Origin of the sequence: Achromobacter pulmonis, from assembly GCF_021733725.1 — a bacterium.
Taxonomy (GTDB): domain Bacteria; phylum Pseudomonadota; class Gammaproteobacteria; order Burkholderiales; family Burkholderiaceae_B; genus Achromobacter; species Achromobacter pulmonis.
Genome location: NZ_JAIFOT010000001.1, coordinates 680,397 through 737,842 on the forward strand (window position 1 = coordinate 680,397; position 57,446 = coordinate 737,842).

The 57,446-nt window shown below is 68.0% G+C and carries 48 protein-coding genes (2 of these 48 cut by a window edge); 27 read left to right on the forward strand and 21 right to left on the reverse strand.

The window, feature by feature from the left end; genetic code table 11:
* Nucleotides 1–312, forward strand: the 3' portion of a protein-coding gene (ruvA, locus tag K2W61_RS03155) for a Holliday junction branch migration protein RuvA (RefSeq protein WP_175131236.1). It extends 261 nt beyond the left edge of the window; the window shows 312 of its 573 coding nt (coding positions 262–573); its start codon lies off the left edge, out of view; it ends in the stop codon at nt 310–312.
* Nucleotides 313–334: 22 nt separating this feature from the next.
* Here ruvA and K2W61_RS03160 read toward each other — a convergent pair whose 3' ends face one another.
* The 5 genes from K2W61_RS03160 to K2W61_RS03180 all read right to left on the reverse strand — a co-directional run bounded on the left by K2W61_RS03160 (nt 335) and on the right by K2W61_RS03180 (nt 5,837).
* Nucleotides 335–1,255 (reverse strand): complex I NDUFA9 subunit family protein, encoded by a 921-nt coding sequence (locus K2W61_RS03160; protein ID WP_236755041.1) that lies wholly within the window; start codon nt 1,253–1,255, stop codon nt 335–337.
* A 115-nt stretch (nt 1,256–1,370) separates the two neighbouring features.
* On the reverse strand, nt 1,371–2,336 hold the full coding sequence (locus K2W61_RS03165; protein WP_175131234.1) for a threo-3-hydroxy-L-aspartate ammonia-lyase: 966 nt from the start codon (nt 2,334–2,336) through the stop codon (nt 1,371–1,373).
* A gap of 91 nt (nt 2,337–2,427) precedes the next feature.
* Nucleotides 2,428–3,501, reverse strand: a complete 1,074-nt coding sequence (gene ruvB, locus K2W61_RS03170; protein ID WP_175131233.1) for a Holliday junction branch migration DNA helicase RuvB — start codon at nt 3,499–3,501, stop codon at nt 2,428–2,430.
* A gap of 96 nt (nt 3,502–3,597) precedes the next feature.
* Nucleotides 3,598–5,136, reverse strand: coding sequence for a sensor histidine kinase RisK (gene risK, locus K2W61_RS03175; protein ID WP_236755042.1), 1,539 nt, complete (start codon nt 5,134–5,136; stop codon nt 3,598–3,600).
* A complete protein-coding gene (locus tag K2W61_RS03180; RefSeq protein ID WP_175131231.1) occupies nt 5,136–5,837 on the reverse strand; it encodes a response regulator in 702 nt (233 codons plus the stop codon). The genes risK and K2W61_RS03180 overlap by 1 nt, the downstream gene beginning before the upstream one ends.
* A 259-nt stretch (nt 5,838–6,096) precedes the next feature.
* Between K2W61_RS03180 and K2W61_RS03185 the strand changes: the two genes are divergently transcribed.
* On the forward strand, nt 6,097–7,368 hold the full coding sequence (locus tag K2W61_RS03185; protein WP_419761630.1) for a fimbria/pilus outer membrane usher protein: 1,272 nt from the start codon (nt 6,097–6,099) through the stop codon (nt 7,366–7,368).
* 93 nt (nt 7,369–7,461) lie between these two features.
* Nucleotides 7,462–9,291: a DNA helicase RecQ gene (gene recQ, locus K2W61_RS03190; RefSeq protein WP_175131230.1), complete on the forward strand. Its 1,830-nt coding sequence runs from the start codon at nt 7,462–7,464 to the stop codon at nt 9,289–9,291.
* A gap of 91 nt (nt 9,292–9,382) precedes the next feature.
* On the opposite strand, the gene K2W61_RS03195 is transcribed toward recQ, so the two are convergent.
* Both K2W61_RS03195 and K2W61_RS03200 read right to left on the reverse strand, forming a co-directional pair.
* Nucleotides 9,383–10,438 (reverse strand): cytochrome d ubiquinol oxidase subunit II, encoded by a 1,056-nt coding sequence (locus tag K2W61_RS03195; RefSeq protein WP_175131229.1) that lies wholly within the window; start codon nt 10,436–10,438, stop codon nt 9,383–9,385.
* Complete coding sequence (locus K2W61_RS03200; protein WP_175131228.1) at nt 10,435–11,778, reverse strand: cytochrome ubiquinol oxidase subunit I; 1,344 nt, start codon at nt 11,776–11,778, stop codon at nt 10,435–10,437. The genes K2W61_RS03195 and K2W61_RS03200 overlap by 4 nt, the downstream gene beginning before the upstream one ends.
* 136 nt (nt 11,779–11,914) lie before the next feature.
* Here K2W61_RS03200 and K2W61_RS03205 point away from each other — a divergent pair, with 136 nt between their 5' ends.
* From K2W61_RS03205 to minE, 4 genes are all read left to right on the forward strand, one after another.
* The gene (locus K2W61_RS03205) at nt 11,915–13,681 is read left to right on the forward strand and encodes a glutamine--tRNA ligase/YqeY domain fusion protein (protein WP_175131227.1); all 1,767 of its coding nucleotides are present in this window, start codon (nt 11,915–11,917) and stop codon (nt 13,679–13,681) included.
* A 175-nt stretch (nt 13,682–13,856) separates the two neighbouring features.
* On the forward strand, nt 13,857–14,762 hold the full coding sequence (gene minC / locus K2W61_RS03210) for a septum site-determining protein MinC (RefSeq protein ID WP_175131226.1): 906 nt from the start codon (nt 13,857–13,859) through the stop codon (nt 14,760–14,762).
* A gap of 180 nt (nt 14,763–14,942) precedes the next feature.
* Complete coding sequence (gene minD, locus K2W61_RS03215) at nt 14,943–15,758, forward strand: septum site-determining protein MinD (RefSeq protein WP_175131225.1); 816 nt, start codon at nt 14,943–14,945, stop codon at nt 15,756–15,758.
* A 3-nt stretch (nt 15,759–15,761) separates the two neighbouring features.
* Nucleotides 15,762–16,019 carry a cell division topological specificity factor MinE gene (gene minE / locus K2W61_RS03220; protein ID WP_006393143.1) on the forward strand — a complete coding sequence of 86 codons (258 nt, stop codon included), beginning with the start codon at nt 15,762–15,764 and terminating at the stop codon, nt 16,017–16,019.
* A 130-nt stretch (nt 16,020–16,149) separates the two neighbouring features.
* Here the strand turns inward: minE and K2W61_RS03225 are convergent, their stop codons facing one another.
* From K2W61_RS03225 to K2W61_RS03240, 4 genes are all read right to left on the reverse strand, one after another.
* On the reverse strand, nt 16,150–16,374 hold the full coding sequence (locus K2W61_RS03225) for a glycine zipper 2TM domain-containing protein (RefSeq protein WP_175131224.1): 225 nt from the start codon (nt 16,372–16,374) through the stop codon (nt 16,150–16,152).
* A 190-nt stretch (nt 16,375–16,564) separates the two neighbouring features.
* Entirely contained in the window at nt 16,565–17,098 is a 534-nt protein-coding gene (locus K2W61_RS03230) for an isochorismatase family protein (protein ID WP_175140963.1), read from the reverse strand.
* A 200-nt stretch (nt 17,099–17,298) separates the two neighbouring features.
* Nucleotides 17,299–18,972, reverse strand: a complete 1,674-nt coding sequence (gene ettA / locus K2W61_RS03235; protein ID WP_175131222.1) for an energy-dependent translational throttle protein EttA — start codon at nt 18,970–18,972, stop codon at nt 17,299–17,301.
* Between the two features lie 94 nt (nt 18,973–19,066).
* Nucleotides 19,067–19,993, reverse strand: a complete 927-nt coding sequence (locus tag K2W61_RS03240; protein WP_236755043.1) for a DMT family transporter — start codon at nt 19,991–19,993, stop codon at nt 19,067–19,069.
* A gap of 98 nt (nt 19,994–20,091) precedes the next feature.
* Here K2W61_RS03240 and K2W61_RS03245 point away from each other — a divergent pair, with 98 nt between their 5' ends.
* Both K2W61_RS03245 and K2W61_RS03250 read left to right on the forward strand, forming a co-directional pair.
* Complete coding sequence (locus K2W61_RS03245) at nt 20,092–20,880, forward strand: AraC family transcriptional regulator (protein WP_175131220.1); 789 nt, start codon at nt 20,092–20,094, stop codon at nt 20,878–20,880.
* Nucleotides 20,881–21,008: 128 nt separating this feature from the next.
* A complete protein-coding gene (locus tag K2W61_RS03250; protein ID WP_175131219.1) occupies nt 21,009–21,527 on the forward strand; it encodes a hypothetical protein in 519 nt (172 codons plus the stop codon).
* Nucleotides 21,528–21,602: 75 nt separating this feature from the next.
* Here the strand turns inward: K2W61_RS03250 and K2W61_RS03255 are convergent, their stop codons facing one another.
* From K2W61_RS03255 to K2W61_RS03280, 6 genes are all read right to left on the reverse strand, one after another.
* Entirely contained in the window at nt 21,603–22,598 is a 996-nt protein-coding gene (locus tag K2W61_RS03255) for an ABC transporter ATP-binding protein (RefSeq protein WP_175131218.1), read from the reverse strand.
* Nucleotides 22,595–23,575, reverse strand: coding sequence for an ABC transporter ATP-binding protein (locus tag K2W61_RS03260; protein ID WP_236755044.1), 981 nt, complete (start codon nt 23,573–23,575; stop codon nt 22,595–22,597). The genes K2W61_RS03255 and K2W61_RS03260 overlap by 4 nt, the downstream gene beginning before the upstream one ends.
* Before the next feature lie 10 nt (nt 23,576–23,585).
* A complete protein-coding gene (locus K2W61_RS03265) occupies nt 23,586–24,500 on the reverse strand; it encodes an ABC transporter permease (RefSeq protein ID WP_175131216.1) in 915 nt (304 codons plus the stop codon).
* The gene (locus K2W61_RS03270; RefSeq protein WP_175131215.1) at nt 24,500–25,489 is read right to left on the reverse strand and encodes an ABC transporter permease; all 990 of its coding nucleotides are present in this window, start codon (nt 25,487–25,489) and stop codon (nt 24,500–24,502) included. Before K2W61_RS03270 ends, K2W61_RS03265 begins: the two co-directional genes overlap by 1 nt.
* A 63-nt stretch (nt 25,490–25,552) precedes the next feature.
* Complete coding sequence (locus K2W61_RS03275) at nt 25,553–27,124, reverse strand: ABC transporter substrate-binding protein (RefSeq protein ID WP_175131214.1); 1,572 nt, start codon at nt 27,122–27,124, stop codon at nt 25,553–25,555.
* A gap of 228 nt (nt 27,125–27,352) precedes the next feature.
* The gene (locus K2W61_RS03280) at nt 27,353–27,847 is read right to left on the reverse strand and encodes a MarR family winged helix-turn-helix transcriptional regulator (RefSeq protein WP_175131213.1); all 495 of its coding nucleotides are present in this window, start codon (nt 27,845–27,847) and stop codon (nt 27,353–27,355) included.
* 371 nt (nt 27,848–28,218) lie between these two features.
* Between K2W61_RS03280 and K2W61_RS03285 the strand changes: the two genes are divergently transcribed.
* The 14 genes from K2W61_RS03285 (at nt 28,219) to K2W61_RS03350 (ending at nt 45,499) form a co-directional block, all read left to right on the forward strand.
* On the forward strand, nt 28,219–30,444 hold the full coding sequence (locus K2W61_RS03285; RefSeq protein WP_175131212.1) for an indolepyruvate ferredoxin oxidoreductase subunit alpha: 2,226 nt from the start codon (nt 28,219–28,221) through the stop codon (nt 30,442–30,444).
* An 11-nt stretch (nt 30,445–30,455) separates the two neighbouring features.
* On the forward strand, nt 30,456–32,000 hold the full coding sequence (locus K2W61_RS03290; protein WP_236755045.1) for an indolepyruvate oxidoreductase subunit beta family protein: 1,545 nt from the start codon (nt 30,456–30,458) through the stop codon (nt 31,998–32,000).
* Between the two features lie 21 nt (nt 32,001–32,021).
* Nucleotides 32,022–32,999 carry a PDR/VanB family oxidoreductase gene (locus K2W61_RS03295; protein WP_236755046.1) on the forward strand — a complete coding sequence of 326 codons (978 nt, stop codon included), beginning with the start codon at nt 32,022–32,024 and terminating at the stop codon, nt 32,997–32,999.
* A gap of 27 nt (nt 33,000–33,026) precedes the next feature.
* Entirely contained in the window at nt 33,027–34,340 is a 1,314-nt protein-coding gene (locus K2W61_RS03300) for an aromatic ring-hydroxylating dioxygenase subunit alpha (protein ID WP_175131209.1), read from the forward strand.
* Entirely contained in the window at nt 34,337–34,828 is a 492-nt protein-coding gene (locus K2W61_RS03305) for an aromatic-ring-hydroxylating dioxygenase subunit beta (protein WP_175131208.1), read from the forward strand. Before K2W61_RS03300 ends, K2W61_RS03305 begins: the two co-directional genes overlap by 4 nt.
* Before the next feature lie 9 nt (nt 34,829–34,837).
* Nucleotides 34,838–36,469, forward strand: a complete 1,632-nt coding sequence (locus tag K2W61_RS03310) for an AMP-binding protein (RefSeq protein ID WP_236755047.1) — start codon at nt 34,838–34,840, stop codon at nt 36,467–36,469.
* Nucleotides 36,466–37,641, forward strand: coding sequence for a thiolase family protein (locus K2W61_RS03315; RefSeq protein WP_175131206.1), 1,176 nt, complete (start codon nt 36,466–36,468; stop codon nt 37,639–37,641). The genes K2W61_RS03310 and K2W61_RS03315 overlap by 4 nt, the downstream gene beginning before the upstream one ends.
* The gene (locus K2W61_RS03320) at nt 37,638–38,879 is read left to right on the forward strand and encodes an SDR family NAD(P)-dependent oxidoreductase (protein WP_175140969.1); all 1,242 of its coding nucleotides are present in this window, start codon (nt 37,638–37,640) and stop codon (nt 38,877–38,879) included. Before K2W61_RS03315 ends, K2W61_RS03320 begins: the two co-directional genes overlap by 4 nt.
* A gap of 32 nt (nt 38,880–38,911) precedes the next feature.
* The gene (locus tag K2W61_RS03325) at nt 38,912–39,697 is read left to right on the forward strand and encodes a cyclase family protein (protein WP_175131204.1); all 786 of its coding nucleotides are present in this window, start codon (nt 38,912–38,914) and stop codon (nt 39,695–39,697) included.
* Between the two features lie 38 nt (nt 39,698–39,735).
* Nucleotides 39,736–40,464 (forward strand): SDR family NAD(P)-dependent oxidoreductase, encoded by a 729-nt coding sequence (locus K2W61_RS03330; RefSeq protein ID WP_175131203.1) that lies wholly within the window; start codon nt 39,736–39,738, stop codon nt 40,462–40,464.
* A gap of 172 nt (nt 40,465–40,636) precedes the next feature.
* Nucleotides 40,637–41,785 carry an ABC transporter substrate-binding protein gene (locus tag K2W61_RS03335; RefSeq protein WP_236755048.1) on the forward strand — a complete coding sequence of 383 codons (1,149 nt, stop codon included), beginning with the start codon at nt 40,637–40,639 and terminating at the stop codon, nt 41,783–41,785.
* A gap of 140 nt (nt 41,786–41,925) precedes the next feature.
* A complete protein-coding gene (locus K2W61_RS03340; protein WP_175131201.1) occupies nt 41,926–42,966 on the forward strand; it encodes a branched-chain amino acid ABC transporter permease in 1,041 nt (346 codons plus the stop codon).
* On the forward strand, nt 42,963–44,756 hold the full coding sequence (locus K2W61_RS03345) for a branched-chain amino acid ABC transporter ATP-binding protein/permease (protein WP_236755049.1): 1,794 nt from the start codon (nt 42,963–42,965) through the stop codon (nt 44,754–44,756). Before K2W61_RS03340 ends, K2W61_RS03345 begins: the two co-directional genes overlap by 4 nt.
* The gene (locus K2W61_RS03350) at nt 44,756–45,499 is read left to right on the forward strand and encodes an ABC transporter ATP-binding protein (RefSeq protein WP_236755050.1); all 744 of its coding nucleotides are present in this window, start codon (nt 44,756–44,758) and stop codon (nt 45,497–45,499) included. Before K2W61_RS03345 ends, K2W61_RS03350 begins: the two co-directional genes overlap by 1 nt.
* 49 nt (nt 45,500–45,548) lie before the next feature.
* Here the strand turns inward: K2W61_RS03350 and K2W61_RS03355 are convergent, their stop codons facing one another.
* Nucleotides 45,549–46,484: a glycosyltransferase family 2 protein gene (locus K2W61_RS03355; RefSeq protein WP_175131198.1), complete on the reverse strand. Its 936-nt coding sequence runs from the start codon at nt 46,482–46,484 to the stop codon at nt 45,549–45,551.
* A 227-nt stretch (nt 46,485–46,711) separates the two neighbouring features.
* Between K2W61_RS03355 and K2W61_RS03360 the strand changes: the two genes are divergently transcribed.
* Complete coding sequence (locus tag K2W61_RS03360; protein ID WP_175131197.1) at nt 46,712–47,677, forward strand: LysR family transcriptional regulator; 966 nt, start codon at nt 46,712–46,714, stop codon at nt 47,675–47,677.
* Between the two features lie 273 nt (nt 47,678–47,950).
* Nucleotides 47,951–48,079, forward strand: a complete 129-nt coding sequence (locus tag K2W61_RS27705) for a hypothetical protein (RefSeq protein ID WP_006226408.1) — start codon at nt 47,951–47,953, stop codon at nt 48,077–48,079.
* A gap of 115 nt (nt 48,080–48,194) precedes the next feature.
* On the opposite strand, the gene K2W61_RS03365 is transcribed toward K2W61_RS27705, so the two are convergent.
* The 3 genes from K2W61_RS03365 to K2W61_RS03375 are packed head-to-tail and all read right to left on the reverse strand — an operon-like array spanning nt 48,195 to nt 50,562.
* Complete coding sequence (locus tag K2W61_RS03365; protein ID WP_175140973.1) at nt 48,195–49,118, reverse strand: sugar kinase; 924 nt, start codon at nt 49,116–49,118, stop codon at nt 48,195–48,197.
* Complete coding sequence (locus K2W61_RS03370; protein ID WP_236755051.1) at nt 49,111–49,755, reverse strand: bifunctional 4-hydroxy-2-oxoglutarate aldolase/2-dehydro-3-deoxy-phosphogluconate aldolase; 645 nt, start codon at nt 49,753–49,755, stop codon at nt 49,111–49,113. The genes K2W61_RS03365 and K2W61_RS03370 overlap by 8 nt, the downstream gene beginning before the upstream one ends.
* A 24-nt stretch (nt 49,756–49,779) precedes the next feature.
* Nucleotides 49,780–50,562, reverse strand: coding sequence for an IclR family transcriptional regulator (locus K2W61_RS03375; protein ID WP_175140975.1), 783 nt, complete (start codon nt 50,560–50,562; stop codon nt 49,780–49,782).
* 237 nt (nt 50,563–50,799) lie between these two features.
* Here K2W61_RS03375 and uvrA point away from each other — a divergent pair, with 237 nt between their 5' ends.
* Both uvrA and K2W61_RS03385 read left to right on the forward strand, forming a co-directional pair.
* Entirely contained in the window at nt 50,800–56,562 is a 5,763-nt protein-coding gene (gene uvrA / locus K2W61_RS03380) for an excinuclease ABC subunit UvrA (RefSeq protein WP_236755052.1), read from the forward strand.
* A 9-nt stretch (nt 56,563–56,571) separates the two neighbouring features.
* Nucleotides 56,572–57,446, forward strand: partial view of an aminodeoxychorismate synthase component I gene (locus K2W61_RS03385; RefSeq protein WP_175131192.1) — the 5' portion only. The gene runs 262 nt beyond the window's last position; only the first 875 of its 1,137 coding nucleotides appear in the window; its start codon is at nt 56,572–56,574; its stop codon lies off the right edge, out of view.

The following is a 57,446-nucleotide window of genomic DNA, read 5'->3' on the forward strand; positions in this document are numbered from 1 at the left end:
TCGGTCCTGTCGGGCCTGTCGGTGGCCGATCTGGCCCAGGCCATCACGCTGCAGGAATCGGGCCGCCTGACGCGCGTGCCGGGCATCGGCAAGAAGACCGCCGAACGTCTGCTGCTGGAAATGCGCGGCAAGCTGGGCGCGGACATCGGCGCCAGCGCGCACGCGGTGCAGGACAACCAGTCCGACATCCTGAATGCGCTGCTGGCGCTGGGGTACTCCGAGAAGGAATCGTTGTCGGCCCTGAAGACGCTGCCGGAAGGCGTCGGCGTGTCGGACGGCATCAAGCAGGCCTTGAAGGCGCTGGTGCGCTGAGCGGCGCGCCCGGACCGCGCCCCTATCGCGCCGGCGCCAGGTAACCGGGCGCCACGGCCTCCAGGCCGGTCGGCACCACGTTCAATTCGGGCGCCATCGGCGCGCCGCAGACGTTGTCGCTGCGCAGGGAATCGAGATTGTCGCGCGACATCAGCGGTTCGCCCGGCAGGCATTCGAACAGCAAGGCCTGCATGCGGCCCACGCCCATCGGCATGCCCACCACGGGCCGCGGATGGCCACTCCAGGCCGCGCACAGGCGCGCGATCTCGCCCAGGGTGTAGACCTGCGGCCCGCCCAGCTCGTAAGTCTTGCCGCAGGTATGCGTATCGCCCAGCGCCGCCAGCATCGCCGCCACCACGTCGCCCACATACACCGGCTGCATGCGCGCATTCGCGCCGGCCAGCGGCAGCACCGGCAGCCAGCGCGCCAGACGCGCGAACAGGTTGGTGAAATTGTCATCAGGCCCGAACACCACCGACGGGCGGAAGAGGGTCCAGCCGCCTTCACGCCAGCCGGCCAGTTCCTGCTTGATGGCGGCCTCGCCATCGCCCTTGGAACGTTGGTACATGCTGGCGCCGCTGGAATCCGCCCCCAGCGCGCTGACATGCAGCAGCCGGCGCACGCCCTGGCGGCGGCAGGCGCGCGCGATGCGTTGCGGCAGGTGCACGTGCGCCTTCGCGAAATCGGAACCATAGGGTCGGCCGGCATTGCCGTGCAGGATGCCGACCAGGTTGACCACGGCGTCGCAGCCGCGCACGAGGCGATCGAGCGCGTCGTCGTCATGCACGTCGCTGTCGACCAACGTGACGGTGGGCAGGATCTGGAGTTCGCGCCCCTGGCCGTAGCGGCGGGTGGGCACCAGGATCTGGTGCTGCCCGCCCGACAGCCGGGCGATGAGATGACGGCCGATGAAGCCGGTGCCGCCGATGACAAGGATACGCATGTAGCAGCCCCTGTTCTTCAGGATTCAGGCCCGATTCTGCCTTGCACCGGCCGCATCCGCAAGCGCGCGGCCAAAGCGCCGGACGATATCCCGCCGGCGCTCCGGCCTGGCCGGGTCAGCCCGCCAGCAACTTGCCGTAGGCCGGAAGGTCGACGTTGCCGCCGCTGATGATGACGCCCACGCGCGCGCCGCGCACCGGCACCACCCCCTGCAGCACGGCCGCGGCCGCCAGGCAGCCGGTGGGTTCCACCACCATCTTCATGCGCTCGGCGAAGAATTTCATGGTCGAGACCAACTGCTCATCCGTCACCGTGACGATGTCGCGCACGTACTTCTGGATGAGGGGGAAGGTCAGATGGCCCAGATGGGTGGTGGCGGCGCCATCGGCCAGGGTCTTGGGCGCCTGGATGCGGACGATCTCGCCCTTGCGCAGCGATTGCTGGCCGTCGTTGCCGGCTTCCGGCTCGACGCCATAGACCAGGCAGCGCGGACTGAGCGCGAACGCCGACAGCGCCGAGCCCGACAACAGCCCGCCGCCGCCCAGGCACACGAACAGGTAATCCAATTCGCCGACGTCCTCGAACAGCTCCTTGGCCGCGGTGCCCTGCCCCGCGATCACGTCCTCGTGGTCGTACGGCGGAATCAGCGTGGCGCCGGTCTCGGCCTGAATGCGGCGGGCGATTTCCTCGCGATCTTCGGTGTAGCGGTCGTAGGTGACGATCCGGCCGCCGTAGCCCTCGGTGGCGGCACGCTTGGCCGCGGGCGCATCCAGCGGCATGATGATGGTGGCCTGCACGCCCTGCAGCTTGGAGGCCAGCGCAATCGCCTGCGCATGGTTGCCCGACGAAAACGTGACCACGCCGGCGGCACGCTGCTCAGGGGTCAGGCGCGCGATGGCGTTGAAGCCGCCGCGGAACTTGAACGCGCCCATGCGCTGGAAGTTCTCGCACTTGAAGAACAGCGAGGCGCCGGCGATGGCGTCGGCGGTGGTCGAGGTCAGCACCGGCGTGCGATGCGCATGGCCGGCCAGGCGCTCGCTGGCGCGCGCGACGTCGTCGAATGAAGGTAGTTCGGGCAGCATGGAAGCAGTCCTTGGATCGCGGAGAAAGTCGGAAACGAAACCTCCGGATCATAAACCCGCCGGCGCCGCTGCCCCGGGATGCCCGAGCGATTTACTTGCCGAACAGCTCGCCGCTGCCGCTGGCTGAGCCCGCGGGCGGGGTCAAGCCCAGGTGGCGCCAGGTGCTCAGGGTGGCGGTGCGGCCGCGCGGCGTGCGCTGCAGATAGCCATGCTGGATCAGGTAGGGCTCGATCACGTCCTCGATGGTGTCGCGTTCTTCGCCGATGGCGGCGGCCAGGCTGTCGACGCCCACGGGGCCGCCGTCGAACTTGTGGATGATGGCCTCGAGCAGCTTGCGGTCCATCAGGTCCAGGCCTTGCGGATCGACCTCGAGCATGGCCAGGGCGCGGCCGGCGACATCGGCGTCGATCGTGCCGCCCGCCTTGACCTCGGCGTAGTCTCGCACGCGCCGCAGCAGGCGGTTGGCGATGCGCGGCGTGCCGCGGGCGCGGCGCGCCACCTCGGCGGCGCCATCCGGCGTGATGATGGCATTGAGCAGGCCGGCGCTGCGGGTGACGATGCGGCCGAGGTCGTCGGCGTTGTAGAACTCCAGCCGCGAAACGATACCGAAACGGTCGCGCAGCGGGTTGGTGAGCATGCCGGCGCGGGTGGTGGCGCCGACCAGCGTGAACGGCTGCAGGTCGAGCTTGACGCTGCGCGCGGCCGGGCCTTCGCCGATCAGGATGTCGATCTGGAAATCCTCCAGCGCCGGATAGAGGATTTCCTCGACCACGGGAGACAGGCGGTGGATTTCGTCGATGAACAGGACGTCGTTCTTTTCCAGGTTGGTCAGCAGCGCGGCCAGGTCGCCGGGACGTTCGAGCACGGGGCCGGAGGTCTGGCGCAGCTGCACGCCCATTTCGTGCGCGATGATGTGGGCCAGCGTGGTCTTGCCCAGGCCCGGCGGGCCGAACAGCAGCACGTGGTCCAGCGCCTCGCCGCGCTTGCGGGCGGCGGCGATGAAGATCTCGAGCTGTTCGCGCGCACGCTGCTGGCCGACATACTCCTGCAACGCCTTGGGACGCAGGGCGCGTTCGATCGACTCCTCGTTGGGCGACGCCGGCTGCGGCGCCACGATGCGGGGCGCGTCGGGACGAGAGGAAAGCGAATCGGACTGGATGGCCATGGTGCGGAAACAACAGAATGCTGAGCGGGATGCTGCATCGTACCGTAACCGCCGCACGCGGCGCCGGCGCCGGGTGCAAAACGCGCCCGGGCCGGATCAGCCGCCGTCCGCGACCGGCAGCTTGACCCGCACGCACAACCCGCCCGACCCGGCCTGCAGCAGTTCCAGCGAGCCGCCGTGGGCGCGGGCGATGGCCTCGGCCAGCGCCAGTCCCAGGCCGACGCTGCCGGTGCGGGTACGGGCAGCGTCCAGGCGGCTGAACGGCCGCAATGCCTCCTGGCGGCGTTCCGGCGCGATGCCCGGGCCATGGTCGGCCACGTCCAGCACCGCATCGCGGCCTTCGCGGCGCAGGCTGACATCGACCGGGGGCGCGCCGTGGTTCAGGGCGTTGCCGATCAGGTTGTCGAGCAGCCGGCCCAGGGCGACGGCATCGCCCTGCACCACCAGCGCATCATCGCCGTCGTAGGTCTTGAGCTGGATGTCGGTGCCCGCGCCACGCCAGGCATTGACGCGCTCGGTGAGCCAGTCGGGCAGCGCCATCGAGGCGTAGCGGTAGGCCGCCGGATCGGTGCCGCGCACGAAACCGATGAACTGGTCGACCATGTGCTGCATGTCCTGCAGGTCGGTGCGCAGCCCCTCCTTGAGGGCGGAATCGTCGGCCAGTTCGATGCGCAGCCACATGCGCGACAGCGGCCCCTTCAGGTCGTGCGGCAAACCCGACAACAGCGTGCGCCTGACCGAATCGGACTCGGCCAGCGCGTCCAGCATGGCGTTGAAGCGCTCGCCCAGCACGCGGGTTTCGTGCGGACCGGAGGGCTCGACCCGCTGCGGCTGGCCGGCGGCCAGGCGATCGGCAGCGTCGGCCAGGCGGGTGATGGGCCGGGTGATATGCCACGAGAAGCCCACCGCCAGCAACAGCAACAGGCCCAGGCCGCCGAGCCAGGCCGCGACCAACGGCGTGGCCACGGGCGGATCGAGACGGTCGAGCGGGATGACCAGCCATTCGCGCAGGCGCGGCGCGTCCTCGGTGGCCGGGTTGGGCGCCAGCGAAATGAAGATTTCCGGCGTGGGTCCATGCGACAGCGCGACGCGGGTGCCGTCGTTCAGGCGCTCGTTGAGCTGCTGCACCAGCCCGCGCAGATCGCGGCGGATGTCGTCGGGCTCGGGTTTGTGGCGGCGCACATATTCTTCACGTTCGCGCTGACGCGCGCGCTCGGCCGCCTGCTCGTCGACCTCGCGCTCGTCGCCGCGCATGTCCGGCGGCAAAGGCGGCCCGTGGATCTGCGCGTTCGGCAGCGGCGGCCGCGGCAGATTGCGCGGCGGCGGACGGCGGCCATTGAAACGTTGCAGCTTGGCTTCGGCCGGCAATACCCGCGACCACAGCCGCCACTGGTTCTGCGAGGCGGCGCGCACGAAATCGGCGCGGTCCTCGGCCGGCACCTGCGACACGGCCGCGCGCAGGGTACGGATGGTGGTGGTGATGTAGCCGATGGCCACGTCTTCCATGAACTTGTGGCGGAAGTACGAGACGGTCACCAGCGTCGCCGCCTGCGTCAACAGCACCGAGCCGAGAATCAGGAGAATCAGCCGCGCCCGCAGCGAGCGCGGCACCAGGGAACTGGCGGAGAAGCGCATCAGGGCGAGAACCGGTAGCCGATGCCCCAGACGGTCTGGATCCAGCGGGGTTGCTTGGGGTCGTCCTCGATGACGCGGCGCAGGCGCAGGATGGCGATATCGATGGCGCGGTCGTTGCGTTCGCCGGCGTCGTCGTCACGCGCCAGCGCCAGCAGGCGTTCGCGTGACAGCGGCTTGCCGGCATTGCGCACCAGCGCCTCGAGCAGGTTGATTTCGCCGCCGGTGAGCTTGACCACCGTGCCGTCGCGCGAGAGCTGGCGGGTGGAGGGGTCGAACAGGAACGGGCCGAAGGTGACCGGCGCGTCCTTGGTCAGCGCCGAGGGGCCGCGCTTGCGCCGCAGCACGGCCTCGATGCGGGCCAGCAATTCGCGGGGATCGAAGGGCTTGCCGACGTAGTCGTCGGCGCCAGCCTCCAGGCCGATGATGCGATCCACCGCCTCGTCGCGGGCGGTCAGCAGGATCACGGGGATGTCCTCGCCCTGTTCGCGCAGGCGGCGACAGGCATCGGCCCCGTCGCCGCCCGGCAGCATGCGGTCCAGCACCAGCAGATCGGGGGCATAGCGGGTGATGCGCGACGGCAGGTCGCTGGCGTCCGGCGCCAGCAGCGTGTCGTAGCCATGGCGGTTCAGGTAGTCGGCCAGCAGTTGCCGCAGGGCCGGGTCGTCGTCGACGACCAGCAGCTTGGTGTGGGGATTGTCCATGGATGCCATAGTGGAGCCGTCCGACGTCGGCGGCAAGAGCCGGGAAATCATCTGAAATATACCTGTTGCACGATGTTTGGCGCGGATGCCGGCCCATTGGCGCCGACATGGCACGGCAATCGGACTGGCCCTAAAATACCGCCCATTGCCCGCGCATACGCTGGTCGGGTTTACTAAAAATCGTTTACAGCGGCGGCAACGTCCCCTTTCTACACTGTCGGTTATGGTCGCCCCTGCACATTGGCGCAAACGGTTATTGCTGCACACGGTATTCGTGGCTGGACTGGCCAGCCCTATGATGCCGGCGTTCGGCAGCGCGTCGGCCGTCTCCACATCCGCTGCGCCGGTGCCAGCCTACATCGCGCGCGGCATCGGCGTGCTGTCGCCAGTGCAGCCGGTGCCGGTGCGGCCGGCCACCTCGATGGCCTCGCGGGCGGTGCCGCTGGACCCGGCTCCCTGCGAAATGCAGACGAGCGAGCCGGCCATGGACACCAGCGTGGCCGGCAGCGACGCCGAAGTGATACCGGGGACAGGGCCGACCCTGTCCGGCGATGCCGCCGCCGGCCCGCTGGGCTGCGACACCGCCGAGATCGCCGCGGCCCCGGCCGAAACGCCCGACTATACGTTCGACCTCGAAAGCGGGGACATACCCCGGCCGCCAGTGGTCGTCATCTCCGGCGTGTCGCGCCCCAGCCGCCCCTGGTTTGCCTCGGTCAGCGGCCAGGACGGCCTGCGCTACGACGGCGACCGCAGCTGGACCTACCGCAACCTCAGCGGGCCGTCGTTCGCGGTGGGCAATATCAGCGCCAATGCGCCCGCCTGGGGCAGCAGCGCGCCGGTCGGCGGGCTGCAGATCTCCAACCTGCAAAGCAGCACGGCACCGCTGGCGGAGGGCGCGTTCGGCTATTCGTCGTCGCTCGGACGGCTCAACCGCATGGACCCGGCCGCCACCTCGGGAGCGGTCGACTATGGCGCCTCGGTCGGGAATGGCACGGTGCGCTACGGGCTGACGCCGGTGCTGACACTGGAAGGCCAGATGCAGAGCGCGCCATCGCTGACCACCCGCGGCCTGGGCACCACCTACTCCGCCGGCGACTACGGCACCTTCCAGGCCGGCGCCACCCAGAGTTCGTTCGATGCCACCAACGCCTGGCGCTACCGCTTCGGCTACCGCGTCGACGTGGCCGATATGGTCAATCTGGGCTACACCAACGAACAGATCGGCGCCGGTTTCGGCGACCTGTCCACCTATACCGGCGGCGTGGCCAGCGCGCCGCAAACCCGCAACACCTTCTCGGCCGGGGTGCCCATCACCGGCTGGGGCACTTTGAGCGGCACCTATTCGGGGCTGCACGAAGGCTCGGCGCAGGCCGAACAGCGGTTCGGCCTGAGTCACAGCATGTTCGTGGCGCCGCGGGTCAAGCTGGCGGTGGGGGCCGATCGCGACATCATTTCGGGCCATTACGAGTGGCGCGCCAATCTCAGCATGCCGGTGGACGCCTTCATGCGCGGCACGTGGCTGAGCTGGTGAATCGGCGGGCCGACGGACGGAAATGTCCAGCCGCGCCCGGGCGGCCGGATTTGCGGCTTAAAATCCCCGCCATGATGCTCACGGCCTACCCCCATGTCTGACACGCGCGCCCTAGGTGTCCTGCAGCGCGTTTTCGGTTACGAATCCTTCCGCGGCGACCAGCAAGCCATCGTCCAGCAAGTCATCGACGGCGGCGACGCGCTGGTGCTGATGCCCACCGGCGGCGGCAAGTCGCTCTGTTACCAGATTCCGTCGCTGGTGCGCGCGGGCACCGGCATCGTCGTGTCGCCGCTGATCGCGCTGATGCAGGATCAGGTCGACGCGCTGACCGAACTCGGCGTGCGCGCCGCCTTCCTGAATTCGACCCAGGAATGGCGCGTGGCCCGCGACGTCGAGCAGGCCTTCCTGGCCGGCGAGCTCGACCTGCTGTATGTGGCGCCCGAGCGCCTGCTGACCGACCGCTGCCTGCAGTTGCTGGAACGCGGCAACATCGCCCTGTTCGCCATCGACGAGGCCCACTGCGTCTCGCAATGGGGCCACGACTTCCGGCCGGAATACCTGGGCCTGTCGATGCTGCACGAGCGCTGGCCCGACGTGCCGCGCATCGCGCTGACCGCCACCGCCACCGCCGAGACCCGCACCGAAATTGCCCAGCGCCTGTCGCTGACCGACGCGCACCATTTCGTTTCCAGTTTCGACCGCCCCAACATCCGCTACCGCATCGTCGAAAAAAACGAGGTGCGCAAGCAGTTGCTGGACATGATCCGCACCGAACACGAAGGCGAATCCGGCGTGGTCTACGCCCTGTCGCGGGCGCGGGTCGAGGAAACGGCCGAATTCCTCTGCAACCAGGGCATCGACGCCATGCCCTATCACGCCGGGCTCAGCGCGCAGGTGCGGGCCGCCAACCAGGCGCGCTTCCTGCGCGAGGACGGCGTGGTCATGGTCGCCACCATCGCCTTCGGCATGGGCATCGACAAGCCCGACGTGCGCTTCGTGGCCCACATCGACCTGCCCAAGTCGGTCGAGGGCTATTACCAGGAGACCGGCCGCGCCGGCCGCGACGGCCTGCCCGCCACTGCCTGGCTGGCCTACGGCCTGCAAGACGTGGTGCAGCAGCGCCGCATGATCGACGAATCCCCCGGCGACGACGCGTATCGCCGCCGCCTCGGCCAGCAGTTGGACGCCATGTTGGGCCTGTGCGAAACCGTGGAATGCCGGCGGGTGCGGCTGCTGGCGTATTTCGGCCAGCACATCAGCGCCTGCGGCAATTGCGATGTCTGCCTCGACCCGCCCCAGGCCTGGGACGGCACGGTGGCCGCGCAGAAAGTGCTGTCGGCGGTGTACCGGCTCTGGAAGGAACGCGGCCAGCGCTATGGCGCCGGCCACATCATCGACATCCTGCGCGGCAAGGTCACCGAACGCACCAGGCAGCATGGCCACGAAACCCTCAGCGTGTTTGGCGTGGGCGAAGACCTGAGCGACACGGCCTGGCGCGGCGTGCTGCGGCAGCTGCTGGCGCAGGGCCTGCTGACGGTCGACAACGAAGGCTATGGCACGCTGGCCCTGACCGAAGGCAGCCGCGCCGTGCTCAAGGGCGAGCGCCAACTGATGCTGCGGCGCGAATCCGAAAAGAAGACCCGCTCCGGCAAGACCGGCGGCAGCCGCGCCAAGGCCGCGGCGATCGACCTGCCCGCCGAACTGCAGCCGGTGTTCGAGGCGCTGCGCGCCTGGCGCGGAGAAGTGGCCAAGAGCCACGGCGTGCCGGCCTATGTCATCTTCCACGATGCCACGCTGCGCGAGATCGCGCTGGCCCAGCCGGACTCGATGGACGCACTCAGCCACATCAGTGGCGTCGGCGCGCGCAAGCTGGAAGCCTACGGCGAGGAAATCCTGCAGCGGGTGGCGCGGCCGGTGCTGTAGCGCCGGGCGCCGGACGGCATCCGCGCGCCGGGGTGCGGGACCAAGACGCGCCGGCACGGCTGCCGGCCGCCGGCGTATCCCGCGGCAGCGGTCAAGACGACGGCGGCGGCAACAGCGGCACGGGCGCGCGCTCCTTGCCGAACACCGAGCGGTAGGCCAGGATATTGAACACCAGCACCACCGGGATCCCCACCACCGCGCCGGCCATCACCAGCCGCATCGAGCCCAGCGCGCCGGCGCCGTCCCACAGCGTCATGTCGTCCAGGATCAAGTAGGGGAACAGGCTGTAGGCCAGGCCGCTCAGCATCAGCAGGAACAGCGCCACGCATAGTACGAACGGCAGCCAGCTGAAGCGGTCGGCGCGGCCAGGCAGGCGCGCCAGCAGCATTTCGGCGGCGACAAAGCCCGCCAGCATCAGCAGCCAGACGGTGGCCGCGAGGCTCAGGTGGGCGATGTTGCTCCACTTGTAGAAGATACCGGCGTTGGCCAGGCCCAGCGTGACGGCAATGGCGACCATGCCGACGGCAGTCCAACGGATCGCGTGGCGCGCCCAGTTGGCGGCGCGGCGTTGCAGGTCGCCATCGACCCGCATCACCAGCCAGGACGCGCCCAGCAGCACATAGGCAGCCACCGCGCAGAGGCCGACGAACAGCGCGAACCAGCCGTAGCCGGCATCGGATTGGTAGCCGGTGGCGATGCGCCCCAGCAGCATGCCCTGGCCGAAGGCGGTTATCAGCGAGCCGGCCCAGAAGCCGAGAATCCAGCGCGGCTTGGCCTCGGTGCGGGCGCGGATGCGGAATTCGAACGCCACACTGCGCAGCACCACCCCCAGCACCATGAACGTGAGCGGCCCGTACAGCTTGCCCAGCACGGCGCCCCACGCGAACGGGAAGGCCGAGGCGAACAGGCCCATGCCCAGCAGCAGCCAGAACTCGTTGGCATCGCGCCAGGGACTCAGCAGGCTCATCATGCGCCCCCGCTCCTGCTCGGGCGCCAGTTGCAGCAGGATCCCCACGCCCAGGTCGAAGCCGTCCAGCACCACGCCCGCGGCGATGACGATGAACAGCAGGCCCATGAACGCGAGCGGCATCCAGAAGGAGGGATCGTCGGGGCTCAACCCCTGCGAAGCCGCGAGCATGGCAATCATGGCGTGCCTCCACCCAGTTTGCGCACCGGCACCACGCCGTAGCGGGCCGCGTGGAACAGCATGCCGGCGAAGGCCGCCAGCAGCAATGCGTACAACAGGCCGTAGCCGGCCAGGCCATAGAGCACGGTGCTGGAGGACACGCTGCCCAGCACCTCGGATTGCGTGACCGTGCCGTTGACGACGAAGGGCTGCAGACCGATCACGGAAACCCACCAGCCGGCCACCACGGCGATGCCGCCCGAGAACATCATGCCGCACAGCACGCGCTGCCACCATGGCGGCAGCACCGCGACGTCCATGCCGCGGCGCCAGGTCCACAGGAAGGTGACCCAGGAAACGGCCAGCATCAGCAGGCCCAGCCCCGCGGCGACCCGCAGCGACCAGAACGTCAGCGCCACCGGCGGCAGCATGCCCGAGTACTTGTCCAGCCCCTGGTAGGTACCGTCCTCGTTGCGGTGCAGCCACATGCCGCCGGCATTGCGCAGGGTCCAGTCCGCCACGTTGGTGTGGGCGCGGGCGTCGGGCCAGCCGAACAGCACCAGGTTCGGCTCGCTGCCGCTTTCCCAGTAGCCAGCGGCGGCGGCAGCCTTGGCCGGTTGGTACTTGGCCATTGTCTGGCCGGCGCCGACGGCCACGGGCAATTGCAGCACGGCGGCCAGCGCGGCGATGACCAGGCCAGTCTTGAACGTGGCACGCTCGCCGTCGCCAAGCGGACGACGCAGCGCTTGCAGCGCGGTCACGCCCATCATCAGGAAGGCGGCGGCCAGGGCCGCGCCCACCACCACCCCCGCCAGGCGCCAGCCGACGGAGGGGTTGAGCACCACCGCGGCCCAGTCGTAGACCTGGTAGCGGCCATCGACCAGCACCGCGCCATCCGGCGTCTGCATCCAGGATTGCAGCGCCAGCACCCAGAACAGCGCCACCAGCTGGCCGACCGCCACCATCAGCACCGCCAGGGTATGGATGCCATCCGACACCCGGCGCTGGCCGAACAGCATGACGCCGAGGAAGCAGGACTTGAGAATGAAGACCGACAGGATGCCGTAGCCCAGCAGCGGGCCGGCGACGTTGCCGATCTTGTCCATCAGCCCGGACCACAAGCTGCCCAGCTGGATCAGCACCGGCACGCAAGCGGCCAGCGTGAGCACGAACGACAGGGCGAAGATGCGGACCCAGAAGCGATAGGCGGCGGTCCAGCCGCTGCGTCCCGAAACGCGGGCGCGGATCTTGAAGAACAGCAGAACCCAAGCCAGCGCCAGGGCCACGGCCAGGAACAGCGCCAGGAAGCTCAGGCTGGCCACGAATTGCGCGCGGGCCAGGGAAAGGGTGGAGATATCCATGATGGCCCGTAGTGTAGAGCCAGTTACATGACAATGGGGGCCGGTTTGAAACCGCTTGCAGCGGGCCAAAAAGGGCTCGCCGCGGGAACGTGGCAAAATTGACGCTTTGTCGCTGCTTTTTCCTATTCTTTCAAGAATGACCTCCGCCACGACGCCGACCCCCGCCGCATCAAATTTCCTGCTCAACATCGTTGAAGACGACCTGCAAGCCAACCGCTTCCAGGGCAAGCGTTGGGCGGGCAAGCCTGGGCCGGCCGCCGTGCAGCAGCAGGGCGAGCCCGATCCGGCAAAGATCCGCACCCGTTTTCCGCCGGAGCCCAACGGCTACCTGCACATCGGCCACGCCAAGAGCATCTGCGTGAACTTCGGCCTGGCCCGCGACTTCGGCGGTGTCTGTCACCTGCGCTTTGACGACACCAACCCCGAGAAGGAAGACCAGGAATACGTTGACGCCATCATCGAGGCGGTGCATTGGCTCGGCTTCGACTGGAAGGCCGATGGCCGCGACAACCTGTATTTCGCCAGCGACTACTTCGGCTACATGTATGAATTCGCCGAGGCGCTGGTCGAGGCCGGCCACGCCTATGTCGACGAACAGAGCCCCGACGAGATCCGCGCCAACCGCGGCACCCTGACCGAACCCGGCACCGACTCGCCCTGGCGCAACCGCCCGGCCGCCGAGTCGATCGCGCTGCTGCGCGAGATGCGCGACGGCAAGCACCCGGACGGCAGCCTGGTGCTGCGTGCCAAGATCAACATGGCCTCGCCCAACATCAACCTGCGCGACCCGGTCATGTACCGCGTGCGCCACGCCACCCACCACCGCACCGGCAACCAGTGGTGCATCTACCCGATGTACAGCTGGGCCCACCCGGTCGAGGATGCGCTCGAAGGCATCACCCACAGCGTCTGCACGCTGGAGTTCGAAGACCAGCGGCCGTTCTATGACTGGATCCTGGAACGCCTGGCGGAACTGGGCAAGCTGGCCCGGCCGCTGCCGCACCAGTACGAATTCGCCCGCCTGAACCTGAGCTACGTGGTCACCAGCAAGCGCAAGCTGCTGCAACTGGTGCGCGAAGGCCACGTGGACGGCTGGGACGATCCGCGCATGCCGACCATTTTCGGCCTGCGCCGCCGTGGCTACACCCCGGCCTCGATCCGCCTGTTCTGCGACCGCACGGCGGTGTCGAAGTCGGATTCGCGCATCGACTACAGCCTGCTGGAACAGGCCGTGCGCGACGACCTGGATCCGATCGCGCCGCGCTCGGTGGCGGTGCTGGACCCGCTCAAGCTGGTCATCACCAACTATCCGGAAGGCCAGACCGAGCTCTGCACGGCGCCGCGCAATCCGCACGATCCGGATGCCGGCGTGCGCGAATTCCCGCTGTCGCGCGAACTCTGGATCGAGCGCGACGATTTCCGCGAGGAAGCGCCGAAGAAGTATTTCCGCCTGTTCCCGGGCAACACGGTGCGCCTGAAGTACGGTTATGTGGTGCGCTGCACCGGCTTCACCAAGAACGAGGCGGGCGAGGTGGTCGAAGTGCAGGCCGAGTACCTGCCGGACACCAAGAGCGGCACGCCGGGCGCGGACAGCGTCAAGGTCAAGGGCAATATCACCTGGGTCAGCGCCGCCCATGCGGTGCCGGCGCAGATCCACCTGTACGACCGCCTGTTCGCGGACCCGCGCCCGGACGGCGGCGACAAGGACTTCATCGCTTGCCTGAACCCGAACTCCAAGCAGACGGTAACCGCCTGGCTGGAGCCGGGCACGATCGCCACGCCGGGGGCCACCTGGCAGTTCGAGCGCCTGGGCTACTTCACCGCCGATCTCAAGGACTCGACGGCGGAAAAGCCGGTGCTGAACCGCGTGGTGACGTTGCGGGATTCCTGGGCGCAGGGTTGATCCGCCGCGCGGTCGGTTTTCCAGGGCCGGCCGCGCCGCTATCCCCCGCACAGCCCGGGGTTTTTCCCCTTGGCGAAGCGATTGCGCGGGCCCGCGGCGGGTTATCATGCCCGACATTCCGCAGCCGGTTGCGCGCGCCCCTTCCAGGCGCCCCGAACCGCCAGCCCCAATCAAGATGAACACTGAATCCCTAGCCCTGGACTTCAAGAGCGCCACCCTGTATGCCATCCGGGTGGTCCTGCACAGCGCCGACCCCGAGCGCCTGAACGCCGCGCTGGCCAAGCGCATGGCCGATGCCGGCAGTTTCTTCGAGAACGAGCCCGTGGTCGTCGACGCCAGCCGCGTCGAAGAGACCATTGACTGGGACGCGCTGGTCGCCGCCCTGCGCGCGCACAACCTGCCCCCCATCGGCGTGGTGGCCGAGGGCGCCAACCTGGACGCGGCCCGCGCCGCCGGCCTGACGCCCGTGGAACTGTCCACCCCTTCGGCCCGGCCGGCGCAAGTGATCGACACCGCGCCGCCCAACGACGTGGCGACGCCGGTGCCGTCCGTGCCGGCGGCCGCGGTCGAGATCGCGCCCGCCCCCACTGCCACACCCTCTGCCGCCGCCGAAGGCGCCATCGACGCCGGCCAGGCAAAGGACAAGGCCGCGGAGCAACCCGCCCAAGCCGCCGATCCGCTGCCCGGGCGCGCCGCCGCCAGCACCACGTCGGCGCCCAGCCCGACGCCGGCCGCGCCCCAGTCTTCGTCGGCCCTGGTCATTACCCGGCCGCTGCGCTCGGGCCAACGGGTCTATGCGCGCCATACCGACCTGGTCGTGATCGGCATGGTGAGCCAGGGCGCCGAAGTCATCGCCGACGGCAACGTGCACGTGTACGGCCCGCTGCGCGGCAAGGCCATGGCCGGCGCGCGCGGCGACACCTCGGCACGCATCTTCACCACGCATCTGGATGCCGAACTGCTGGCCGTGGCCGGCGTGTACCGCGTGGTGGAGGACAAGCTGGACCGGTCGCTGCACAACCAGCCCGCGCTGGTGCGCCTGGACGGCGATACCCTGCGCATCGAGGCGCTGAAAGCCTGACATGGCGCACCCGCGCCGCGGCCCCATGATGGGCGCCGCCGATCCCGGCCCGGGCCGTTCCTGCAAGCCACGGTTGCATCAACGCAATCCGCGCGCATTCAACACATTCTGTAAGAAGCCTTACACGGGCTTTTTGCTTTACGATAACGCGATTTATTCGAACATAAGGGTTTGATCGTCATGACACGCATTGTTGTGGTGACTTCCGGCAAAGGCGGCGTGGGCAAAACCACGACGAGCGCCAGTTTTTCCGCGGGCCTCGCGATGCGGGGCCACAAGACCGCTGTCATCGACTTCGATGTCGGCCTGCGCAACCTCGATCTCATCATGGGCTGCGAGCGCCGCGTGGTGTACGACTTCGTCAACGTGATCCAGGGCGAAGCCACGCTCAACCAGGCGCTGATCAAGGACAAGCAGCTTGAAAACCTGTTCATCCTGCCGGCCTCGCAGACGCGCGACAAGGATGCGCTGACGCAGGAAGGCGTGGAAAAGGTCATCAACGACCTGAAGGAAATGGGCTTCGACTACATCGTCTGCGACTCGCCCGCCGGCATCGAAACCGGCGCGCTGATGGCGGCCTATTTCGCCGACGACGCACTGGTCGTGACCAACCCCGAGGTTTCGTCGGTACGCGACTCCGACCGCATCCTGGGCATCCTGGCGGCCAAGTCCAAGCGCGCCGTCGAGGGTGACGAACCGGTCAAGGAATACCTGCTGCTGACGCGCTACAACCCCAAGCGCGTGGTCGACGGCGAAATGCTGTCGCTGGGCGACATCGAGGACATCCTGCGCATCAAGCTGATCGGCGTCATTCCCGAATCCGAAGCCGTGCTGCAAGCCTCCAACCAGGGCCTGCCCGCCATCCACCTGAAAGACACCGACGTCTCCGAGGCCTACAAAGACGTCGTGGCCCGCTACCTGGGCGAAGACAAGGCCCTGCGCTTTACCGATTATGAAAAGCCGGGTTTCCTGAAGCGCCTGTTCGGAGGCAAGTAAGCAATGTCCTTCCTGTCGTTTCTGCTTGGTCAAAAGAAAACTTCCGCGTCCGTCGCCAAGGAACGGTTGCAGATCATCCTGGCCCACGAGCGGGGCCGCGGCGACTCGCCCGACTACCTGCCGCAATTGCAGCAGGAGCTGATCGCGGTGATCTCGAAGTACGTGAAGATCAATCCCGAAGACATCAAGGTGCACCTGGAACGCCAGGACACCCTGGAAGTCCTGGAAGTGAAGATCGAGATGCCGCAAAGCGAGTCTTGAAGCGTTCCGCGCGCCGCTGGCCGGCGCCGGACTCGGGCGCTCGCGGCGCCCGCAACGAAAAACGCCCGGCGATGCCGGGCGTTTTTGCGTCTGGCGCCGTCGCACAGGCGGCGGCGCGGGGCGCCGTGGCTCAGTGCTTGCCCACCTGGTCGCCAATGACACCGCCGATGGCCGCGCCCCCCACCGTGCCCAGGATGCCGCCATTGGTGATGACAGCACCCGCCACACCGCCGAGCGCCGCACCGCCCACCGTGCTTTTCTGACGGTGGCTCATGCTGTCCCACGACGAGCATCCCGCCATTGCGGCGGTCATGGCCACAGCGACACAGATTTTGGAAAGAGATGCGATTTTCATGATGAGGCTCCTATTCTTGTCCCCGGGGCCGCACCTGAGTCCTGACGCGAGCGCACGATACCCCTTATGGGTTTGGAATCTCCAGGATCGCAAAATATCCGTGCGCGGGGTGTGAAGTTTGCCCAGGAATTGTGTCAAAGGGCGAGGGAATCTTTGCGACTCCCCGGGACAATGTTGCAGCTGGCACCCCCTATTTGACCAGACGTAACACGTCCCGAAACCGCGCATGCTCGCAAGTTTCCATCCATTCGAAGATCGCCATTTCGGTGGTGACGATCTCGGCGCCATGGGCACGCGCGCGGCGCAGCGCGGCATGGTGGTCGGCGGGCTTGCGCGAGCCGGCCGCATCGGTCACCAGCACCGCCTTGTAGCCCATTTCAGTCAGGCCGATGACGGTCTGCAACACGCAGATGTGCGCCTCGCAACCGGTGACCAGCACGGTTTTGCGCGCGGCCGGCAGCCAGGCATCGAAGCCGCGTTCGCGCGTGGCCGCGAAGTGCATCTTCTGGAAGGTGGACTGCACCAGTTCGGCCAGCGGCGCCACCGTGACACCGAGCATCTTGCCGTGATGCTCGGTGGCGACCACCGGCACCTCCAGCAGCCGCGCGGCCCGCGCCAGCTTGGCGTTGGCCGCCACCACCGCGTCGCCGTCGTGGATCGCCGGCATCAGGCGCCCCTGCATATCGACGATGAGCAGCGTGGAATCGGAAGCTTGCAGCAGCATGGGGATCTCCTGGAATCTTGAGAACGGCCTGATCGCGCCGCATCGGCGGGCCACCGCCTGCGCGACGCCATAGCGCTCATGATATCGCGGCAGGCTCGCCGGTCTGCCTGCCTGGCGCCAGGACCGTCACCCGGGCCCAGGCCGGCAAAAAAAAATCCCGGCGCAATGGCCGGGATTCTCAGGCTGACTGGCAGGCGCGCTTACTTCAGCGCCTTGTAGCGCAGGCGCTTGGGCTTGGCGCCCTCTTCGCCCAGGCGGCGCTTCTTGTCGGCTTCGTACTCCTGGTAGTTGCCGTCGAAGAACACCACTTGCGAATCGCCTTCGAAGGCCAGGATGTGCGTGGCGATACGGTCCAGGAACCAGCGATCGTGGCTGATGACCATGACGCTGCCGGGGAACTCCAGCAGCGCGTCTTCGAGCGCGCGCAGCGTTTCGACGTCGAGGTCGTTGGACGGTTCGTCCAGCAGCAGCACGTTGCCGCCGGCGATCAGCGTCTTGGCCATGTGCAGGCGGCCGCGTTCACCCCCCGACAGTTGGCCGACCACCTTGTTCTGGTCGCCGCCCTTGAAGTTGAAGCGGCCCAGGTAGGCGCGCGAGGACATTTCGAACTTGCCCACGGTGAGCAGGTCAGCGCCGTCGGCGACCGCGTCGAACACGGTCTTCTTGTCTTCGAGCGCATCGCGCGACTGGTCGACGTAGGCCAGCTTGACGGTCTGGCCGATCTTCACTTCGCCCGAATCGGGCTGCTCGCGGCCCGCGATCATGCGGAACAGCGTCGACTTACCGGCGCCGTTGGCGCCGATGATGCCGACGATGGCGCCCGGCGGCACCTTGAAGCTGAGGTTGTCGATCAGCAGGCGGTCGCCGTAGGCCTTGCTGACGTTGTTGAATTCGATGACCTCGTTGCCCAGGCGCTCACCCACCGGAATGAAGATTTCCTGGGTTTCGTTGCGCTTCTGGTATTCGTAGGACGACAGTTCCTCGAAGCGGGCCAGGCGCGCCTTGGCCTTGGCCTGGCGGCCCTTCGGGTTCTGGCGCACCCACTCCAGTTCTTTCTTGATGGTCTTCTGGCGGGCCGATTCGGACGACTCTTCCTGCTTGAGGCGGTCTTCCTTCTGTTCCAGCCACGAGCTGTAATTGCCCTTCCAGGGGATGCCGTAGCCGCGATCCAGTTCGAGGATCCACTCGGCCGCGTTGTCCAGGAAGTAGCGATCGTGGGTCACGCCCACGACGGTGCCCGGGAACTTGTGCAGGAACTGTTCCAGCCATTCGACGCTTTCGGCATCCAGGTGGTTGGTCGGTTCGTCCAGCAGCAGCATGTCGGGCTTGGACAGCAGCAGGCGGCACAGCGCCACGCGGCGCTTTTCACCGCCGGACAGGTTGCCGACGATGGCATCCCAAGGCGGCAGGCGCAGCGCGTCGGCGGCGATTTCCATCTGATGCTCGATGTCGTCGGCGCCGCTGGAAGCGGCGGCCGCGATGATGGCTTCCAGCTCGGCCTGCTCGGCGGCCAGCGCGTCGAAGTCGGCGTCCGGCTCGGCGTAGGCGGCGTAGACCTCGTCCAGGCGCTTCTTGGCGGTGACCACCGCGCCCAGGCCTTCTTCAACCGCCTGGCGCACGGTGTGCTCGGGGTTGAGCTGCGGCTCCTGCGGCAGGTAGCCGATATTCAGGCCCGGCATGGGGATGGCTTCGCCTTCGATCTCGCGATCCACACCCGCCATGATCTTCAGCAGCGTCGACTTGCCCGAGCCGTTCAGGCCCAGCACGCCGATCTTGGCGCCAGGAAAAAACGAAAGGGAGATGTCACGCAGGATCTGCCGCTTGGGCGGCACGATCTTGCCGACGCGGTTCATGGTGTAGACGTATTGGGCCATGGGCTCGTATAGGGTAAGAAAGCTGAAGAATCGTTGATTGTAGGCCGGAACCCGGACAGGCGCGCGCCGCATCCCGGCCCGCGCCCGCCGCGCCCTACGACGCCGCCCGAGCCCGCCGTGAGCCGGCGAATGGCGCGCGCATCTGTGCCAGCATCACGCCGGCCAGCGCCATCGCGCCGCCGACGATATGGAACAGATGCGGCTTTTCGTCCAGGAACAGCGCCGCGATCGCCACCGTGGCCACCGGCATCAGGTTCAGGAACACGCTGGCGCGCGCCGGCCCCAGGTGGCGCACGCCCTGCATCCACAGGAACGGCGCGAACAGCGACGGGAACAGGCCGGCATAGAGCACCAGCGGCAGGTTGTCGCCATTGAGCGGCGAGGCCGGCGCCATCAGGAAAGCCGGCAACTGGAACAGCACGCCAAACGCCACCTGCACGTACAGCGACACCCACGGCCCGGCCGGCAGGCCCCAGCGCCGCAGCAGCACGCCGTACAGCGCATAGGCCAGCGCCGCCACGCCCATCAACACGTCACCGTGGTTCGCGCCCACCGCCAGCAACCGCGCCGGATCGCCTTCGCCGATCAACAGCGCCAATCCCGCCAGCGACAGCAGGCCGCCCAGCAGCGCCATCACGGAAGGCCGCTCCCGCAGCACCACGGCGCTGACGGCGATGGTCAGCAGCGGAATCATCGCGGTGATGATGCCCATATTGGTGGCGGTGGTGCTGCCGGCCGCCACATACGCCAGGCCCTGGTACAGCGCCATGCCCAGGCCGCCGAGCACCGCGAACTTGGGCAGGTACGGCCACAGCGCGCGCCGCTGGCGCCAGGCGGCCGGCAACGCAAAAGGCGTCAGCAGCAGCCCCGCCAGCGCCCAGCGGTAAAAGCCGATGGCGGCGGGCGCGATCACGCCGGCCGCCATCTTGGTCACGATCATGTTGACCGACCAGATCAGCGCCGCCAGCAACGGAAACAGCAAATAGCGGGCGGGAGAGGGCGAAACAGCAGCGCGGGTCATGGAAAAACAGCCAGAGCGGAAAGATGGCTGGCCAGTTTAGGATCTGTCCGACTCGCTGTATATAATGAAAAACCGACAAACTCCACCGAACTTCGGACATGGCCCCTGCCGTTTCCCCGCCCGACCTCGGCCCGGCGCGGCCCTATCCGCTGGCCTGCCGCATCCTGCACTTCCTGCCGCACTCGCGCATCCAGCGCCATGCCTCGCCGTGGGGCGAATTGAATTTCGCGCTGTCCGGCATCATGGAAATCGGCATCGAGGACTCGACCTACCTGTCGCCCCCGCAGTACGCCATCTGGATACCACCCGGCGTACCGCACTGCTGCCAGAACCAGGTCGAAGTGCACTACGCCTGCATCGACATCCCCGCCGCCGCCTGCGCCGACCTGCCCGCCACGCCGTGCACGCTGGAGATCAGCCCGGTCATGCGCGCTATTCTGGCCGACTTCGAACGGCGCGGCATCGCCTATCCAGATACGCCGGAAGACCGGCGCCTGGCCCAGGTCGTCATCGACCAGATCCGCGTCGCGCGCGTCTACGCCAGCTATCTGCCGTCCACCACCGAGCCCGTGTTGGCGTCCGTCCTGGCCGCGCTGCAACGCCAACCCGGCGACAAGCGCGGCGCCGCCCATTGGGCCGCCACCGCCGGCATCACTGAACGCACGCTGCTGCGCCACTGCCAGCAGCACTTGGGCATGTCCTTCAATGAATGGCGGCAACGCCTGCGCGTGGTCAGCGCGCTCGAACGGCTCGACGCCGGCCAACCCGTGCAGGCCGTGGCACGCGAACTCGGCTACAGCACCCCTTCGGCCTTCATCGCCATGTTCCAGCGCTTGACCGGCCAGTCACCCGACACGGCCCGCAAGCGCGCCGCCGCGCCCGCCTGAAGCAACCTCGCGGCCACCCGCCACCTTCGTCATCCAACCGTCGGATGCAAGCCGCGCGCGATCGCGAGACAATAGCGTCTGTTTTTTCGTAACGCCGTCCCCGCGGCATCATCGCGCCAGGAACCTCCATGTCCGCCTCCGCCACGCCCCCGCCTTCCCTGACCCATTTCAGCGCGACCGAGCTGGACATGCTCGCCAAGACCGCCGACGCCCTCAGTGCCTACCTGGGCAAGCCGGTCCTGGCCGAAGTGGTCCTGGGTGAAGAAGGCACCGAATGGGTCACCTATGGCGTGCCCATCGACGAGAACGCCGAACCCGGCGAAGACCAGACCCGCGTCCAGCTGGGCGGCCCCGGCGCCCGCCTCCTGGGCAATCGCGGCGGCCTGCCCCAGACCGGCGACGACACCTACGACTGCCTCTACCTCTGGGCCATCCAGATCTCGCTGAACGAAGGCGAACGCTTCATCAAGCTGGACCACGACGGCGAAGAGTCGGCCTGGTCCGACAGCCTGGAAGACGTGCTGCCCTTCGCCCTGACCGAGGAGCCCCTGCCCGACCCGGACGAGGAAGACGACGAAGACGAAGAGGACGAAGACGACGGCCACGATCACGTCCACGACCACAACGATTCCGGCCACCGCCACTGAACGAGAAAGCAGGCGGACACGACGAGCCGCCCGCCGCGAGACACCTCAAGAATTCACCAAGGCGCCAACACCGGGTCAGACTGCAATCCGCCCTTCCTCCACCGCATGGCAAGCCACAACCGCTACCCCCGCCATCCGAGCCTGCGGCGCCTCCGCCCGGCACCGCTCGTTCGCATGCGGACAGCGCGGATGAAACGTACACCCTGACGGCGGATTCAACGGATTCGGCACTTCCCCCGCCACCGCCGTGCGCGGCTTGCCGGCCCCGTCGATGTCCGGAATCGCCTCCAGCAGCATCCGCGTATACGGATGCCGCGGCCGCGCGAACAGCTCATCGCGCGGCGCCACCTCCACCATCCGCCCGAGATACATCACCCCGACCCGATCGGCCACGTGATGCACCACCGCCAGATTGTGCGAGATGAACAGATAGGTCAGCCCCAACTCGCGCTGTAGATCCTTCATCAGGTTCAGCACCTGCGCCTGCACCGACACATCCAGCGCCGAGGTCGGCTCATCGCACACCAGGAACTCGGGATTCACCGCCAGCGCCCGCGCAATCGAAATGCGCTGGCGCTGGCCGCCCGAGAACTGGTGCGGATAGCGACCCTGGTCGGCCGGGTCCAGCCCCACCTGGCTGAGCAGGTCGCCGACCCGCGCCATGCGCTCGGCCGGCGTCATCTTGGTATGCGTCAGCATCGGCTCGGCAATGATGCGGCCGACGCGCCAGCGCGGATTCAGGCTCGCGTACGGGTCCTGGAAGATCATCTGCAGCCGCTTGCGCAGCGCGCGCCCGCCCGGCTCCGCCATGCGCGACAGCGGCTGGCCGTCGAAGCGGATGTCGCCGCGCGTCAGGCCATACAGTCCCACCAGCATGCGCGCCACCGTCGACTTGCCACAGCCCGACTCGCCCACCAGCGCCAGCGTCTCGCCGCGATTGATCTCGAACGACACGCCATCGACCGCGCGCAGCAGCACGCGCGGCTTGCCCGCCAGCTTGCGTTCCAGCCAGGGCGGCGACACATCGAACCAGCGCGCCGCGTCGTTCACTTGCACCAGCGGCGTGCTCATGCCGTCACCTCGGTTTCGTTTGCATGCAACCAACAGGCCGCGCGGGACGTGCCCGCCGGCATCAACTCGGGCCGGTCGTGGCCGCAGCGCGGCAGGCGCCGGCCGCAGCGTGGATTGAAGGCACAGCCTGGCGGAATCGCGTTCAGGCGCGGCATGCTGCCGTCGATCTGCACCAGCCGCTCGGTATGCCCCTGCAGCGAGGGAATCGATCCCATCAGTCCCGCCGTATAGGGATGACGCGGCTGGTGGATCACATCGCGCACCGGGCCGATCTCGGCCACCCGGCCCGCGTACATCACCGCCACGCGATCGGCCGTCTCCGCGATCACGCCCATGTCGTGGGTGATCAGCATCACCGCCGTGCCCTGCTCGCGGCACAGGCGCTTGAGCAGTTCGATGATCTGGGCCTGTATCGACACGTCCAGCGCCGTGGTCGGCTCATCGGCCACCACCAGCCTGGGCTCGGCCGCCAGCGCCAGCGCGATCACCACGCGCTGCCGCATGCCGCCGGAGAACTGGTGCGGGTAATGGTCGATGCGCTCGCGCGCCGCCGGGATGCCGGTCGCCGCCAGCAGCTCGACCGCCCGGTCGCGCGCCTGCGACCAGCTCAGGTCCAGGTGCGTCACGATGGTCTCGGCCAATTGCCGGCCCACCGTGTACAGCGGGTTCAGGGAGGTCAGCGGATCCTGGAACACCGCCCCGATCTCGCGGCCGCGCACGCGGCGCATCTGCTCGTCGGGCAGGTTGTCGATGCGGCGGCCGGCCAGCAGGATCTCGCCGCCGGCGATACGGCCGGGCGGCTCCAGCAGGCCGATGATGGACGCCCCGGTCAGCGACTTGCCGGCGCCCGATTCCCCCACCACGCCCAGGACTTCACCCGCCTGGATGGAAAAGGACACATCGTCCAGGGCGCGTAGCGTGCCGCGGCGCGTCGGAAACTCGACGCGCAGGTTGCGGACTTCAAGTAATGCGCTCATGGGTATATCTCTAGTTCAGGCGTGGATTCAATGCGTCGCGCAGCCAATCACCCAGCAGGTTGACCGACAGCACCAGCAGCACCAGCGCCGCGCCCGGGAAGATGGTGATCCACCACTCGCCGGAAAACAGGAAATCGTTGCCGATGCGGATCAGCGTGCCCAGCGACGGCGCTGTCGGCGGCACTCCCACCCCCAGAAACGAGAGCGTCGCCTCGGTGATGATGGCGGTCGCCAGATGCACCGTGGCCAGCACCAGCACCGGCCCCAACACATTGGGCAGCACATGGCGGAACATGATGACGGGTGAAGCCACGCCGATCACGCGCGCCGCCTGCACGTATTCGCGGTTCTTCTCCACCAGGGTCGAACCGCGCACCGTGCGCGCATACTGCGGCCAACCGGCAAGCGCGATGGCGCCGATCAGCACCGGGAACGCGATGATCTCGTGCAGCTCGCGCGGCACCGCCGCCCGCGCCACGCCGTCGATCAGGAGCGCGATCAGGATCGCCGGGAACGACAACTGCACATCGGCGACGCGCATGATGAAAGCATCGATGCGCCCGCCCGCGTACCCCGAGACCAGCCCCAGCACGATACCGATCAGCATCGACAGCAGCACCGAGGCCAGCCCGATCAGCAGCGACACGCGAGTGCCGTAGAGGATGGCCGAATACAGGTCGCGGCCCTGGCTGTCGGTGCCCAGCAGATAGGTCGACTGGCCGTCGGGCGACCAGGCCGGCGGCAGCAGCGCGTCCAGCAACTCGACCTGGGTCAGGTCGAACGGATTGTGCGGCGCCACCCAGCCGGCGCCGAACGAGCCGATCAGCAGCGCCGCCAGCATGACGGTGGCGACGATGGCCACGGGCGCCCGGCGCCAGGCCCAGGCGATATCGCTGTCCCACCAGCGTTTCAGTACGGCACGCATCAGTGGCCACCTCCGCCGCGGGTCAGCCCGGAACGCAGGCGCGGGTCCACGACAAAATACAGAAGATCGACGATCAGGTTGATCACCACGAACACCAGCGCGATCAGGCACAGGTACGCGGCCATCACCGGCACGTCGGCAAATTGCACCGCCTGGATGAACAGCAGGCCCATGCCGGGCCACTGGAACACCGTTTCGGTCACGATGGCGAAGGCGATGATGCCGCCCAGCTGCAGCCCGGTGATGGTGATGACGGGCACCATGGTGTTCTTGAGCGCGTGGCCGAAATGAATGGCGCGGCGCTTCAGGCCCCGGGCGCGGGCGAACTTGATGTAGTCCGAACGCAGCACCTCCAGCATCTCCGAGCGCACCAGCCGCAGCACCAGCGTCATCTGGAACAGCGACAGCGTGATCGAGGGCAGGATCAGGTGTTTCCAGCCGTTGGCGGTGAACAGCCCGGAGGTCCACCAGCCCAGCGCCACGGTATCGCCGCGGCCGTAACTGGGCAGCCAGCCCAATTGCACCGAGAACACCAGAATCAGCAGGATGCCGATCAGGAAGGTCGGCAACGACACCCCAAGCAGCGAGCCGGCCAGCAGCAGTTGCGACAGCAGGCTGTTGCGCTTGAGCGCGGTGTATACGCCCAGGGGCACGCCCACCACCAGCGCCAGCAGGGCCGCCACCATGGACAGTTCCAGCGTGGCTGGCAGGCGCGACTTGAGCAGGCTGGAGACCGGTTCGCTCTGGCGCAGGGAAATACCGAAATTGCCTTGCGCGGCGTTGGCCACGAAATGGCCGAACTGGACGATGGCGGGCTGGTTCAGGCCCAGGCGCTCACGCAGTTCGATGCGCTCGGCATCGGTGGCGTCCTGTCCCAGCATGATGGTGACAGGGTCGCCGACGTATTGGAAAAGCACGAAGGCCAGCAGCGCGACGGTGAGCATCACCGCTACGGCCTGCAACAGGCGGCGCAGTATGAAAGCGAACATAGGCGGGAAAGGCAGGACGGCGAAACCCCGCGGGGCTTCGCTGTCTGTTTAGCCGGGGCGGGGTCAGTCGACCTTGACCCAGTCGGCAACGAGGCGGTTGTCGGCGCGGTGGATCACCGACACGTTCTTGCGCATGGCCCAGGGAATGACCTGGTCGTGCAGCGGGATGTGGCCGAATTCCTGGGCGTGGACTTCCAGCACTTTGCGGATGTCGGCGTCGCGCTTGGCCGCATCGGTCTCGGTCTTGATGCGATCGATGATCGCGTCCAGTTCCTTGTTGCTGTAGTTGCCCAGGTTGTACATGCCGTCCGCGCCCTCGCCCTTGGTGCGGATCAGGTTCTGCAACGTGTACATGGCGTCGAACGTCGGCACGCCCCAGCCGAACAGATAGGCGCTGGTGTCGGCGCTCTGCACCTTGGGGAAGTAGGTCGAACGCGGCATGGCGTTCATGCTCGCCTTCACGCCCACCTTGGCCCACATGCCGACCACGGCCTGGCAGATCGCTTCGTCGTTGATGTAGCGGTTGTTGGGGCAGTCGAGCGTGAAGTTCAGGGTGCCGTCGTAGCCGGCCTCCTTGAGCAGGGCGCGGGCTTTCGCGGGGTCGTAGGGCACGCGCTTGTGCAGCGATTCGGTCCAGCCGTGGACCTGCGGCGCGATCATGGTGCCGGTGGGCGCCGACAGGCCGCGCATCACGGCGCGCTTGATGGCGTCGACGTCGATGGCGCGGTACAGCGCCTCGCGCACGCGGATGTCCTGGAACGGGTTCTTGCCCTTGATGTTCGAGTACTGCAGCTCGGGACGCTTCTGGTCCAGGCCCAGGTAGATGGTGCGGTATTCATTGCCCTCGACCACCTTGGCCGACTGGCGCAGGCGGTCCAGGTCCTGCGCGGCCGGATCGAGCACGAAGTCGATCTCGCCCGACAGCAGCGCGGCGGTGCGGGTGGCGTTCTGCTTGATCGGCGTGAACACCACTTCGGTGACGTTGCCGACCTTGTTGGCCTTGTTCCACCAGTCCTTGTTCTCTTCGAACACGGTGCGCACGTCGACTTCGCGCGACTTCAGCTTGTAGGGGCCGGTGCCGTTGGTGTTGCGCGCGCCGAAGGTGTCTTCCTTGTTGACGAAATCCTGCGGCTTGGCGATGTTGTTCTTTTCCGACCAGGCCTTGTTCATGATGAACACGTTGGGCAACTGGCGCAGCAGCACCGGGTTGGGCGCGGAGGTCTCGATCTCGACCGTCAGGTCGTCGATCTTGCGCGCTTCCTTGATGCCGGTGGTATAGGCCTTGTAGTTCGAGGTGGGCGCCATGGCGCGGTGCACCGAGAACACCACATCGTCGGCAGTGAAGGCGGCGCCGTCGTGGAACTTGACGCCGGGGCGCAGCTTGAAGCGGTAGAGCGTGGGCGAAACCTGCTGCCATTCGGTTGCCAGGCGCGGCACCACCTTGAAGTCCTTGTCGTAGTCCACCAGCGGCTCATACACGTAGCTGTTGGCGGCGATCGTCATGCCTTCGTTCTGCGAGTGGGGATCGAAGGTGAGGATGTCGCCCTGGGCGGCCCAGCGGAAGGTCTTGGCCTGCCCGATCGAGGGCGCGGCCACGGCGGCGGCGATCGCGATAGCAATCAAAGTGCGGCGCATAGATTCAACTCCTGACAGTAGTCTGAATATCGGCGCGATATTGCCTAGCGCCAGGAACCCCGTCAATTAAGGGTTTATGCGTAGCGGAGGGGGTTTTCACAGGGAAAACCTATTCAGGGACATATATGAATATGAGAAAAAAAACGCTGCTCCCCGAAAGTGAACAACGTTTGCCCGGCCAAAAAGCCGCCGTCGAGCTTCCGGGCCGGGGGCGGGCCGTGTACGCGCCTATTCGTCGGTATCCAGCGGCAGGTCCAGCGGCACGTGTTCGGTCATCAGCAGCCGCAGCATGTCGATCAGCAAGGCCGCCTTGTCCTCGCCGAACGGCGCCAGCACCGCCTTCTGGTGCTGCATGGCCTGGCCGCACAGCGCGGCGATCAGGTTGCGGCCCTTGGTGGTGATGACCACGCGCGTCTGGCGGCGATCGGCGCGCACGCCCGTACGCGCCACCAGACCTTCGGCTTCCATGCGCTGCACCACCTTGCTGAGGGTCGGTTGCTTGGTGATGGCGAGCACCGCCAGATCGCCGATGGTCTCGCCCTGGCTGCCTTCCAGGCTGGCAAGCACCCGCCATTCGGTCACCGACAATCCGGCCGCCTTGACCTGCTGATGGAATTCCGCCGAGATGCGCTGGCTGGCCTGCGCCAGCAGGTAGGCCAGGTAGTCGTCGACGAAGCGCGCGCCGCCGCCCTGGGTACCTTCGCCCTGCTTGTCCGACCGCATGTTGTTCCGCTCCCACGCATCAATATTGAATGGACGACCCGAGGCCGGCAGGCGCATTGCACCACGTTGGCGCGGGCGCGCGCCATGACGCGGCGCAATGCTGTTGCGCAGCACAGGGTATACCCCGAAGCGCAACCCGTTTTTGCACCATCAAAGCGCCTTTTTCGGGCGCTCGGGATAGAGAACAACCAGTATATACACCCTTGTTTTAGCGTGATATTTTTTTGATTCCATGAAATTTCATCTTTTTTGTTGACAGCTAAAACGTTGACTCCTAAAGTATTTTTCAGGGCGAAATTTCGTGACATGGCGTTGCTGCTAAGCAGCATGGCTGCGGGACCCGGATGCCGGTCCGCGTAGAGGAGTTCGAGATGGCTGAAAGGTCTTTCAAGAAAGAAGTCCAGCAGTTGCGCATCGGCGCGGGCGAAGAGTTCCGCGGCGAAGGCATTCTCGCGGTCACCAAGGCGCTGCTGCAATCCGGCGTGGGCTATGTGGCGGGCTACCAGGGTTCGCCCATCTCGCACCTGATGGACGTGCTGGCCGACGCCAACGACATCCTGCAGGAACTGGGCGTGCACTTCGAGGCCAGCGCTTCCGAGGCCACCGCCGCCGCCACGCTGGCCGCCTCGGTCATGTATCCGATCCGTGGCGCGGTCACCTGGAAATCCACCGTCGGCACCAACGTCGCCTCGGACGCGCTGGCCAACCTGGCCTCGGGCGGCGTCACCGGCGGCGCGCTGGTGATCGTCGGCGAAGACTACGGCGAAGGCTCGTCCATCATGCAGGAACGCTCGCATGCGTTCGCCATGAAATCGCAGATCTGGCTGCTCGATCCGCGTCCCAACCTTGAAAGCATGGTCAAGGCGGTGGAAGACGGCTTCGCGTTGTCGGAAGCCAGCAAGACGCCGGTGATGCTGCAGCTGCGCATCCGCGGCTGCCACGTGCATGGCCGCTTCATCGCCAAGGACAACCAGCGGCCGGCGTTTTCGCTGGCCGAGGCGCTGGAAAACCCGGCGCGCGACACCAGCCGCATTGTGCTGCCGCCGGCCTCTTTCCTGCACGAGCAGGAAAAAATCAAGGAACGCTGGCCCGCCGCCATCCGCTATATCAAGGAACACAAGCTCAACGAGCACTTCGACGGCGACCAGGACGACATCGGCCTGATCCTGCAAGGCGGCCTCTACAACGGCGTGATCCGCGCCCTGCAATTGCTGGGCCTGGCGGACAACTTCGGCAACAGCCGCATTCCGCTGTATGTGATGAACGTGGCCTACCCGGTGATCGAGGACGAGGTCATCGATTTCTGCCGCGACAAGCGCGCCGTGCTGCTGCTGGAGGAAGGCCAGCCCGATTACCTGGAGCAGGCGCTGCACGCGGTGCTGCGCAAGGCCGGCGTCGATACGAAGCTGTCCGGCAAGGACGTGCTGCCGATGGCCGGCGAATACACCACCCAGGTGATGCGCGACGGCCTGCGTGAATTCCTCAAGCGCGAGCGTCCGGAATCGCTGCAGACCCATCCGGCCGTGGCCGCCGACAGCGGCGCGGCGCAACCCGCGCTGCAGGTCACCGAGATCACGCGGCCCAAGCCGGCGCCGCGCCCGGCCGAACAGCCCATCACTTTCCACAAGCACGTCGCGGAACTGGCCGCCGTGGTGCCGCCGCGTCCTGCCGGCTTCTGTACCGGCTGTCCGGAACGGCCGATCTTCTCGGCCCTGACGCTGGCGCAGGAGACGCTGGGCCAGCATCATATTTCCTGCGACATCGGCTGCCACCTGTTCTCGATCCTGCCGCCCTTCAACCTGGGCGCCACCACCATGGGCTACGGCCTGGGCGCCTCCAGCGCCGCGGCCTTCAACGTACCGGCGGCCAAGCGGCCGATCTCCATCATGGGCGACGGCGGCTTCTGGCACAACGGCCTGGCCTCGGGCATCGGCAATGCGGTGTTCAACAAGTACGACGGCGTCATCGTCATCGTCGACAACTTCTACGCCTCGGCCACCGGCGGGCAGGACATCCTGTCCTCGCGCGCCGAGAATCCGGATCGCTCCACCAATAACCCCATCGACCAGGCCGTGCGCGGCGTGGGCGTGAAGTGGGTGCGCACGCTCGACCGCACCTACGACGTGGCCAAGGTACGCGCCACCATCGAGGAAGCGCTGACCACCGACATCAAGGGCCCCAAGGTCATCATCGCCCAGTCCGAATGCATGCTGAACAAGCAGCGCCGCATCAAGCCGCTGTTCAACCAGGCGGTCAAGGCCGGCAAGCGCGTGGTCAAGGAACGCTTCGGCGTCGACCCCGACGTCTGCACCGGCGACCATGCCTGTATCCGGCTGTCCGGCTGCCCGTCGCTGACGGTCAAGGACAGCGGCGATCCTCTCAAGGAAGACCCGGTGGCCCACGTCGAGAGCAGTTGCGTCGGCTGCGGCAACTGCGGCGAAGTGGCGCACGCCGCCGTGCTGTGCCCGTCTTTCTACCGCGCCGACATCGTCCACAACCCCAGCGGCCGCGACCGTTTCCTGGCGCGCCTGCGCCAGGGCGTGATCGGCTACCTGCAGCGCCGCCGCGAAGCGCGCCTGGCCAAATTTGCCCTGTGAGGACCCGCCCCATGAACCCGGTGGCATTGCAGCAAGGCACTCCCATCAAGATCGCCATCCTGGCCATGGGCGGCCAGGGCGGCGGCGTGCTGGCCGACTGGATCGTCGACATGGCCGAGCACGCCGGCTGGTGGGCCCAGACCACCTCGGTGCCGGGCGTGGCCCAGCGCACCGGCGCCACCATCTATTACCTGGAACTGCTGCCCGAGGCCGACGTGGACCGCGCCGGCCGCGCGCCCGCGCTGGCGTTGATGCCCACGCCGGGCGACGTCGACCTGGTGGTGGCGGCCGAGCTGATGGAAGGCGGCCGCGCCATCCAGCGCGGTCTGGTCACGCCCGACCGCAGCGTGCTGATCGCCTCGTCGCACCGCAGCTACGCGGTCAGCGAGAAATCGGCGCCGGGCAACGGCATCGCCGATCCCAACAAAGTGCTGGAAGCCGGCCGCGCCGCGGCCCGCCGCTTCCTCTGCTCCGACTTGCAGGAACTGGCCGACCGCGCCGGCAGCGTCATCAGCGCCAGCCTGTTCGGCGCCGTGGCCGGCAGCGGCGCCTTGCCGTTCTCGCGCGACGATTTCGAGGCCACCGTGCGCCGCGCCGGCGTCGGCGTGGACGCCAGCCTGCGCGCCTTCGCGCTGGGCTTCGAGGCCGCCGCACAGGCGCCGGCGCAACCGGCCGCAATCGACCTGACGCGCCCCGTGCCCGCCGTGCCCGAACGCGCCGCCAGCCCGCGGTCACAGGCATTGCTGGACCGCATCACCCGCGACTTTCCCGCCTGTGCGCAGCCACTGCTGACGGCCGGCGCGCGCCGCCAGATCGAGTTCCAGGATCTGGCATACGCCGAAGACTACCTGGCCCGCATGACCGCGATCCGCGAACTGGACGCGCGCCATGGCGGCGAATCGAAGCAATGGGCGCTGACCTGTGCCGCCGCGCGCTACCTGGCCACCGCCATGGCCTACGACGACGTCATCCGCGTGGCCGACCTGAAGACGCGCGGCACGCGCTTCGAACGGGTGCGCGCCGAGGTCGGCGCCAAGCCCGGCCAACTGGTCTACACGACCGAATTCATGCACCCGCGGCTGGAAGAGATCTGCGGCACGCTGCCGGCCGGCCTGGGCCGCTGGCTGGAACGATCCAAGGCCTTCGGCGGTTTCGTCGAGCGCCGCCTGGGCAAGGGCCGCCGCATGCAGAGCGGCACGCTGGGCGGCTTCCTGATGCTGTACACGCTGGCCGGCATGCGCCGTTTCCGCCGCCGCACGCTGCGCCACCAGATCGAATCCGAAGGCCTGGCGCAATGGCTCGACCTGATCGCCAGCCTGGCGCCGCGCGACTACGACCTGGCGGTGGAAACCGTGAACTGCCGCCGCCTGGTCAAAGGCTACAGCGACACCCACGTGCGCGGCGGCGGCAAGTACCGCCAACTGATCGCGGCCGCCGCCAAGCTGGCGGGCCGGCCGGACGCGGCGGCATCGCTGCGCGCGCTGCGCCAGGCCGCGCTGGCCGACGAGAAATGCGGCCCCCTGGAACGCCAACTGGCCGAGAAACTGGCCGCCTGACACCGAGATAGAGACGACGCCGTGCAAACCCTGAAACTCATCGTCCGTGAAGTGCGGCAGGAATCGCCGCTGATCCGCTCGCTGCGCCTGGCGCGCGAGGATGGCGGCGCCCTGCCCGCTTTCGGCCCCGGCGCGCACCTGAAGGTGAGCGTGCCAGGCCTGCGCGAACCGCGCTGCTATTCGCTGGTGCAACTGACGCCGGAAGCCGGCCGCTTCGCCGAACCCGTCGAGTACCGCCTGGGCGTGCGGCTGGAGCAAGCCAGCGCGGGCGGCTCGCGCCACATGCACGGCCTGGCGGTTGGCGACACACTCAGTGCCGAAGGCCCCAAGAACGATTTCCCGCTGCACGAAGGTCCGGCCGGCGACGAGCCGGTGCTGCTGATCGCCGGCGGCATCGGCATCACGCCGGTGGCGTCCATGGCGGCGGCGCTCAAGGCCGCCGGCCGCGCCTTCGAACTGCACTACAGCGGCCGCAGCCGCGACCAGCTGGCGTTCCTACCGGAGCTGCAGGCGCTGGCCGGCGACGCGCTGGTGCCGCATGCCGATGACGACGACGCCTGCCGCTTCGACCTGAAGGCGCTGCTGGACGCCGCCAATCCGCGCCAGCACCTGTATGTGTGCGGCCCCAAGGGCCTGATCGACGCCGTCATCCAGGAAGCGCGCGCGCGCCACTGGCCCGACGCCCACATCCATTTCGAGCTGTTCGCCACCGCCGCGCCGCAGGCCGGCGACCAGCCCTTCGAGGTCGAGCTGCGCCAATCCGGCCGGGTGCTGACCATTCCCGCCGACAAGACCATCGTTGACGTGATGGAAGAGGAAGGCTGCGACCCGATGTACGACTGCAAGCGCGGCGAATGCGGCGTGTGCCAGGCCACGGTGCTGGAAGGCGAGCCCGACCACCGCGACTACTACCTGTCGGATACCGAGAAAGCCAGCGGCAAGATCATCCAGATCTGCATCTCTCGCGCCAAGTCGGCGCGCCTGGTGCTGGACCTGTAGCGGCGGGCGCGAGACGAGGAGACCCCCATGGCCAAATACCGCGACAACCCCGACGCCATCCGCGCGCTGCTGCGCGAGACCGAGGTGCACAAGGACCTGTTCATCGACCCCGAGCTGTTCGACCTGGAGATGGAACGGTTGTACGCCAACACCTGGGTCTACGTCGGCCACGACAGCCAGGTGCCCAACCCGGGCGACTACATCACCACTACCGTCGGCAACCAGCCGGTGGTGATGGTGCGCCACAGCGACCGCTCGGTGCGCGTGCTGCACAACCGCTGCCCGCACAAGGGCACCATGGTGGCGGGCGACGCCTGCGGCAACACCGGCAAGTTCTTCCGCTGCCCGTATCACGCCTGGACCTTCAAGACCGACGGCAGCCTGTTGTCGATTCCGCTGAAGAAGGGCTATGAGAACACCGGCCTGGAACAGTGCGAGGCCAGCCAGGGCATGGCGGCGGTGAAGGACGTACGCAACCACCGCGGTTTCGTGTTCTGCCGCCTGAATCCCAACGGCCAATCGTTCGAGGACTTCTTCGGCGACGCGTTGTCGACGCTGGACAACATGGTCGACCGCTCGCCCGAGGGCCGGCTGGAAGTGGCCGGCGGCGTGCTGCGCTACATGCACCGCTGCAACTGGAAGATGCTGGTCGACAACCAGACCGACACCTGCCACCCGATGGTGGCGCACGAATCGTCGGCCGGCACCGCGGTCAAGGTGTGGGAGCAGGCGCCCGCCGGCACGCCCAAGCCGATGGCGGTGGAACTGTTCGCGCCGTTCATTTCGCCCTACGAATTCTTCGAGAACATGGGCATCCGCGTCTGGGAAAACGGCCACGGCCATACCGGCGTATCCGATTCGATCCACGCCGCGTACTCGGGCGTCCCCGGCTACTGGGAATCGATGGTCGCGGCCTATGGCGAGGAGCGCGCGCACCAGATCCTGGGCGACGTGCGCCACAACACGGTGTACTTCCCCAACATCATGGTCAAGGGCCCGATCCAGACCCTGCGCGTGTTCAAGCCGATCGCCGCCGACCGCACCCTGGTGGAGTCGTGGACCTTCCGCCTGGTCGGCGCGCCTGACCTGTTGCTGGAGCGCACGCTCATGTACAACCGCCTGATCAACGCCCCCACCTCCGTGGTCGGCCACGACGACCTGGAGATGTACGAACGCGCCCAGGACGGCCTGCAATCGCGCGCCCGCGACTGGGTCAATGTCGGCCGCCTGTACGACCCGGCCGAAGCCGGCCAGAAAAACGTCACCACCAACGGCACCAACGAATGGCAGATGCGCAACCAGTACCGCGCATGGGGCCGCTACATGACGGAGCAGGCATGAGCTTGAGCGACCGCGACCTGATCGATTTCGTCTACGCCGAGGCGCGCCTGCTTGACGAACTGCGCTTCGAGGACTGGCTCGACCTGTACACCGACGATGGCTACTACTGGATGCCCCTGGCGCACGACCAGACCGACGCCCGGCTGCACGCCTCGCTGATGTATGAGGACAAGCTGCTGCTGCGCGTGCGGGTCGAGCGGCTGGCGGGCCAGCGCACGTTCTCGCAGCAACCCAGGAGCCGCTGCCACCACCTGTTGCAGGCGCCCACCATCGAGCGCGATCATCCCGAATCGGCGCCCGGGCAGGGCCGCCACGTGCTGCGCACCGCCTTCCATTACGTCGAGACGCGGCAGGACACGCAGACCCTGTACGCCGGCTGGGCCACGCATCATCTGGTCGAGCAGGACGGCGCGCTGCGCATCCGCCTCAAGCGCGTCGACTTGGTGAATTGCGACGCCGCCTTCGGCAACATCCAATTGTTCATGTAGGAGCGGCTTGTGAGCACCACCGTCCACCAGGCATTCCTGGACACCGCAGCGCGCCACGGCGCCCGCCCCTTCCTGTGCATCCTGCCGGAAACCGCCGCCATCTATGGCATCGGCGCCGGCGAGCTGAGCTATGCGCAGGCGGCCAGCGCCATCGAAACGCTGCGCGCGGCCTATGCGCGCGCCGGCTACGGTCACGGCCATCGCGCCGGCCTGTTGCTGGAAAACCGTCCGGCCTTCTTCCTGCACTGGTTCGCGCTGAACGCGCTGGGCGTGTCGGTGGTGCCGATCAATCCCGACCTGCGCGCGGCGGAACTGGAATACCTGACCGGCCACTCCGAGATCGCGCTGGCCGTGGCCCTGCCCGAGCGCCACGCCGACCTGCTGGCCGCCGCCGAGCGCGCCGGCCGGCCGTTGCGCGTGATGGGCCCGGACGACGCGCCGCCCGCGGCGCCCTTCCCCGCGCCGCTGGCAGGCGAACCCGACGAGCTGAGCGAATGCGCGCTGCTGTACACGTCCGGCACCACCGGCCGCCCCAAAGGCTGCATTCTGCCGAACCGCTACTTCCTGCACGCGGGCGGCTGGTACGCCCGCATCGGCGGCCTGGCCGAACTGCGTCCCGGCGAGGAACGCATGCTGACGCCGCTGCCGCTGGTGCACATGAACGCCATGGCCTATTCCGCCATGGCCATGGTGCTGACCGGCGGCTGCCTGATTCCGCTGGATCGCTTCCACCCCAAGACCTGGTGGGACAGCGTGCGCGACTCGGGCGCCACCGTGCTGCACTACCTGGGCGTGATGCCGGCGATCCTGATGAAGGCCGAGCCGTCGCCGCGGGACAGGCAGCCAGCGATACGCTTCGGCTTCGGCGCCGGCGTTGACCGCAAGCTGCACCAACCGTTCGAGGAACGCTTCGGCTTCCCGCTGCTGGAAGCCTGGGCCATGACCGAGACCGGCGCCGGCGCGGTCATCATCGCCAACCAGGAACCGCGCCACATCGGCAGCAGCTGCTTCGGCCGCGAGGAAGACGACGTGCAGGTGCGCATCGTCGCCGATCATGGCGCCGAGGCCGCGGCGGGCGAGCCGGGCGAGCTGCTGGTGCGCCATGCCGGCGAAGACCCGCGCTACGGCTTCTTCGCCGGCTACCTGAAGGACGCCGACGCCACCGCCCAGGCGTGGGAAGACGGCTGGTTCCATACCGGCGACATCGTCCGGCGCGAGGCCGACGGCGCGCTGCGCTTCGTCGATCGCAAGAAGAACGTGATCCGCCGCAGCGGCGAGAACATCTCGGCGGTGGAAGTCGAAAGCGTGCTGTTGCAGCATCCGCTGGTCAAGGCGGTGGCGGTGGCCGCCGTGCCCGACCCGGTGCGCGGCGACGAGGTGCTGGCCTGCGTGGTGGCCGAAACGCCGACCGCCGACGCGGCCGCCCGCGCCGGCGCGGCCCGCGACATCGTGCAATGGAGCCTGCAGCAACTGGCCTACTACAAGGCGCCCGGCTACGTCGCCTTCGTCGACAGCCTGCCGCTGACCACCACCAACAAGATCCAGCGCGGCGAGATGAAGGCGCTGGCGCCAACCCTGCCGGGAACGGCCTGCTGCGTCGACACCACCGCCATGAAGAAACGCCAGGAGCCGGCCCGATGAGCGCGCCGCGCGCCCGCTACGACGGCGTGGTGGCGGCCCTGCCCGTCAGCATTCCCTACGAGCGCTACTCCACCCATGCCGCCCACTGGTGGCTGGGCCGCGCGCTGGGCGCGCTGATCCGCCAGGCCGGCATCGCCAAGACCGACATCGACGGCCTGTGCGTGTCCAGCTTCACGCTGGCGCCGGACACCGCCGTGGGCCTGACGCAGCACCTGGGCATGAGTCCGCGCTGGCTCGATCACATCCCCATGGGCGGCGCCAGCGGCGTGGGCGCCCTGCGCCGCGCCGCGCGCGCGGTGCAGGCGGGCGACGCCGGCATCGTCGCCTGCATCGCGGGCGACACCAACCAGGTCGACTCGTTCCGCAACACCGTCAGCCAGTTTTCGCGCTTCGCCCAGGATGCGGTCTATCCGTACGGCGCGGGCGGCCCCAACGCTAGCTTCGCGCTGCTGACCGCGCACTACATGCGCAGCACCGGCGCCACCCGCGAAGACTTCGGCAAGGTCTGCGTGGCGCAGCGCGACAACGCCCTGCGCTATCCGCACGCGCTGATGAAAAAACCGCTGACGCTCGGTCAATACCTGGACGCGCGCGTCATCACCGACCCGATCCACCTGTTCGACTGCGTCATGCCGTGCGCCGGCGCCGACGGCTTCCTGGTCATGCGCGAGGACCGGGCGCGGGCGCTGAACCTGCCCTACGCCCGCATCCTGTCCACCATCGAGCGCCACAACGCCTGGATCGAGGATCCGATCCAGACCCGCGGCGGCTGGACCATGGACATCGACGAGCTCTACGGCATGGCCGGCGCCGCGCCGGCCGACATGGATTTCCTGCAGGCCTATGACGACTACCCGGTCATCAACCTGATGCAGATGGAAGACCTGGGCTTCTGCCCCAAGGGCGAGGCGCCGGCGTTCGTGCGCGCCAATACCTTCACCGTCGACGGCAGCTTGCCCTTCAACACCAACGGCGGCCAGCTGTCGGTGGGCCAGGCCGGCGCTGCCGGTGGCTACCTCGGCCTGGTCGAAGCGTTGCGCCAGTTGACCGGCACGGCCGGCGGCACCCAGGTGGCCGACGCGCGGCTGGGCCTGGTCAGCGGCTTCGGCATGATCAACTACGACCGCGGCCTGTGCACCGCCGCGGCCATCCTGGCCAGGAGCGACGCATGACCGAGCCGCTAGTCAAGCCGCCGCGCAAAAATCCCGTGGCGCGCACGCGCCAGCCGACCCTGCCGCCCGGCGCCCGCAGCCGCGCGGCGCTGGGGCTGACGGCCGCGGCCGCCGAAGGGCGCTTCGAACTGCAGACCTGCGCCGATTGCGGCGCGGTGCAATACCCGCCGCGTGAAGTCTGCGGCCATTGCCTGTCGGAACGCCTGCCGTGGCGGCCGGTGGACCCGCGCGGCGAACTGCTGGTCAGCACCACCCTGCACCACAGCAACGACCTCTATTTCCGTGAACGCCTGCCTTGGCGCGTGGGCACGGTGCGCATGGACGCCGGCCCGTCGGTGGTGGCGCACGTGCACCAGGACTGCGCCGACGGCGCCCGCGTGCGGCTGGCGCTGAAGCTCGATCGCAGCGGCCAGGCCGTGATGATCGCCCTGCCCGAAAGGAATACGCCCAACATGGAAGACGACAAGACCTTGCGCGAGACCTCGTGCGATCCGAAGTTCCGCCGGGCGCTGGTCACCGACGGCAAGTCGGCGGTGGGCCTGGCGGTGGCGCGCGCGCTGCTGGACGCCGGCAGTCCCACGGTGTTCGTGGGCGACCCGCAGACCTGGCGCCGCGATGCCGCCTTCGACGCGCTGGCGGCCGATCCGCGGGTGCAGGTGCTGGCGCTGGACGTAACCGACAGCGACGCGGTCGAGCGCGCGGCCGCCTCGATCGGCGGCAAGGTCGAGATCCTGGTCAACACCGCCGACCAGGAGCGCGAAGGCGGACTGCTCGGGCGCAAGGATGTCAACACCGCGCGCGACGCCCTGGACGTCAACGTGCTGGGCCTGATGCGGCTGGCGCAGGGCTTCGGCCCGGCGCTGTGCGGCCGCGCCGCCGACGGCGTCAACAACGCCACGGCCTGGGTCAACGTGCTGTCGATCTACGCCCACGTCAACCTGCCGGCGCGCGGCATGTGGTCGGCCTCCAAGGCCGCCGCGCTGTCACTGGCGCAATGCCTGCGGGCGGAAATGCGGCCGGCCGGCGTGCGCGTGGTGAATGTGTTTCCGGGTCCGGTGGACCATGAGTGGGAGCAGCGCACGCCGCCCCCGCGCGTGGCCCCCGCGGCCATCGCGAACGCCATCGTGCGCGCACTGAAGGAAGGCCTCGAGGACGTGTACGTCGGCGACGTGGCGCAGGAATTCCGCGCGCGGCTGGCGGAGAACCCCAAGGGACTGGAACGGGAACTGGGCGCCTGACGCCCCCGACACGCAAACCAAAGGAGCAACAGATGAGCCAACCCATACTTGCGCAATTCATGACCGAACTGGTGTCGGGCCGCATCCGCCTGGTGGACCTGACCGAGACGCTGACGCCCGAGTTCCCGACCATCGTGCTGCCGCCGGAGTTCGGCCAGGCCTGGCCCTTCCGCATCGAGGAGATCTCGCGCTACGACGAGCGCGGCCCGGCCTGGTACTGGAACAATTTTTCTTGCTCCGAGCACACGGGCACCCACTTCGACGCGCCGGTGCACTGGGTCACCGGCAAGGACCAGCCCGACAACACCGTCGACACTATCCCGGTGGAGGCCTTCATCGCCGGCGCCTGCGTCATCGACTGTTCGGCCGAGGCGCGCGACAACCCCGACTTCCTGCTGACCATCGACTTCGTCAAGACGTGGGAAGAAAAGCACGGCCGCATTCCGGCCCGCTCGTGGGTGCTGATGCGCACCGACTGGTCCAAGCGCGCCAAGCCGGCCGAATACCTGAACATGCAGGAAGACGGCGCCCATTCGCCCGGCCCCGACGCCGAGGTGGTGCCGTGGCTGATCAAGGAACGCGACGTGCACGGCTTCGGCACCGAGTCGGTGGGCACCGACGCCGGCCAGGCCCACCACCTGAATCCGCCCTACCCCTGCCACTACTTCATGCACGGCAACAACCGCTATGGGCTGCAATGCCTGACCAACCTGGATCAGTTGCCGCCCACCGGCGCGGTGATCTTCTCGGCGCCGCTGAAGATCCGCAGCGGCTCGGGCAGCCCGCTGCGGGTGCTGGCGCTGGCGCCGCGCGCCTGACCGGCCACGCATAACAACAGAACACAGGGGGAATCACCATGACGCAAACCAACGTCGCCATCGTCACCGGCGGCAGCGCCGGTATCGGCGCCGAGATCTGCCGCAGCATGCTCGACGCCGGCTACGAGGTGATCTCGATGGCGCGCCGCGCCGCCGACTTCAGCCACCCGCGCCTGCACAACGTGCAGGTCGACCTGCTCGACGCCGACGCCACCGCGCAGGCGGGCGCTGAAATCGTGGCGCGCTTTCCGGTCAGCCATGTCATCCACAACGCCGGCGTCATCTGGCCCAACCTGCTGCCGCAGGTGACCCAGGAGGAACTGCACGGCCTGACCCAGATCCACCTGGGCGCGGCCATCAGCCTGGCGCAGGCGGCGTTGCCCGGCATGCAGGAACGCAAGTTCGGCCGCATCGTCATGATGTCCTCGCGCGGCGCGCTGGGCCTGCCCACCCGCACCGCCTATTCCGCCACCAAGGCCGGCATGGTCGGCATGGCGCGCACCTGGTCGCTGGAACTGGCGCCCTACGGCATCACCGTCAACGTGGTGGCGCCGGGCCCGATCCAGACCGACATGTTCTACGACGTAATCGAACCCGGCAGCGAACGCGAAAAGCAATTGGCCAACGGCATCCCGGTCAAGCGGCTGGGGCGCGCGGACGACGTGGCGCGGGCGGTGATGTTCTTCGCCGACCCGGCCAACAGCTTCGTTACCGGCCAGACGCTGTTCGTCTGCGGCGGCGCCAGCGTCAGCTCCATCACCATCTGAGCGGCGTCCCGCGCATCCGCTTCGGGTTTTGACGGATAGGTAAGCACCGAGACCAGGTCTACAGTGCAGTGCCGCGTCTCTCAGAAAGTTGAAGCCGAAAATAATTTCCGCCTTGCCCGTTTTCTCCGTTTTCCAGCCGCACCCACTCTGCTCCCTATCCGGAGGTTTTGCCATGCTGTCGAAGAAACTCCCCCTGGCCGCCGCCGTGCTGGCCACCCTGGTCTCCCTGCCCGCCCTGGCCCAGGTCAAGGTCGGCGTCGTCACCTCGTCCACCGGCCCCACCGCGCTGGTCGGCATCCCGCAGAAGAACACGGTGCCGCTGCTGCCCAAGAAGATCGGCGATCTGACCGTGGAGTACATCTCGCTGGACGACGCCAGCGATTCGACCAATTCGGTCACGGCCTTCAAGAAGCTCATCACCGAACAGAACGTGGACGCGCTGATCGGCCCGTCCGGCTCGCCCAACGCCATGGGCGTGATCCAGTTCGCCGCCGAGGCCGGCGTGCCGATGCTGGCGCCGGTGGGCACCGCGGCCGTGGTGCTGCCGATGAACGAACAGAAGAAATGGGTCTTCAAGACCACCCAGAACGACGACATCATCGCCCGCGCCCTGGTCGACCACATGGCCAAGACCGGTATCAAGACGGTCGGCTTCATCGGCCTGAACGATCCCTATGGCGAGAACTGGTACAAGGTGTTCTCCGGCTTGGCGGCCGCCAAAGGCATCAAGATCACGGCCAACGAGCGCTATCTGCGCTTTGACAGCTCGGTCACCGGCCAGGCGCTGAAGATCCTGGCGGCCAAGCCCGATGCCGTGCTGGTGGCCGCGCCCGGCGCCGCCAGCGTGCTGCCGCAGACGACGCTGTTCGACCAGGGCTACAAGGGCAAGTTCTACCAGACCCACGGCGCCGCGCTGCCCGACTTCCTCAAGCTTGGCGGCAAGAAGGTCGAAGGCACCATATTGGCGGCCAGCCTGATGCTGGTGCTGCCGGAAATGCCTGACAGCAATCCGTCCAAGAAGGTCGCCAGCGACTACATCGCCGCCTACGAAAAACTCAATGGCTCCAAGCCCGCCACCTTCGGCGCCAACGTCTACGACGCCGGCCTGCTGCTGGAAAAGGCGGTTCCGCTGGCCGAGAAAGCCGGCAAGCCCGGCACCAAGGAGTTCCGCAGCGCGCTGCGCGACGCGCTGGAACAGACTCACGAGCTGGTCGGCACCCAGGGCGTCTACAACATGAGCGCCGCCGACCACAGCGGCTTCGACGACCGCGGCCGTGAACTCATCATGGTCAAGGACGGCAACTGGACGCTAGTCAAGTAACCCCCCTTGAACGCTGCCACATCGAGATGCCGCGGAGCCGGCACCGCCGGTCCGCAGGCATGCCCCCCGGGGGGAAGCGCGCAGCGCTTCGGGGGGAATAAAACCGCTGCAATGTTTTTCCGTTCTATCCGGAAGTACCGATGAATGCTCAGATCGCCCTGATACTCGGGCAGGACGGCATCACCAACGGCGCCATCTATGCGCTGCTGGCCTTGTCCATCCTGCTGGTCTTTACCGTTACCCGCGTGCTGTTCATCCCCCAGGGCGAGTTCGTCGCCTTCGGCGCGCTCACGATGGCCGCCTTGCAGGCCGGTAAACCGGTGCTGCTGGTGTGGCTGCTGCTGGCCTTCGCCCTGGCCGAGGCCGTGGCCGACCTGATCGCGCGCGCCAGGCGCTCCGGCCGCCGCGCGCCCCTGTGGCGCATCGGCGCCAAGGCGGTGTATCCGCTGGCGCTGGCCGCGCTGCTCTACCGCCTGCCGCTGGCGCAGCTGCCGATGGCGGTGCAGGCGCTGCTGACGCTGTTGCTGGTGGTGCCGATGGGGCCGCAGCTGTATCGCCTGTTCTACCAGCCGATCGCCTCGGCCTCGACGCTGGTGCTGCTGATCGTGTCGATCGCGGTGCACCTGGCGCTGGTGGGCCTGGGCCTGCTGGCCTTCGGCGCCGAGGGCGCGCGTACCGCGCCGTTCAACGAGGCCAGCCTGGCGCTGGGTCCGATCAACGTCAACAGCCAGGCGCTCTGGGTGGTAGCGGTGTCGGCGCTGCTGATCGTGGTGCTGTACCAGTTCTTCGAACGCTCGATGTACGGCAAGGCCTTGCGCGCCGCCGCCTTCAACCGGCTGGGTGCGCGGCTGATGGGCATCTCGCCGGTGTTCGCCGGCAAGGCCACATTCTTCCTGGCGGCGCTGATCGGCACCGTTTCGGGCATCCTGATCGCGCCCATCACCACCATGTATTTCGATTCCGGCTTCATGGTCAGCCTGAAGGGCTTCGTCGGCGCCATCATCGGCGGCCTGGTGAGCTACCCGCTGGCCGCCGCCGGCGCCTTGCTGGTCGGCCTGATCGAGGCCTTTTCCTCGTTCTGGGCCAGCGCCTACAAGGAGATCATCGTCTTCACGCTGATCATCCCCGTGCTGCTCTGGCGTTCCCTGAAAAGCCACCACGTCGAGGAAGAAGAAGAATGACCCCGCGCCACCTCGTCATCGTGTTCCTGGCGCTGCTGGCGGTCGCGCCGCTGGGACTGCCGCCGTTCTACGTCACCCTGCTGAACTACATCGGCCTGTACGCCATGGTGGCGCTGGGGCTGGTGCTGCTGACCGGCGTCGGCGGGCTGACCAGCTTCGGCCAGGCCGCCTTCGTCGGCGTGGGGGCCTACACCACCGCGCTGCTCACCACCCGCGCCGACGCCCTGCCCGCCTGGCTGGCGTGGATCGGCGCGTCGCCCTGGCTGACGCTGCTGGCCGGGCTGCTGCTGACCCTGGTGGTGGCCTACCTGCTGGGCGCCATCACGCTCAAGCTGTCCGGCCACTTCCTGCCGCTGGGCACCATCGCCTGGGGCCTGTCGCTGTACTTCGCCTTCGGCTCGGTCGAAGGCCTGGGCGGCCACACCGGCATTCCCGATGTGCCGGCCATCCACCTGTTCGGCTGGGCGCTGACGCAGGGCGAAGACATCTTCTATCTGATCTGGGCCTTCCTGCTGGTGGCCATGTGGTCGACCAGCAACCTGCTGGACTCGCGCGAAGGGCGCGCCATCCGCGCCCTCAAGGGCGGGCGCGTCATGGCCGAGTCGATGGGCGTGGACACGGCCCGCTCGCGCATGGTGATCTTCATCATCGCGGCGCTGCAGGCCTGCGCCTCGGGCTGGCTTTACGCGCACATGCAACGCTTCGTCAATCCGAACCCGTTCGGCCTGCAGATGGGCATCGAATACCTGTTCATGACCGTCATCGGCGGCGCCGGCCAGGTCTGGGGCGCGCTGGTCGGCGCGGGTGTGTTCACGGTGCTCAAGCAATGGCTGCAGGACTGGCTGCCCAAGCTGCTGGGCCAGAGCGGCAACTTCGAGGTGATCGTGTTCGGCTTCGGCATGGTGCTGCTGTTGCACCGCTTCCGCGGCGGCCTGTGGCCGGTGCTGGCGCGCTGCGTGCCGGTGCGCAAGCGCCCGCGGCAGATTGACCCGCAGGCCGAGCCGCTGCCGCGCAAGCCGATGCCGCCGCGCGGCGAGGTGGTGCTCAAGGCCGTCGACGTGACCCGCAAGTTCGGCGGCCTGGTCGCCAACAATGCCATGAACCTGGAAATCCGCGCCGGCGAGATCCTGGCGCTGATCGGCCCCAACGGGGCCGGCAAGAGCACCATGTTCAACCAGATCTCTGGCGTGGACACGCCCACCTCTGGCCAGGTCACGCTGCTGGGGCAGCCGGTGGCCGGCGCCGGCGCGCGCCGCATCGCCCGCCTGGGCCTGTCGCGCACCTTCCAGCACGTGCGCCTGCTGGGCCGCATGAGCGTGCTGGAGAACGTCGCCATCGGCGCCCACCTGCGTGGCCATCGCGGCGTGCTGCCGGCCGCCTGGCGGCTGGACCGCGCCGAGGAAGCCCGCCTGCTGGCCGAGGCCGCGCGCCAGGTCGAGCGCGTTGGCCTGGGCAAGCACCTGCACGACGAGGCCGGCTCGCTGGCGCTGGGCCAGCAGCGCATCCTGGAGATCGCGCGGGCGCTGGCGTCCGACCCCTGCATCCTGCTGCTGGACGAACCGGCCGCCGGCCTGCGCTACCAGGAAAAGCGCGAACTGGCCGAATTGCTGAAGAAGCTGCGGGCCGAGGGCATGGCGATCCTGCTGGTCGAGCACGACATGGATTTCGTGATGGGCCTGGTGGACCGCGTGCTGGTGATGGACTTCGGCGAGAAGATCGCCGAGGGCCTGCCGGCCGAGATCCAGCACAACCCCGCGGTGCTGGAAGCCTATCTGGGTGGAGCGGAATGATGAGCGCGAAACTGCTGGAAGTGCGCGACCTGCGCGTGGCCTATGACAAGGTTGAGGCCGTCTCGGGCGTGAGCCTGTCGGTGGACGAGGGCAAGATCGTGACCGTGATCGGCCCCAACGGCGCCGGCAAGACCACGCTGCTGTCGGCCATCATGGGCGTGCTGCCCTCGCGCGGCGAGATCGTGTTCGGCGGCAAGCGCCAGGAACACGCCGAGATCGAGGAAATGGTGGCCGCCGGCATGAACCTGGTGCCGGAAAAGCGCGAACTGTTCGCCGAGATGTCAGTGGAGGACAACCTGATGCTGGGCGCCTTCGACCGCTTCCGCCGCGGCCTGCGCGACCAGGACCAGACGCTGGCCGAGGTCTACGACCTGTTTCCGCGCCTGCGCGAACGCCGCGGGCAGCTGGCGGGCACGCTGTCCGGCGGCGAACGCCAGATGCTGGCGGTGGGCCGCGCGCTGATGGCCAAGCCGCGCCTGCTCATGCTGGACGAACCCAGCCTGGGCCTGGCGCCGCGCATCGTGCGCGAGGTGTTCCGCATCGTCGAGCAGTTGCGCGCCATGGGCGTGTCGATCCTGCTGATCGAGCAGAACGCGCGCGCCGCGCTGCAGGTGGCGGACTACGCCTACGTGCTGGAAACCGGCAGCGTCACACTGGAAGGTCCGGCCGCCCAGGTCGCCGTGGACCCGCGCGTGGTCGAGGTCTACCTGGGGCTGGGACACGCAGCGCCGGCCCCGGCGTAGTATTGCGCAGCGCTTTGCCAGCAGGCCGCGGCGGGCGTCCGGCCGCCGTTCAGGCCACGCCGCGCCGCCGGTCGCGGCGATACAGCGCATAACCCAGCGGCCACATCGCCCCCACCATCAGCCGCGCCCAGGGGTTGGTCAGGCGGTACGCCTGCACCGCCGTCGGCACGCCGGAGTGCTTCAGGTGCAGCCGGAAGCGTGTGTAGCGCGCGGCGGCCATGATGAATTCGCGCGGCCGGAAGCGGAAAAATTCCAGGTGATGCTGCAGCATGTCCCAGGCCAGCAGGTACAGGCCCTGGGCATTGTTGCCAACCGAGACCGCCCCCTGGCTCAAGCCGCCCGGTGTGTCGTGATAGGTGCGCACCACCTGGTTGATGAAACGGCTGAGATAGCCGGCCCGCGCAATCGCCCACCACACCAGGCTTTCCGGCACGAACCCGGCCACGTCTTCGGGAAAGGGGAACTTGCGCAGGATGTCGGTGCGCATACAGCCGAATTTCTCGCCCTTGATGCGGTAACGGAAGTACACGTCCACGGAGGTACTGTCGAACACGTCCTGCGGATAGCGGTCGCCGACGATGCTGCCGTCGGGTCGCGCGCACAGGCCGGTCACCGCGACATAGGCGTCCCGGCGCGCCGGCGGGATGGCATCCCAGGCGGCCTTGAAGGTGGCTAGCGCTTGCGCCGGCATTTCATCGTCGCTGTCCAGCGCCACGATCAGCTCGCCGTGGGCCTCGCGCACGCCGCGGTTGAAAGCGGTTTTCTTGTGCTGGTTGTTCTGCCAGAAGTAGCGGATGGGAAAGTTGGCGCGTTGCTGCCAGTCGAGCACGGCCTCGTGCGTGTTGTCGGTGGAACCGTCGTCCACGATCACCCACTCGAAATCCCGGAACGTCTGGCGGGAAAGCGATTCATACACCCGATGCAGCGTGCCCGCCCGGTTGTAGGTGGGCGTCAGGACGGTGAAGAACGTCGGTGTATCGGTCATGCGAACTGTGCCCCTTTGCGATTTCCGGACAACCGCTGCGGTCTTGGTCTGTGTCGTTTTCGCCTGAAGTGTAGGGGAAATGCCTGTGCCAACTGATGCCATCGCATGCAAATTTGCAATCAAATCTGACAATGCGCGGATTCCCGGACGGGTCCTGGCAACCGCCGCCCCCTTTGGGACGGGGCGCCGGAGTGGCGTAAACTCGGGCGGCCCACACCGGAATGCCTATGGAAGCTTCGACCGTCCAGCTCAATGACATCGCCTTGTTCGTAGAGGTTGCCAAGCGCAAGAGCTTCAGCCTGGCCGCCCGGGCCCTGAACATGCCCACGTCGACGCTGTCACGCCGTATCAACGAGCTGGAACGCGCGATCGGCCTGCGCCTGATCAATCGCAACACCCGCCGCCTGGACCTGACCGAGGCGGGCGCGGCCTACATGAGCCGCTGCCAGGGCCTGATCGACGAGGCGCGCCTGGCGCACGAGCAATTACAGACATTGTCGGGCGGCCCGTCCGGCAATCTGCGGGTGTCGATGCCCTATAGCCTGGCGATCTGGCTGCTGCCGGAGACGATCAGGGATTTCACGGACCGCTATCCGGAAGTGGAGTGCGAGTTCGACCTGAGCATGATGACGGCGTCGGATGCCCAGGGCACGCCGTTCGACATCGTGCTGCGATTCGGCCGCAACAGCGACTATCCGGTTGCCAATATCGACACCGGCAATGGCAATGGCGGCGCGCCGGCGCCGCGCAGCGACGGCGCGGTGGTGCAGGAGCTGGTGTCGCTGGACAACTACCTTTATGCGTCGGACCGCTATCTGGAACGCTTCGGCGAGCCAAAGACGCCGGGGGACCTGACGCAGCATCAGTGCCTGCGCACGACAATCGATGACGCCCATTCCCATTGGACGCTGTACAACGGCCAGGTGCGCGAGCAGGTTCCCGTGAGCGGGCATCTGGCGGCCAACAACATGAGTATCGCGGGGACCCTGGCGGGACTGGATCTGGCGATCACGCGGATGCCGCATTGCCAGGCGCTGGATCCGATCATCAAGCGCAATTCGTTGCGGCGGGTGTTGCCGGGGTGGTCGGTGGATCCCATTTCCATCTACGTGATTTATCCGTCGAGTATCCAGCCGGCCAAGACCCGGGCGTTCATGGATTTCATTCGGCCTAAGTTGGGACCGGCTGAGTAGTCTTTGTTTTTTGGACGATGCGGGTTCTTGAGCCGCGCGTGGCGGGATCGGCGGGCCTAAGTGTGTCCCTATTTTTTGTCTTGTTGGGTCTGCAGGCTGGCCCCCCCAAAATTGGCACCCTCGCCACTTTCAGGCTAGAATACCGAGTTACCCAATTTCCCCGCCAGCCCGGTTTCCGGTTGTGCGGTCGGGTCCAAGACGCCTTCAAGCCAAGCCTGGAGGCAGATTTCGATCCGCTAATTCGATTTCCGCAAATTCAACAGGAGAATCAACATGGCTGAACGCAAACGCGTGCGTCGCAACACCCTGGAACGCCGTTGCCTGGGCAAGGCCTTCAAGCGCTTGTTCGTCAAGTCGCCTAAGGGTGTGTTCAAGATGCTGGAAAAGATCAAGCGCGTCTAAATGTGACACGCGCGCCGCGCCAGGTTCCTGGCGCGCCGCCTGATCGAAAAAAATCCCCGCTGGTGCGAACCGGCGGGGATTTTTCTTTGGGCCGGCGGTCAGGACGACCGCTGCCTCAGGTCCGCAGCTTGGCCAGCACCTGCTCGGCGCGCGGCAAGGGGTCGACCGCGCCATAACCCAGCGTCGACAGCGCCGCCGCCACGTTGGCGTAGCGCACCGCGTCGGCCCAGTCGTCACCCTGGCAGCGGCGCGCCAGCAGGCTGCCGGCGAAGCAATCGCCGGCGCCGGTGGCGTCGATTGCGTCCACGCGCAGCGCCGCCACCGGGGTGCGGGTCTTGCCATCGTCGATGATGGCGCCGTCCTTGCCCAGCTTCAGCACCACCACGCCCGTGGCGCCGGCGTCGCGGATCCAGTCGAGCGTGCGCTCGGGGTCGTCGTTGCCGGTCAGGTGCTGCATGTCGTCCATGCTCGGCAGGAACAGGTCGGCATGGCACAGCGCCTCGCGCAGCACGGCGCGGGCCCGGTCCAGCGGCCACAGGCGCAGCCGCAGGTTCGAATCCAGGCTGACCTGCACGCCGGCCGCGCGAGCGCGGGCGATGGCGGCGAAGACGGTGTCGCAGGCGCTGGTGCTGATTGCCAGGCTGATGCCCGAGACGTGCAGGAACCGGGCGCGTTCGATCAGCCCCCCGTCGAGGCTGGCGGGAGTCATCAGGCTGGCGGCGGAGCCCCGGCGCAGATAGCTGAAGGCATGGCCGTCGGGACCGTGCTGCACGAAATACAGGCCGGTATGGGCGCTGGGGTCGACCTCGACGCCCGAGGTGTCCACGTCCTCTTCGCGCCACAGCGCCAGGAACTGCGCGCCGAAGGCGTCGTCGCCGACCCGTGTCAGATAGGCGCAGCGCGCGCCCTGGCGGGCCGCGGCGATGATGGCATTGGAAGTGTCGCCGCCGAAACCTTGCAGGAACTGGCGCGGGTCCTGCCCGGTCTGGTTCAGCTCGACCAGCGGCTCGCCCAGCGCGACGATATCGAAATCAGCCATGGGCGGCCTCGCGGGTGCGGGTGATCTGCGCCACCAGCGCGGCGGTGTCGCGCGCGGCGAAGGCGGCTTTGTCGTAGAGGTTGCTGCCGATGCCGACCAGGCCGGCGCCGGCGGCGAAGTAGGACGCCATGTTCTCGGCGGTGACGCCGCCCGTGGGGCAGAACACCGTATCCGGGTACACCGACTTCAACGCCGCCAGGTGCTTGGGGCCGCCGGTGTCGGCCGGAAACACCTTGACCACATCGACACCGGCGCGGCGCGCGGCCAGCACGTCGGTGGGGGTGAAGGCGCCCAGCAGGCACAGGGCATCGGCGGCGTGCGCCAGGTCGACGATCTCGGTGGCCAGGGCCGGCGACACCAGGAAGTCGGCGCCGGCCACCAGGGCCTGGCGCGCCTGGGTCTCGTCCAGCACCGTGCCCACGCCCAGCAGCAGCGCGGGGCCGTGCTTGTCGCGCAACGCGCGCACCAGGGCGGTGACGCCGGGAATGGTCCAGGTCAGTTCCAGCGTGGCGCAGCCGGCGGCCACGGCCACCTCGGCGGCGTAGGCCGCGGTGGCGGCGTCCTGGTAGCGCAGCACGGGCACGACCCGGGCGGCGAGCAAGGCGTCGAGTTTCGAGGCACGGGGAGCAGCGGTCATGGCATTCCTTTCGGGAGGGATCGTTCAGGCGCCGCCGGCAGGCAGCAGGGCGAGTCTGGCCGTGGCCGCATCGCGCAGCCGCAGCAGGGGTTCGATATAGGCGGATTGCGGGTCATCATGGCGGCGAAACAGCAGGGTGCTGATGCTGACGCAGGCCACCGGCTGACCGGCGGCGTCGCGCAGCGCCACGCCGTAGCAGACGATGCCGGGCTCGTTTTCCTCGTTGTCCAGGGCATAGCCGCGCGCCGCCGTCTCGGCCAGCGCGGCCCGCAGCGCGGGCAAGTCCGCCAGCGTGCCGGGCATGCGCGGTTCCAGCGGCAGGTCGCGCAGCAGGGGTTCGCGCGCCGCTTCGCCAAGCGCCGCCAGATAGGCCTTGCCGACCGCGCTGGAATGCAGCGCCACCGCCGCGCCGACGCGCGAGGCCATGCGCACCGGCCCAGGGCTTTCGAGCTTGTCGATGTAGATCATTTCGGCGCCGGCCGGCACCGCCAGGTGCACGGTTTCGCCAGTGGCATCGCGTAGCGCCCGCAGGTCGGCCGCCAGCGTGGCGCGCAGGTCGAACTGCGACCAGGCGCGGCTGGCCAGCGCCAGCAGGCGCGGCCCCAGGCGATAGGCGCCGCCGGTCTCGGCCAGCATGCCTTGCTCGGCCAGCGCCGCGACAATTCGGTAGACCGTGGGCCGGGGATAGCCGCAACGGCGCGCCAGCGCCGCCGCGCTGGGCGGCTGCGGGGCATCGGCCACCGCCTGCAGCACCGCCATGAACTTGGCGAACGCCGCCGCGCCCGCCACCTTGGTTTCCGACACCATCACCCCCACCTCTGGAAGATGTCCCGCGCCCGTGTCGCTGCGGAATACCGCAGGCAAAGCGCGCTAAATTCAGACGAATCTGCGATACTGTTTATTTGTACAGCAGCGTCGCGCATGATTGCCCACATTGTGGACACATACCTCACGATATAGGCAATTATTCCACATCGCCACGCCCCGAACCAGCCACAGGCCGCCGTCCGGGGCCCCGCCCTCCCTCAGGCTACGATACCGTCCATGAGCTCCCAAATCCGCATCGTTGGCGCCCGCCAGAACAATCTCAAGAACCTCGACCTGACCATCGCCACCGGCGAACTGGTAGTCGTGACCGGGGTGTCGGGGTCCGGCAAAAGTTCGCTGGCCTTCGACACCCTCTATGCCGAGGGCCAGCGCCGCTACGTGGAGACCTTCTCGCCCTATGCGCGCCAGTTCCTGGACCGCATGGACAAGCCCCAGGTGGACCGTATCGAGGGCATCCTGCCGGCCATCGCCATCGACCAGACCAACCCGGTGCGCAGCTCGCGCAGCACGGTCGGCACGATGACCGAGCTCAATGACCACATCAAGCTGCTATTCGCGCGCGGCGCGCGCCTGCACTGCCGCGGCTGCGGCAAGGTGGTGCAGCGCGACACGCCCGACTCCATCTACCGCTCGCTGGCCGAACGCGCCGCCGCCGCCGGCGACCCGCGCCTGGTGGTGACCTTCCCCATCGCGGTGCCCGCCAACTTCACCGAAGACGAAGTGCGCGGCTTCCTCGAGCAGCAGGGCTATACCCGCGTGCATACCGAGGAAACCGCCGTGCCGCGCGCCGCCGCGCCGGCCAAGGGCGCCAAGAAGGAAAAGGGCAAGGCCAAGGCCGCCACCGAGGCGCGCCGCATCCTGCATGTCATCCAGGACCGCTTCCGCTTCGCCGGCACCGAGCGCGAACGCGTGATGGAAGCGCTGGACACCGCGCTGCGCATGGGCGCCGGGCACCTGGCCGTGTACGCCATGGACGCCGAGGGCGCCGACGCGCATCTCTGGAAGTACAGCGACCGGCTGCACTGCGCCGACTGCGATATCGAGTACACCGATCCGTTGCCCAGCAGCTTCTCGTTCAACTCGCCGCTGGGCGCCTGCGAGGCCTGCCGCGGCTTCGGCCGCGTGATCGGCATCGACTTCGGCCTGGTCATCCCCGACGAGAACAAGACCCTGCTGGAAGGCGCCATCAAGCCCTGGACCACGCCGTCGTACAAGGAATGCCAGGACGACCTGCAGAAATATGCGCCGCGCGCCGGCATCCCGCTGGGGGTGCCGTGGAAGAGCATGAGCGAGGAACACAAGCGCTGGGTGCTATACGGCACGCCCGACTGGAAGGGCGGCAACGACGCCTGGAAACACCAGTGGTACGGCGTGCAACGCTTCTTCGACTGGCTCGAGACCAAGTCGTACAAGATGCACGTGCGCGTGCTGCTGTCCAAATACCGCAGCTACACGCCCTGCCCCACCTGCAACGGCGCGCGCCTCAAGCCCGACGCGCTGCTGTGGCGCCTGGGCACCAAGGCCGAGGCCGACACCGTGCTGCCGCCCGACGATGGCCGCTACAAGCGCTTCATGCCGGTCGGCGCCAACTGGAGCCGCGAGCAGCTCGACAACCTGGACGGCTTGTCGATCCACGACGTGATGCTGCTGCCGATCGAGCGGGTGCGCGCGTTCTTCGACGCCCTGTCGTTCGAAGGCGCGCTCGACGCCGCCACCGACCTGCTCATGACCGAGGTGCGCGCGCGCCTGAAGTTCCTGTGCGACGTCGGCCTGGGCTACCTGACGCTGGACCGCCAGAGCCGTACGCTGTCAGGCGGCGAAGTGCAGCGCATCAACCTGACCACCGCGCTCGGCACCTCGCTGGTGAACACGCTGTTCGTGCTGGACGAGCCGTCCATCGGCCTGCACCCGCGCGACATGCACCGCGTGGTCGAGGTCATGCACCGCCTGCGCAGCGCCGGCAACACGCTGGTGGTGGTCGAGCATGACCCGCAGGTCATGGTGGCCGCCGACCGCATCATCGACATCGGTCCCGGCCCCGGCGAACGCGGCGGCCAGATCGTGTTCGACGGCACGCCGGCGCAACTGCGCGCGGCCCGCACGCTGACCGGCGACTACCTCGGCGGACGCCAGCGCGTCGAAGCGCCGCGCCCCATGCCGGTGGCGGCCAGCACGCCGCGCCTGCTGCTCGAAGGCGTCAGCGCGCACAACCTGAAGAATGTCTCGGTCGAGCTGCCGCTGGGCCGGCTGGTGTGCGTCACGGGCGTGTCCGGCTCGGGCAAATCGACCCTGGTGCAGGACGTGCTCTACCCGGCCCTGCTCAAGCAAAAGGGCAAGCCGTCGGAAGCGCCGGGCGCCTTCGAGCGCCTGCTGGGCGCCGAGCAGATCGCCGACGTCGTCATGGTCGACCAGACCCCGATCGGCAAGACCGCGCGCTCCAACCCGGCCAGCTACGTCGGCGCGTTCGACGCGATCCGCAAGCTGTTCGCCCAGGCGCCGCTGGCGCGCGAACGCGCCTACACCGCCGGCACTTTCAGCTTCAACGGCGGCGACGGCCGTTGCCCGACCTGCGGCGGCACCGGCTTCGAGCACGTCGAGATGCAGTTCCTGTCCGACGTCTACCTGCGTTGCCCCGATTGCGACGGCAAGCGCTTCCGCCCCGAAGTGCTGGAAGTGCGCGTCGAGCACCTGGGCAAGAGCGCCTCGATCGACGAGGTGCTGGAAATGACGGTGAGCGAGGCGCTGACGTTCTTCAAGGGCCTGCGCGACGTGCAGACCGGCCTGGCGCCGCTGGCCGATGTCGGCCTGGAATACGTGCGGCTGGGCCAGCCGGTGCCAACGCTGTCGGGCGGCGAGGCGCAGCGCCTGAAGCTGGCCGGCCACCTGGCCGAAGCGGCGCGCAGCGGCATCTCCACCGCCAAGGTCGCCAAGAAGCGCAGCCTGTTCCTGTTTGACGAGCCCACCACCGGCCTGCACTTCGATGACGTGGCGCGCCTGATGCGCGCCTTCCGCAAGCTGCTGGCCGCGGGCCACACGCTGCTGGTCATCGAACACAACCTGGACGTGATCCGCGCGGCCGACTGGCTGATCGACCTGGGCCCCGAAGGCGGCGATGCCGGCGGCCTGGTGATCGGCGTCGGCACGCCGCAGGACCTGATGGCCAACCCCGGCTCGCACACCGGCGCGGCGCTGCGCGACTACGAAGTCAGCATCCTGCCGGTCGACGTGGTGGTCAGCAGCGACATCGATGCGCAGGAAGCCGAGCAGGCCGGCCTGACGGCCCTGGTCGCCGAACCCACCGCCAGCTATGGCGCCGGCGAAGGCACGCCGCTGCAATCGGTCATGCGCAAGCGCCGCCAGGACAACAACCTGGCGATCGAGATCCGCAACGCGCGCGAGCACAACCTGAAGAACGTCAGCGTCGAGATTCCGCGCGACAAGTTCACCGTGATCACCGGCGTGTCCGGCTCGGGCAAATCGACCCTGGCCTTCGATATCCTGTTCAACGAAGGCCAGCGCCGCTACCTCGAATCGCTCAACGCCTACGCCCGCGCCATCGTGCAGCCGGCCGGCAAGCCCGACGTGGACGCCATCTTCGGCATCCCGCCCACCGTGGCCATCGAGCAGCGCACCAGCCGCGGCGGACGCAAGTCGACCGTGGCCACGATGACCGAGATCCATCACTTCCTGCGCCTGCTGTACGTGAAGCTGGGCACGCAATACTGCCCTGACTGCAACGTCGCGGTGGAGCCGCAGAACACCGACCAGATCGTGGCGCGCCTGCTGCGCGAACGCAAGGGCGAGCACATCGGCCTGCTGGCGCCGCTGGTCACCGCGCGCAAGGGCTACTACACCGACCTGGCCAAGTGGGCCGGCTCCAAGGGCCATACGCACCTGCGGGTCGACGGCGAATTCATCCCCGTGGCGCCGTGGCCGCGCCTGGACCGCTACAAGGAACACACCATCGAGCTGCCGGTGGCCGACGTGGTGGTCGACCCGGCCAACGAGGCCGACCTGCGCGCCGCGGTCAAGAGCGCGCTGGAAAATGGCCAGGGCGTGATGTCGGTGGTGTGGCCGGTGGACAAGCTGCACGAGGCGCTCAACAGCGAACTGCAGCAGCAGCATTTCTCGGTCAAGCGCGCCTGCCCGTCGTGCGGCACCAGTTTCCCCGAGCCCGATCCGCGCCTGTTCTCGTACAACTCCAAGCACGGCTGGTGCACCGGCTGCTTCGGCACCGGCCTGCAATTGCAGGGCTTCGACGAAGCGCAGACCGGCGAGGAAACCGCCTGGAACGCCTGGTACGAAGGCGAGGCCAAGGTCTGCACGCAGTGCGACGGCCAGCGGCTGAACCGGGTCGCCCGCGCGGTGCGCTGGCGCGACAAGTCAATCGCCGAACTGGCCGCGCTGCCGGTGTCGGACGCGCATACCTTCTTCACCGGACTGGTGGCGCGCGGCCGCGAAGGCGAGATCGCCCGCGACATCCTCACCGAAATCCGCGGCCGCCTGAACTTCATGCAGGAAGTCGGCCTGAACTACCTGGCGCTGGACCGCGCCGCCCCCACCCTGTCGGGCGGCGAGGCGCAGCGCATCCGCCTGGCGGCGCAGCTCGGCTCCAATCTGCAAGGCGTCTGCTATGTGCTGGACGAGCCCACCATCGGCCTGCACCCGCGCGACAACCGTATCCTGCTGGACGCACTGGCGCGGCTGGAAGGCAACGGCAACACGCTGGTGGTGGTCGAGCATGACGACGACACCATCCGCCGCGCCTCGCACATCATCGATATCGGCCCCGGCGCCGGCATCCGCGGCGGCCGCGTGGTGGCGCAGGGCAGCGCGCAGGACCTGATCGACGCGCCCGAATCCGTCACCGGCCGCTACCTGGCCAAGCCGCTGCAACACCCGTTGCAAGGCCGCCGCCCGGTCGAGGCCGACACGCCGATGATCGAGATCAAGGGCGCGCGCCTGCACAACCTGCGCAGCGTTGACGCCAAGATCCCGGTGGGCCGCCTGAGCGTGGTCACCGGCGTATCCGGTTCCGGCAAATCGACGCTGGCGCGCGAAGTGCTGCTGGACAACCTGATGCAGGCCGTTTCGCAGGGCAAGGCGCCCGGCTGGGCCGGCTGCGAGAGCATCCGCGGCTGGGAGGCGATCGACCGCGTGCTGGAAGTGGACCAGACCCCGATCGGCAAGACACCGCGCTCGTGCCCGGCCACCTACGTCGGCTTCTGGGACGACGTGCGCAAGCAGTTCGCCGACACGCGCGAAGCGCGCATGCGCGGCTGGACGGCGGCGCGCTTCTCGTTCAACACCGGCGACGGCCGCTGCCCGATCTGCGAAGGCCAGGGCATGCGCACCATCGAAATGAACTTCCTGCCCGACGTGAAGGTGCCGTGCGATGCCTGCAACGGCGCGCGCTTCAACAGCGACACGCTGAGCGTGCAGATGCGCGGCAAGAACGCCGGCGAACTGCTGGCCATGGAAGTCGATGACGCCATCGAGTACTTCGCCGCCCATCCCAAGATCCACCGTCCGCTGCAACTGATGCAGGACGTCGGCCTGGGCTACCTGACGCTGGGCCAGCCGTCGCCGACGCTGTCCGGCGGCGAGGCGCAGCGCATCAAGCTGGTGACCGAGCTATCCAAGGCGCGCCTGACCGACGGCCTGATCAAGACCGGCCGCGCCTCGCGCATCCCGCACACGCTGTACGTGCTGGATGAGCCGACCGTGGGCCTGTCGATGGCCGACGTGGAAAAGCTGATCCACGTGCTGCATCGCCTGGTGGAAGCCGGCAACACGGTGGTGGTGATCGAACATAATCTCGACGTCATCGCCGAAGCCGACTGGCTGCTGGACCTGGGCCCCGAAGGCGGCACCGGCGGCGGCAAGCTGGTGGCGCAGGGCTCGCCGGAACACGTCATGACCTTGCGCGACCACTCCCATACCGGCCGCGTCCTGACGGAATTCCTGGCGCAACAGTAAAAGAGAGTCATGCATTGTCGTTTTGAAGACCGGCTGGCCGGCCGCGCGCTGCGGCTGGACGGTTTTTGCGCCCGCATCGAGGCGCGCGCGGCGGCCGAGGTCGGCCCCGCCCTGGCCGCCATCGACGCGGCGCGCCGACGCGGGCACTGGGTTGCCCTGCTGCTGGATTACGAGCTGGGCGAATGGCTGCTGCCGGAAGCCGCCCTGCCCGCGCCCGCCGGCCCCTGGACGCCGCCGCATGACGACGGCCGGGCGCGCCTGACGGCGCTGGTATTCGAGCGCAAGTTCGACGAAGCCCCGTGGGACGCGCCGGCGGCCGACAGCGCGCCAGGCGCGCTCAGCATTCCCGCGCCGCGCATGACCGAAGCCGCCTATGTGCGCCGGATCGACGCCATCCGCGACCTGATCGGCGCCGGCGAGCTGTACCAGGTCAACTACACCCAGCCGCTGGACGTGCAATACCAGGGCGACGCGACCACGCTATACCGCCGCATCGCCGCCCGCAATCCTGTGGCGCACGGCGCCTACATCGAGGACGGCGCGCGCACGGTGCTGTCGTTCTCGCCCGAGCTGTTCGTGACCCGCCGCGGTGCGCGATTGACCACCCGCCCCATGAAGGGCACGGCGCCCCGCCATCCCGATCCGGCCGAGGACCAGCGCCTGGGCCAGGCGCTGCTGGCCAGCGAGAAAAACCGCGCCGAGAACCTGATGATCGTCGACCTGCTGCGCAACGACCTGGGCCGGCTGGCCGAACCGGGCTCGGTCACGGTCGAGGCGCTGTTCGCGCTGGAACGCTATCCCACGGTCTGGACCATGACCTCGACCGTCTCGGCGCGGGCGCCTGACGCCACGCTCGAAGACGTGCTGCGCGCGCTGTTTCCCTG

Coding starts and splice junctions, on each gene's coding strand:
- K2W61_RS03290 (WP_236755045.1), top strand. CDS start 30,456: ATGAACCCGGTGGCATTGCAGCAAGGCACTCCCATCAAGATCGCCATC.
- K2W61_RS03320 (WP_175140969.1), top strand. CDS start 37,638: ATGACCGAGCCGCTAGTCAAGCCGCCGCGCAAAAATCCCGTGGCGCGC.
- K2W61_RS03330 (WP_175131203.1), top strand. CDS start 39,736: ATGACGCAAACCAACGTCGCCATCGTCACCGGCGGCAGCGCCGGTATC.
- K2W61_RS03345 (WP_236755049.1), top strand. CDS start 42,963: ATGACCCCGCGCCACCTCGTCATCGTGTTCCTGGCGCTGCTGGCGGTC.
- K2W61_RS03260 (WP_236755044.1), bottom strand. CDS start 23,575: ATGAGCGCATTACTTGAAGTCCGCAACCTGCGCGTCGAGTTTCCGACG.
- risK (WP_236755042.1), bottom strand. CDS start 5,136: ATGCGCTTCTCCGCCAGTTCCCTGGTGCCGCGCTCGCTGCGGGCGCGG.
- K2W61_RS03340 (WP_175131201.1), top strand. CDS start 41,926: ATGAATGCTCAGATCGCCCTGATACTCGGGCAGGACGGCATCACCAAC.
- K2W61_RS03285 (WP_175131212.1), top strand. CDS start 28,219: ATGGCTGAAAGGTCTTTCAAGAAAGAAGTCCAGCAGTTGCGCATCGGC.
- recQ (WP_175131230.1), top strand. CDS start 7,462: ATGTCTGACACGCGCGCCCTAGGTGTCCTGCAGCGCGTTTTCGGTTAC.
- K2W61_RS03255 (WP_175131218.1), bottom strand. CDS start 22,598: ATGAGCACGCCGCTGGTGCAAGTGAACGACGCGGCGCGCTGGTTCGAT.
- K2W61_RS03355 (WP_175131198.1), bottom strand. CDS start 46,484: ATGACCGATACACCGACGTTCTTCACCGTCCTGACGCCCACCTACAAC.
- K2W61_RS03265 (WP_175131216.1), bottom strand. CDS start 24,500: ATGCGTGCCGTACTGAAACGCTGGTGGGACAGCGATATCGCCTGGGCC.
- K2W61_RS27705 (WP_006226408.1), top strand. CDS start 47,951: ATGGCTGAACGCAAACGCGTGCGTCGCAACACCCTGGAACGCCGTTGC.
- K2W61_RS03325 (WP_175131204.1), top strand. CDS start 38,912: ATGAGCCAACCCATACTTGCGCAATTCATGACCGAACTGGTGTCGGGC.
- K2W61_RS03305 (WP_175131208.1), top strand. CDS start 34,337: ATGAGCTTGAGCGACCGCGACCTGATCGATTTCGTCTACGCCGAGGCG.
- K2W61_RS03270 (WP_175131215.1), bottom strand. CDS start 25,489: ATGTTCGCTTTCATACTGCGCCGCCTGTTGCAGGCCGTAGCGGTGATG.
- minC (WP_175131226.1), top strand. CDS start 13,857: ATGAACACTGAATCCCTAGCCCTGGACTTCAAGAGCGCCACCCTGTAT.
- ettA (WP_175131222.1), bottom strand. CDS start 18,972: ATGGCCCAATACGTCTACACCATGAACCGCGTCGGCAAGATCGTGCCG.
- K2W61_RS03160 (WP_236755041.1), bottom strand. CDS start 1,255: ATGCGTATCCTTGTCATCGGCGGCACCGGCTTCATCGGCCGTCATCTC.
- ruvB (WP_175131233.1), bottom strand. CDS start 3,501: ATGGCCATCCAGTCCGATTCGCTTTCCTCTCGTCCCGACGCGCCCCGC.
- K2W61_RS03240 (WP_236755043.1), bottom strand. CDS start 19,993: ATGACCCGCGCTGCTGTTTCGCCCTCTCCCGCCCGCTATTTGCTGTTT.
- minE (WP_006393143.1), top strand. CDS start 15,762: ATGTCCTTCCTGTCGTTTCTGCTTGGTCAAAAGAAAACTTCCGCGTCC.
- K2W61_RS03205 (WP_175131227.1), top strand. CDS start 11,915: ATGACCTCCGCCACGACGCCGACCCCCGCCGCATCAAATTTCCTGCTC.
- minD (WP_175131225.1), top strand. CDS start 14,943: ATGACACGCATTGTTGTGGTGACTTCCGGCAAAGGCGGCGTGGGCAAA.
- K2W61_RS03195 (WP_175131229.1), bottom strand. CDS start 10,438: ATGATTGCCATGCTCGCGGCTTCGCAGGGGTTGAGCCCCGACGATCCC.
- K2W61_RS03350 (WP_236755050.1), top strand. CDS start 44,756: ATGAGCGCGAAACTGCTGGAAGTGCGCGACCTGCGCGTGGCCTATGAC.
- K2W61_RS03360 (WP_175131197.1), top strand. CDS start 46,712: ATGGAAGCTTCGACCGTCCAGCTCAATGACATCGCCTTGTTCGTAGAG.
- K2W61_RS03165 (WP_175131234.1), bottom strand. CDS start 2,336: ATGCTGCCCGAACTACCTTCATTCGACGACGTCGCGCGCGCCAGCGAG.
- uvrA (WP_236755052.1), top strand. CDS start 50,800: ATGAGCTCCCAAATCCGCATCGTTGGCGCCCGCCAGAACAATCTCAAG.
- K2W61_RS03250 (WP_175131219.1), top strand. CDS start 21,009: ATGTCCGCCTCCGCCACGCCCCCGCCTTCCCTGACCCATTTCAGCGCG.
- K2W61_RS03230 (WP_175140963.1), bottom strand. CDS start 17,098: ATGCTGCTGCAAGCTTCCGATTCCACGCTGCTCATCGTCGATATGCAG.
- K2W61_RS03225 (WP_175131224.1), bottom strand. CDS start 16,374: ATGAAAATCGCATCTCTTTCCAAAATCTGTGTCGCTGTGGCCATGACC.
- K2W61_RS03275 (WP_175131214.1), bottom strand. CDS start 27,124: ATGCGCCGCACTTTGATTGCTATCGCGATCGCCGCCGCCGTGGCCGCG.
- K2W61_RS03300 (WP_175131209.1), top strand. CDS start 33,027: ATGGCCAAATACCGCGACAACCCCGACGCCATCCGCGCGCTGCTGCGC.
- K2W61_RS03200 (WP_175131228.1), bottom strand. CDS start 11,778: ATGGATATCTCCACCCTTTCCCTGGCCCGCGCGCAATTCGTGGCCAGC.
- K2W61_RS03335 (WP_236755048.1), top strand. CDS start 40,637: ATGCTGTCGAAGAAACTCCCCCTGGCCGCCGCCGTGCTGGCCACCCTG.
- K2W61_RS03245 (WP_175131220.1), top strand. CDS start 20,092: ATGGCCCCTGCCGTTTCCCCGCCCGACCTCGGCCCGGCGCGGCCCTAT.
- K2W61_RS03375 (WP_175140975.1), bottom strand. CDS start 50,562: ATGGTGTCGGAAACCAAGGTGGCGGGCGCGGCGGCGTTCGCCAAGTTC.
- K2W61_RS03315 (WP_175131206.1), top strand. CDS start 36,466: ATGAGCGCGCCGCGCGCCCGCTACGACGGCGTGGTGGCGGCCCTGCCC.
- K2W61_RS03280 (WP_175131213.1), bottom strand. CDS start 27,847: ATGCGGTCGGACAAGCAGGGCGAAGGTACCCAGGGCGGCGGCGCGCGC.
- K2W61_RS03370 (WP_236755051.1), bottom strand. CDS start 49,755: ATGACCGCTGCTCCCCGTGCCTCGAAACTCGACGCCTTGCTCGCCGCC.
- K2W61_RS03180 (WP_175131231.1), bottom strand. CDS start 5,837: ATGGACAATCCCCACACCAAGCTGCTGGTCGTCGACGACGACCCGGCC.
- K2W61_RS03365 (WP_175140973.1), bottom strand. CDS start 49,118: ATGGCTGATTTCGATATCGTCGCGCTGGGCGAGCCGCTGGTCGAGCTG.